Origin of the sequence: Streptomyces sp. NPDC051907, from assembly GCF_040681075.1 — a bacterium.
In the GTDB taxonomy this organism is placed as follows: Bacteria; Actinomycetota; Actinomycetes; order Streptomycetales; family Streptomycetaceae; genus Streptomyces.
In genome coordinates, this window is record NZ_JBFAYB010000020.1 from 1 (window position 1) to 56317 (window position 56317).

The following is a 56317-nucleotide window of genomic DNA, read 5'->3' on the forward strand; positions in this document are numbered from 1 at the left end:
GGGCGCCGGGGTCATCGTCGACCCCTCGCTGCCGTCCCGGCGTCGCAGGGCCGCGACACTGGCGCGATGAAACGACTCCCACCCGACTTCTCCTCGCCGTAGCCCTCGTTGTGACCGTGGGGCTCTCCCCGTCCTGTTAGCCGGGTGCGACTCACCGGAGTCGACCGAGAGTTCGGCGCCATCGCGCCAGACGGCCGCGCCCTGTCATGGCCTACCGGGCGGGCCTCGAGGCGGGCAGGTCCGTGTACGACACGGCGGGCAAGGGTGCGGCGGTTCGCGACGCCACCTGGGGCGGCTGTACCCGACGGCCTCTCGACGCCGACACCCCGGAGTCCGAGGTCGACAGGGGAGCGTGGGTCCAGGGCTGCCTCGACGGCGTCTTCGACAAGCCCGCCGCACCGCCCGCCGCCGCGGTCACCCGCCGCGCGGAGAACTCCGGCCTGCTGCGGAGCTTCCGCGCCTGGGCAGAAGACAACGGAGGTCAGGAATCGGCGCCACACGTCTCGAAGCTCACGACCACGCAACTGACGAAGAATGACGACGACATCGAGCTGACCGCCGTGTGCTGATTCTGGGCCCCGACGGAGTGAGGCTGCTGCGTCAGCGGATCTGAGCACGCTCCCTTCGATGGCAGCCGGCGACCGAGCTAGTGCGGATCAGGACGGCGACGGTTCGACATGGTCTCGGAGCCCTCAGTGCGCCGGCTGACGGTCCCTTCCACGAGGCAGGTGACGGTCAGATTGCGCTGCCGAAGCCAGGGGGCGTCCCAGCTGGTCGGATTCGCAGCGGAGGGCGCGTGCTTGCTGAATCATCAGTCTGAGGCTCGCGATGGATGAAAAGAGGAAGCGTGAAGGTTCTTCTGGGGATTGGCTTCGTTCACGTGAAGTAGCAGCGTTTGATCAGCCGTTTGGGCAGCAGTTGGCGATCTTGAGTACTGCAGACACTCACGAGAAATGACGTCGCCGTGGTGCGGTGCCACCGGAGTGCGGCAGAAGCGGTCCGTCTCTTGATCACCGGTCGTTAGACTCCCGGCGTTCAGGTGCTGTCGATGGACTGGAAGGCCAAGCCATGGACGATGACCGTTGGGCCGACTGGCCGGAACGGTGGGTCGGCACGGACTGCGACGTGCGGGCGGCCATGGGCGCGATCCCGCGGGAGGTCAAGGACGGGTTCAGGTACGACGAGGTCCCCTGGCAGCGGTTCCGGCACTTCTACGGCCCGGGCGAGGAGATCCCCGGCCTGCTCGCCACGCTCGCGTCCGGGGACGCCGAAGCTGGCGACAGGGCCTTGGGGCAGCTCTGGACGAGTCTTCACCACCAGGGCGGCACGATCGCGGTGGGGGCACTGGCGGTGCCGTTCCTGCTCCGGATCGCGGCGACCGCGCGCCCCGAACTCCGCGCCCGAACCCTTCGCCTGGTCGCCGAGATCGGCCGGTGTCAGCACATGGGGGACGGATCGCGGGAAGGCCTGCTCCAAGTCGCCGAGGAGCCGTTGATGATCGAGGGCAGCACGATGTGTCCGGTGGACTGGACGATCCAGGCCGCCCGTCAGGCCGTCACGGACGACCTTCACCTTCTGCTCCCGCTTCTCTCCGACCCCGACCCCGAGGTCCGCTCCGTGACCGCCTACGTCCTGGCGGCGGCGACCGGCGAGCTTTCACATGTCTCCTCTGCTCTGCAGTCCAGGCTGGCGAAGGAAGACGATGCGGTAGTCCGGGTGAGCCTGATCCTGGCGATCGCCCAACTCGCCCGCGAACAACAGGATGAACACGCTCCCAGGTGGGCCCGGGGCCTGTGGTCGGATCCCGGACGACCGCCCGAGGTCCGCATCGGCGCCGGCCTGGCCTGGCTGTGCCTGGTCCCCGACCCTGCCCCCGATGAGCTCCGCGCCCTCCTCACCGACCCCGGCACCCGTCAATACGACGGCCTGCTCCAGCCGGTGCCATGGCTCACCTGGATCGACCCCACCGGCGTCGGGCTGCGAAGTTGCATCGACGAAATGCTCACGGCGAACATCCCCGAAACAGTGCTTGACGATCCTTGGGGTGGAGGACCATCAAGCTGAACCATGCAGCGGTCAGCCGGCTTTGGCGGGCGCTTCGGTGCGCGGCCGGGTCGAGGTGAGGCGGTAGGAGTCGGTGCCGGTCTCGATGATGGTGCCGTTGAAGGTCAGGCGGTCGACGATGGCCGGGCAGAGGCGGGGGTCGGTGAAGGTCTTGGTCCAGCCGCCGAAGGACTCGTTGAAGGCGATCGCGACGCTGTTCTTCTCCTCGCCTTCGGTCAGCACCTGAAAGAGGAGCTCGGCGCCGTGACGGTCGAGTTCCATGTGTTGGGTCGGGGACGAGACGCCGTGCACTGTTTCAAGTACCGGTTTTCCCGTCGCCGCCCGCCGAACCGGACGTGCCCGTTGGCCGAGCATCCGGCTCTCCACGTGATCCGCTGGATCAGGCGAGGTATTCGCTGACCTGGCCGACGAATGCCACATCATCATGGCTGGTCCGACGAAAGCGTGCTTTCTCCGGATCGACCTCATCGATGTTGTATGGCGTGCTGATCTGCGCTCCACGGAATCGGTAACGCTCTGCTATGGCGCTCTCCAGCACTGCAAAGCAGCCCATCCACCAGATTCGGCAGGCTGCTGACGACTCACGGGACGTCAACCACTGGTAGCCGTAGTACTCAGAGGCCGGGAAAGCCGGTCAGTTCCTTGCCCATCGGTACAGCTTGATCTGATGACTGCAAGGCGTTCTTCCACGTAGTAGCGGGTCACTGCATCCACGCCTGCTGTCCTGGCACCCCGATTGCCAGACACCCGCTCCCAAGCCACCATGGTGGTCAGAGCAGCGTTGCGGCAGGCGAGTGGCTGGCAGCCACCCAGATCTGGAAGTTCTTCGGCTCGTCCTCGGCGGGCGCGTTTCGCAGAGGGCTTTGGTGTGGTCGTGGACGCAGGTGACGTAGGTGCCGGGATATGGCGACGGTCGACCTGACAAGCCGCAGACTCACCCGCGAATCCACCCTGGCGCGACGCCTGAGCGCATGGCAACGCAGCACTATGAGCTCGCCGACGAGCACACTCTTTCAGGTGGCCGGGTTCTGGGCAGGGCACCCGTAGTCGTACGCGTAGATCGCGTTGCCCTCCCTGTCGCTGAGGTGGAAGCAGTGGCCGTAGGCCCACACCGTGACCGAGTCGGGCCGATGCTGGACCTCGAACGGCTCGTCGCCATACGACGTCCCGGGCCCGGTGCCGTCTCCCGCGGGCGAGTGGGTGGCAACGACGCAGGTCTCTTTCGGCAGGATCTGGTGGATGTCCGCCCAGGGCTCCACCGTCAGCTCCAGCGGCTCCTCGCCGTCGTTGCTGACCGCCAGTCGCGCCGTTCTCCCTGCGAACATATCCAGCACCCCCTGCTTGACCCTGCGCCGTCACGCGGGCAACTGCACTCCGTGCGGGCGCACACAGCACGATCCTCACATGCGTGATCACCCGATCCAACGCCACGCCCGAGTTACCGAACAACCTGCCGGGGCAAAACGCTCTTCTACTGTAGACGTCGTTTCGTTTGGCGCTGGTCGGCTGTCAACGTCGCCTTGTCATGACGGTGTGAGAGCCTCCGGGTATGAGCTACGACTTGGCCGTGTGGGAAGGAGAGCCGCTGCCGGACGACAGGGCGGCCAGCCGAGCCTTCGCCGACCTCTACGACTGTTACCTGGACGCAGCGGCGGGCCATCCTCCGACCGAGCGCATCGCGGACTACATCGCTGCGCTTGTAGAGCGGTGGGGTGATGCGTCCGTGGACGAGGACGCCTCGCCCTGGGCGGCATGGCCGTTGCTTGCAGGAGCCGGCGGCCCGCTCGTCTATATTCCGCTGGGCTGGAGCGCAGCCGAAGAGGTCTCCGCCCATGCCGCGGCCCTCGCGGACTCGATGGGGCTGGTCTGTTTCGATCCTCAACAGAATCGGCTCAGGCCCTGACGGTCTTGGTCAGACGCCGGTATCCGATCAGAAGCGCTGCCAGGCCGACGAAGGCGAGAACGTGTTCCGGTTTCCGCTCATAGCGGCGGTGCAGACATCGGCAGCCGGCCAGCCACGACACGGTTCTCGTGTGCGGCGGCGAGGTCTTCACGCACCTGGGGGGTGGCCCGCCCCGGGGAGCTTGGAGCGCCATTCGAGCTCGCAGACCTTGTCGCTCGCCGCGCGCAGGCGCTCGTCGGCCTTCGCGACCTGGGTCGGGATGTCCACGGGCAGGCCGGCCTCGACAGTGTGAAGACTGGCCTTCAACTTCTTCACGTCCTTGGTGTCCTGCGTCCGAAGTTCGATGACTATATGTAGCCTTGCATGCATTGCGCGTAGGGGGCGGCCGGTGGCCGAGGTGAAGTTGACTGAGGACGAGCGCGAGACGCTGGTGCGCCGGTCCCGGCGGGCGACCTCGGCACAGGCCACGACCTCTCCGCGGGGACGCAAGGTGCGGCATGCAGCCCTGACCTGCCACCTATGAGCCACCGCATCCTTGGGCTCGCCAGCGCGTCAATTCCGACCACGGATGGCACGCACCAGGGCAGCTGCGGCGTGCAACGTCCTGACGCGGTCCCGCCCCGAAGTGCCCTTGACAGCAATGCCCGCAATCAGCACGGCTGCCGCCGAGATGATCGCCACCAAAGCCACCGCCACGATCGCCCATGTGTCCGTGATCACCGAAGAAACTCCTTGCCGTCCGGCCGCCCTGTCCGGCGGCGCTCGGTGAGGACGATCGCGTACAGCGCCCCGGTCGTCAGCACGTGCCGGACCTGCCGGATCCGGTCAGTAGGGTGCCAGGTCATGGCAGTCAGAGCCGAACCGTCGGCCGGATCGGCTGGACCGCTCTCAGGACGAGGAGCAAGCATGCATCGGGATGAGGGCCTGAGCGCAGGACGCCAGGCACTTCGAGATGCGCTGCAGGATCTGCAGGCGCGAGCACTCAAGGGCGGTCGTACCCGTAAGTCAGCTATTGAGCTGGCCGACGCAGCACTCAAGGAGCGTGGATGGAAGCCGCTTCGGTCGGCCGCATCGGCCCAACCAGAGGTAGGCACACGGGAGAATGAAGCGCGGAAGGTGGTCCTGTCCACTCAGGCGGTCAGTGACTGGTTCGTACGCGGCACCCCAGCCGCGGACTTCGAATTGTTTGTGGGCCGTGGTTCGTGTGCTTTTGGAGTGGTCCGGAGATGGTCCCCGCCTGGAGCCGAGACTGACGGTGCGGCAGATCGCAGAGAGCTGGCAGCCTCTGCGCCAGGTGTGGAGGACCCGCTGGCAGGAGGCTCGCAAGGCGTCTCCCGTGACTCACAACTCTCAGAACCACAGCGTCCGCCGGAAGAAGGCCCGGGCATACCTCCAAGGAATCGGCAGAGATCACCGGAGCAAGGGGGAGCTGGCGCCGGAACCGGCTGCCCGGGAAGCTGTTGCCAAGGCACGGGCTCGCCTCGTACGCGAGCACGAGGAGGCCCGGGCACGAACCCCTGGCGAAGCCCTCGACCGTCTTGACCAGTATGAGTACGAGCGGCTGATGGACGCGCTCGAACTGGTGGAGGTCGACTGGGCGGCTGGGACTCGACTTCTGGCCCGTTTTGTCGATGACGACGGTGGCGTGGTCAGGCACCGGGTGCAGGCGGCCCGGGCGCTGGCGGACATCCGGGTCCTCGCGAGTATGCAACCGCGCGTCGGGAAGTCCCCCAACGATGGGGACGACCGGAGCAAGGGGGATCAGGTACCGAGTGGGTCTGCCCGGGAAGCCGTTGCCAAGGCCCGAGCCCGTCTCGTACGCGAGCACGAGGAGACCCGGGCACGAACCCCTGGCGAAGCCCTCGACCGCCTGGAGGACTACAGACACGAGGAGTTGATGGACGCCCTCGAACTGGTGGAGGTCGACTGGACAGCGGGGACTCGACTCCTGGCCCGCTTCGTCGATGACGACGGGCGTTTGATCAAGTTCCGAGCGAAGGCGGCCCGGGCGCTGGCAGAGCTAACTGCTGAGCACCCTTTGTGATCAACCCCCGAGGTATCACTCAACAAAGCACTACTGGTGTCCTGCGCGCGCCGTGAAGCGCAAGCTCAAGATGCTGCAGTACCTACCGGAGGTCATCGACGGCTTCCTCGCCGGCACCGACCTGGCCCTGGACGTGTGAACAGGGGGGTCGGCCGAACGGCGATAGGTCTGGCACGGTCGGAGCCGAAAGTCCCTGGTCAGATACGGTGACGGGATGACCGAGAGCCTGCCTGACGACGTAGCCGACGTGCTTGCGGCAGTCCTGAACACGGACAATCCGGTTCATGCCGCACTCCGAAGGCAGGTTCCACACCTCAGCGTCCGAGCTCGCTGCACATGCGGGTGTGGCACCGCCTACTTCGAACTCGACACCAGCGAGGTCGAGGCCGCGTCCACCGGCCCCGGCACTGTCGTGGCGGCCGAAGCGCAGCTCGTCACCGAGGCCGGCGAGTGCCCCGGCGAGGTCCTGGTCTTCACGCAGGGCGGCTACCTGTCGTGGCTGGAAGTCTGTTCATGGAGCGACGACATCGAGGTGACGCTGGCCGCCGCACGTCCCTGGCTGCAGCCACGATCTTGATCCCCAGCGTCCAGCGGTCTCCGATCTGCACGACACCACGATCCAAACCGACATCACGAGTTGGAGTTCAGTAGCTTCCGCCTACTTGCAATCCGAACCGGATTTGATCAGGCGCTGGTTCGCGCCGCGACTGACCGGGCCATGAGCTCGCGGGGGAATCCGGTCATAGCTGCGGGGACCCTGCAGGTAGATCACGGAGCTGGCCGGCCCGAACAGAACCGGGCCGCACGAGTACAGCAAGCCCGAGCACGAAGGCGTCTTCGAGATACCGGCTGAACGCCTCCCCCCGGCGCTCCGGCGGACCCGGGCCGACTGGGAGGCCCCGTGCCGGCACTGGAACCGGGGGAACCCGGACTTCGCGGCAGGCCGCCGGGCAGGCCCGCCGCTGACGTGCCGTACGTGCCTGACGAACCCCGGACTGCGTCCGCCAGGACGTCTTCGTGCCGCCTACAGCCAGGTGACGTCGTCGCCGTCGACGATCAGGTTGTCCCAGGAGGGGATGCGGTAGAACTTCTTGCTCTCGCCGCCGCCGAGGACGGCCTTGCGCCAGACGCCGACGCCGTCGGTGAGCGTGTAGGAGCCCTCGTAGACCTTGTCGTACGCGGGCACGAAGGCGCCCTGCTCGCAGGTGACGTCGGTGGACCACATGCCGTGTCCGTCGGAGTTCCCGTTGTACCGGCGCGGCATGGCGTCGCGCCGGTACCGGCCGACGTACTCGGGCTGGGGTTGGGGGTCGGCTTCGCTGGCCGCGGCGGTCACCACGGCTAGCGGTGCGCCGGCCAGGCGGGCGGGAGCGGATGCCTCTGCGGCGTCGGGGGCGATCACGGTGCAGGTGTGGTCGGAGTAGGCCACGCACACGGTGCCGTCGGGGGCGACGGCGATGGCCGGGGCCTTGTCCGGGGTGCTGGGGAAGGGGCCGGTCTCGGTGAGGTCGGCGGCGTTGAGGATGCTGCCTGCGCGGTCGGCGTGGACGGCGTAGAGGAGGGTGCCGTCCGGGGACGCCGCGAGGGCGGTCGGGGCGGGGCCCTGGGCGCGGGCGGTGACGGTCATGGTGGCGGTGTCGATGGCGACCAGCGGGTCGGCCTGATGGGGCACGAACGCGTACAGGGTGGCGCCGTCGGCGCTGAGGAGCACCCGGACGCCGTGGTACTTCTCGGCGGGGGCGGCGATGTCGACCGCCTGCCCCGGACCCGGATCGGTCTCCTCCGCGTTGTCGTCCTGCGCGTTGGTCCCGTCCTGGGCCCGCTCGGGGACGTCCATGGCCAGCACGCAGGGCGTCTGCTTCCGGTTCGAGTTCTGACCGTGCCTGCCCAGGTAGAGGCGTCTGCCGTCCGGGGACAGTGCGATGGTCTCCCATGAGCTGAAGACGGGCTCCTGGGGGACGGCGTGGTCTCCCGTCTCCTTCCCCGAGGCCGTGTCCACCTCGAGCACGGCCAAGCCCTGGGCCAGTAGCACACGGCTGCCGTCGGCGTTCACCGCTACGTCTGTTACCCGGGCCTCTTGGTCGGAGTAGAGGGTGTCCGTCTCCAGGGTCCGGGTGTCGACCGTGCTGACGTTGCAGCCTCCCTCGGACAGGGCGTACAGCTTCGTGGCGGCGCCGCCGGACCGGGCGGCCAGGGCGCGGTTGCCCATCAGGGCCTGGGTTGTCCTGATCCGGCCGGTGGCCGCATCCAGCACCGCAATGCCGCCCGGCTCCGGCCCCGTCTGCCGGTAGGCGATGTAGAAGTGAGACACACTCGACTGCGTCACGCGGCGTTCCTCCCGAACGGCGAGCGGCCCCGGCCGCCCCATGCGCCCGTGCCCTGCCACCCGCTGCCACGCAGCGTAGCCACCCCGCCACCTGCCCGGTAAAAGATCACCAACCCACTCATAACCGGCACCCGGCCTCATCCGACCGGAAACCGGCTCCCCACCACACCAGTCATGTCCCGAAGGCCATCGGCCGCGAGGAAGCAGCCCGCCTGCGCGAGCAGATCGCCCAGCTCAGCAGGCAACTCGCCGCCGTGGAGCATCGGCTGGAGCGGCTGGAACTCACCTGGGAGACCGTGCTCGAGCTCGCCACCCCCGGCTCTCATGTACGCACGTCGAAGCGGCCGTGACAGGTGCAGTGAGAAGCGGGCCGGCGAAGCGAGATTCCCCCGAACGGGGCAGGATCCGTCGTTCAGCGCGCGGTGCAGTGAGAATCCGACAGCACGGATGAGACCGAGCGAGAATTCGCCAGTTGCACTGCGACAGGACATCAACAGATCAACGGTCACGCGGCTGCCTTGCCGCGAAGTGACAAGTAGCAGCGGGTGATGAGCTGGGTTCAGCTTCCTTGGGTGAGGCTGAACCCGATAGCTTGCCGACGCAGAAGAGCTGGCAGGAGGGGCGGAGCTGGTGGCGAAGCTGAACGAAGGCCACCGGCCGGGCGGCCGCGCCCCCGCGTACAACGACTGTGGTCTGGGGTGGACACGGGCCGCGCGTCGTCCGCGCTCATCGACGACGCAGCCTGACGCTAGGGTGGTGACCATGGCTTTGGATCAAGACGGCGTGATGCTGCCACGGCTGCGGCCGGCGCACGTTGCACGGCGTGGCGTGGCCTTCGGCCTGCTGGGCGTGGTGCCACTCGTGGCGGCGGCTTTGAGAATCACGGACCACAGCGACCGACGAGAGTTCCTGGCCGTCGTCAGCGGTCTTGTCGGCCTCTTCGGCGCGATCCTGCTTGTGATCGGTGCAGGCTTTTGGTGGGCCAGTGCGCGGGACGTCCGCCGCTTGCGGGACTGGCACACCCTCACGACACAGGCCGCCTCAGTGACCATCGTGGGTCCGCTGTTCCTGCGCTCCGGGCTGTTTCTGCTTGTCCTCGGAGCTGCCGCTTTCGGGCTGTACCAACTGGTGGCCGATTCACCGTACGGCAGCTGGCTGCACGGCCAGCACTAAGAGGAGCTAGCAGAAAGCGTGCGTGGGCCCATGTCTGGTTCTGCGGTGTCTCGTTGGGCAGGGCAGGGGGAAGGGAAAGGGTCCGCCGTGGCTGGTGACGGACGATTTGTGGGTGCGGATCGAGCCGCTGCTTCCGGTTCGGTCCCGGCGGGTACGAAATCCGGGCCGGCTGCCACTGGATGACCGCCGGTGCCTGCAAGGGATCCTGTTCGTGCTGCACACCGGCATCCAGTGGGAGTGGCTGCCGCAGGAGCTCGGCTTCGGTTCCGGGATGACCTGCTGGCGCCGGCTCCACGACTCCTTGACCCCGTGTCCGCTCGTCGATACCCCCGAGATCGCCGCCAACCCGGTCCTCGAGGACGCGACCGGGCATCGCGAACTGCTGACGGGCGGCACGCTGCTCCACTGCGACCTGCGCGCGGACAACCTCCTGATCGCCGAGGACGAACAGATCCGGGTCGTCGACTGGGCCTGGCCCCACCGTGGTCCGGCCTGGATCGACACCGCCTTCCTCGTGCCACAGCTCATCATCGCCGGACACACTGCTCCTGACGCGGAGAAGTGGGCCGGGCAGGTCCCTGCCTACCGGCAGGCCGACGACACCGCGATCAACGTCTTCGCGTCCGCGCTGACCGGCTACTGGGCCAGCCGCGCGGCACAGGGGTCCCCTGAGCTGCGGGCGTACCGGGCCCGGGTCGTCGACGCCGGGCGCGCCTGGGTCGGCCACCGATCGCCAACGTGACAGGCGGTGCGTGTCGGCCCCTGTCCAGCACGCTGGACAGGGGCCGCTCACCGCGGCGGGCTGAGAACTGGCACCGGATGGTGGACCCGCCAGGCCTCACGGTAGCGAAGTACCGAACGAGACGGCTCACCCTGGCGGCCGCACCGGTCAGCGTTCTGAGGCGGCCGCGACTCAGCCAGCGTGGCCCCCCGGGGACTGCTGGCCGGCAGCCGCACCGGCCAGCTGGAAGGTCTCCCCGATCATGTCAGCGCAGGCCGTCCATTCCTCGTCACCCTTGAAGGGGACAGGTGCTGCCTCGGACTGAGTTTGAGCAGCAGCGCGGGCCGCGGCCGCCGTCGGCGTGTCCGGGCCCGCAACGGGGCGGATTGTCGAAGCCGGCTGCGGGCGAAGGCTTCGGATGGTGGTGTCGACTGAACCGGTTGACGGATATCCGCAGGTCAGATGGCATTTCTGCTAGCTTCCGCTCATGCTTGAGACGGGTGATCCCTCTCGGGATCTGATCAACTTCGTGCTGCCACAGACCGGTGCCCTGGTCGAGGTGGCCGACCCAGCCCAGCCGTACGTTCTGCTCGACGCTGCCGGGCAGGTGGTGGAGCCGGTGTCCGCGTAGGGCTGAAACGGCGAGGCCTGGAAGGTGGACGGGGCACTCGGATCGGTTGCTCGGGTTCCCCCGCTGACGCGGGGGTGTTCCGGCTGTTGTCGCCGACCGAGACGCAGCGTACCGGCGATCTTCTGGGGCGCCGAGGGCACCCCGGTCTCGGACCGGGGTGCCCTCGGCGTTCGAAGCGGCTGCCTCAACCGCAGTTCCTGGTGTGCTTGTTGGGTGCGGCAGCAGGTTGCTCCTGCTGGCCGGGTACGGTGCTGTTGAGCCGCTTGGTCAGCTCCTCGGCGGTGCGGCCGGTGAACTCGTCTCGCAGGCTGTAGTTCGGGTCCTCGGGGCCGACAGCGGCCGCCCGCGCTGTACGGCTCGCCTGGATCTGTCCCTGGAACTCGCCCTGCCCGAGGACGCTGTTGTCGTAGGGGATGTTGGACTCGGAGCCGAGCCCGCGCCACTGGCCGGGGATTTCCCCGTCGCCGGGATCGCACTTCGGTTCCTGCCACTCGATGGCCATGACGTAACGGTGGCCGGTCTCGATGCGGGGCTCGTCCTCCCCGGCCATCTCCGTGCGGTTGGCCGTGCTGCCGTCGGTGAACTGCCAGCCGTGCGCTGTCCACTCGAACGATGAGGGGGCAGTCTTGGCGGAGGTGTCGCTGGACCAGAGGACCTTGTCGACGCGCAGGGTGACGTTGCGGAGGATGAGGCCTTCGCCGCGGTCGATCTCGTCCTGGCCCGGGGGGATATCCCTATCGGCGACCGGGGTGACCTCGACGACGTGGTCGGCGTACGTGACCCAGTCGGTCGCGGTCTGGGCTGGGTGGCGGTCGGCGCCGTGAGCGAGGATGATGCCCGGCTTCCGGGGCTGGTTCTGGCTGGCCTGGTCGCTGACGGTGAGTGCGGTGGCGGTGAGGATGGCGACGGCGGCGGTGCCGGCGGCTATGGCGGTGGCGCGTGTGGATCGTCTCAAATCTGTTCCCCCCGGTCCTAGTAGACGATGTTGATGTTGCTCTTCTGGTTCGAGCCGAGCGGCTGGTCGTAGCCGACGGACTTCTTCATGCAGCCCAGCCTCGCGTCCTGCATGCCCACCGCCGGGTAGGCCCTGTTTCCGTGGAGCAGGCCGACGGCATGGCCGGTCTCGTGGCAGCTCAGTCCGGGGGTGTAGGAGCCGCCGCCTTGGATGCGGACGTACTGCTGGTCGCACTTGTAGTTGCCGGGGGAGGCGTCGTTGCAGAAGGCGATGCCGTCGGCGCTTCCAGGGACGTTGCCTTCGCTGTAGTAGATGTCCGTCTCGGACGAGCCGGACCAGGTGGGCGTCGAGTCGTAGGTGATCGACAGGTCGGTGGGGGCGTACTCGCTGGCGAGCAGGCTGCGAACGATCCGCTTGTCGTCGTTCTCCAGTTTGTTGTCGCCACCGGAATCCATGTAATAGGAGACGTCCGCATTGTCGGTCCGGCAGACAGTTCCGTTGGCTTCGCCGCCGAGGCAGCCGACGTAGTAGTTGGAGGTGGGAACGATGTTGTCGATCGACGCGGCAGCGGGTTCGATGTCCACGGCCGGGCTGGACGGTGCTGTGGCGAACAGGCAGACGACGGCCAGCGCGACGATTCCTGCTGCTCTTCGTGCACCCTGCATCGGAAGCAAAAGGATCCTTCCCCTTGTTACGTGGCAGTTCGGGCAGGAGACAGCCCGTGAGGCCAATCACGCCCCACGGGCCAATTAGCGCACGCCTGTTCGAACACACACAAGGATCAGGCCGAGCGGAATCAGACATTCCATGCTCTATTGGCTGGTTTGCGTCCCCGGGGAGCGGCATGCGGTCTGTTCGGCCTCGTCGAGTGCCTTGGTGATCGTTGACCGGTACTGGGTCAGCTTGGCGCCTTCGAACGTGGACGCCTCCTGGTCGGAACGCTCCGGCACCACCATCAGCAGACGCTGCCCCTTCTCGATCGGCGGGCGAGCTTCGGCCGCTCTCGGATCGACCAGGTCGAGGGTGATCCGGTTGTCACCGTGGGAGGGCTTGATCCAGTCGTCGACGTCGAGGCTCACGGTGATGCGGCCCTTGCTGGACGGGCGCACCTCGGTGACGTCACCGACGGCGATGGTGCGGGCGCAGGCGATCCACTCGGTGAGGGTCTGCCCGTGTCCGTTCTGCTCCTCACGGGATGCGGGCCCCGAAGATCCGCTCATCACGGACACGGTCACGGCGATGCACGCCGCAGCTGCGGCCGCCGCGAGCGACACGGCGACAACGCGGCGTCGACGACGGGGCTTTGCGAGAGAGAGCGGTTCCTGCGCGGGAGCGGAGTCGGCCATGCCGGCCTCCCCGCCGATCATCCGTAGGGCGCGGCGTACCGCATCCTCGTCCGTTTCGTTCTGGCTGGCCACAGTCAGATCACCTCCATGTCCCGCAGCCGGCGGCCAAGCGCGGCCACGGCGGTGTGCAGTCGGCTCTTCACCGTTCCCTCGGGGACGCTGAGACGGTGCGCGATGTCCCGCACGGTCAGGTCCGCGTAGTAGCGCAGGGCGAGGACCTGCCGCTGCGCCACCGGAAGGCCTTCGAGCTCTTCAGCCACGGTGAGAGCGAGCAGCCGCGAGTCCTCGGACTGACCGGTGGGCGGATGGTCCTGCCAGCGGGCCGCGAGCCTCTCCCGCAGTGACGCGTCCCTTGACCGGTTCCGATGCCAGTCGACGGCGACCCGTGAGGACACGACCGACAGCCACGCCCGCAGGTTCCGTATCCGGCCTTCCGTCTCCAGCAGCTTGACCCGGACCTGCTGGACACCGTCGTCGAGCTCGGCCCACGGGACCCCTCCGAGAGCCAGCATGGCGCGCACCAGCTCGACATCCGACGGCTCCAGCAGTGGCCCGCCGGTCGTGGATCTGTGCGTCTTGCCCATCAGCCGATCGCCCTCCCCTCCTGTCCCTCATACGACGGAGAACGCGTGCAGAACGTTCGCAAAGTGAGCGGCCTCTTAGGTCCCTTCGCATCCGGCTTCCCCAAGCCGGGCGCCAAACCTCCACAAACAGGCATCAAGCGGCGTCCGGACCTACCGCGTCCTCGGCTGGCTTTCAGGCGCAGACCTCCAGCCAGATCCAGTACGCCCGTTTCCTGCTCTCCAAGCCCGAGGCCGTCAGGAGCGTTCGTCCTACGCTATGTGAGGGCACCGACAGGCGAGGGAGCCCCACTGCCCATCCCGGGTCATCGCCCCCACGCCCTTCGCCTTACCACTGTCCTCGCCCACACCCACCAGCAACTCGCCGCGGGCAACCCGGCCGCCTACGAACCCGGCCTCGCCACCTCACTCGCTGTCTTCGCGATGCTTCTGGCAGCGGAGGGCGACCTTTCCGTGGCGCTACGCGAAACGGAGGAGGCTGTGGAGCTCTACCGCAGCCACCTTGGCACGATGCCCTCCGTGTTTTCGCATCTTCACACCGTACTGGCCCTGCAGGCGGATCTCCTTGAGAGACTTGGGCGTGAGGAGGAGGCGGAGCAAGTACGCCGTTGGCTCAGGGAGAATCCACTCCCGCTGGATTCTCATAATTGACCATCTGTGAGAGTTCTGCGAGAGCCCCGGAACGCGCACCGTTTCCGCAGGTCGCCGTTCGCAAAAGCCCTCTCGAAACCCGCACGTTGTGCGAGGTACTTCTGAGAGGCTGCCGCCACGGATCTCACGCCCGATCGGGCTGCATTGGCGGTAGAACGTCACGACTGCCCGAACTGCGACGCGCCCCGTCGGCTCCGCCTGCCGCACCCGCAGCGGGAAGACCGCCGCGAAGTACCACACCCCCCGCTTCGTCCTCGTCCCCGCGCTCCGCGAGGAACTCGAAGTCCTCGTCCCCGCCGACCGCCACCCCGGCCGCGCGTGGAAGCAGGGCCCGGCGCTCGCCGTCGTTCCCGCGCCCCGCACCGAGCGCCCGGTCCGCGGTGACTGAGCGTTTCACTTGGCGAGTGAGCCGTCGATGCGGCGGGGCTGTGCGCGTGAGTTGGTGGGCAGGGTAGCGGGCTGGCTTCTCACGTGAAGGTCACGTGCATCCCGCCCTCGGTCAGGACTTCGAGCACCAGGGCGACCAAGTCATACTGCTCGCCCTCCGGCGCCAGGACGCGGGACAGGTGCTCGCGCGCCGTCGCAGCGTCCCGCCAGAGCAAGGTTGCGGGGGCGGTGTAGCCGAAGTTGCCGCGCAGACAGTCCACGAGGGCGTCCAGGCAGCCGCCGAAGTAGCCGCCCGGCCCGTTGACGGCCTCGCCGAGTGCCAGGTAGAGGCCCGGTTCGTCGGTGATGTGCCGGCCGTCCAGCTCGTACGCGTGTCCGGCCTGCCGGTCCTGGTGCTTGAGCCGACAGCCCCGCTCCCGGACGAGATCGAGCCAGGCCCCACGCTGACGGGTCTCGAGCGCAGCCCAGGCGCCAGGGGCGTCCGGCGGGCCGGCGAGCCAGGGCTCCCAGACGGGCCGGGCGTATCCCGGTACGGGTGCGACGTATCCGTCGAGTTCCAGATCAATCAGGTCCGTCCCGCGGGAGGACGGCTGCCACGTGCGGACTTTGGGCCGCAGCAGCCGGTCGGTGAGCGGCTCGCCCCGGTCGTCCCGTATCTCCAGGCAGGCCTCCTCCAGGTCCAAGGTGCGTCGGGTGCTCGTCGCCAGTGCCCGCCGTAGCCGATCACCCGGTGCGAGCCCCCGCAGGACCAACGGGTGCTCTGCCTCCTCGGGCGGCAGGACGCGGGCGAACTCCCGGCAGGAGCCCAGCCACCGGTACCCGTCGTGCAGCCGGACAGGCCCCCTGTGCCCCTCGGGCGGGCCCTCGTAGTCGTCCAGACCGGTGAGCACGAGACCGTCCGTTCCCGGGTACTGTCCGAGGCTTTCCGCGTCCTCCAGCAGCCAGGCATCGAGCGTCTTGTCCTCCGGCACCAGCCACACCCGGCTGCCGACCCAGGCGCGTACTTCGGCTCCGTCCGGAACCCAGCCGAACAGTTCGTACGTCCCTCGCAGGGGTTCCCGGAACAACCCCTCCACCTCTGCGCAGACACCCCAGACCTGGCCATTTCCTGTGTCCGTCAGCGTGTACCGTCCCTGGCCGCGATGGCCCCTGTCCATATGCACGGTGGGAATCATGCCCAGACCAGGTGTAGTCCGCGAAGCTCTTTTCTCGGTCGCTCCACGATGTCCGGGTCGCCCAGCTCGATCGCGCGAAGCAGAGGGGTGCGTCCGTCGGTGCCTGCACGGTCCAACCTGGTGGACGCCATCAGGCCGCCTCGACTCTGCGCGCTTCAGTTGGCGTCACTCGCCAACTGAAGCGCTCCTTACCTTGTTGGCGGGTTGATTCCGGTCCTTCGTACGATCGGGAGACCCGGGGGCCTGGGTGTGGCCTTAGAGCGCTCATGCCGTGGTTGTGGCTTTGACTGATTGGCCGCCCAGTGCCCCGCGACGACACGGCCACTCATTGGGATGAGCGAACAGAGATCGCTTCGTAAGGACACGTCGGCGTGGTCGTCTGCAGGGACCAGTCAACCGATCGACGAGGGAGGCTCGGGTGCCCGAGCTCTGGGCGGGGACGGATGCCGGCAAGGCCGCGCATCACTGCACGGTGATTGACACTGACGGGACGAAGGTGCTCTCGCGCCGAGTACCAAACAACGAGGCTGAACTGCTGGAGCTGATCGGCGACGTCCTCGCACTGGCTGAGGACAGCCCGGTGACCTGGGCAGTCGACCTGAACGCCGGCGGGGGCGCTCTATTGATCGCCCTCCTGACCGGCCATGGTCAGTGGCTGCTCTACATTCCTGGCCGGACCGTCCACCATGCCTCCCGCGGCTACCGAGGTGATGGCAAGACCGACGCGAAGGACGCCTACGTCATCGCCGATCAGGCACGGATGCGTCGGGACTTGCAGCCTCTGCAGGACTGGGACGAGATCGCAGTGGACTTGAAGATCCTCACCGCCCGCCGTTACGACCTCGCCGCCGACCGCATCCGCGCCATCACCGGATGCGGGCCCAGTTGCTGGAGTACTTCCCGGCCCTGGAACGGGCCTTCGACTACGCCGCATCCCAAGCCGCACTCATCCTGCTGACCGGTTATCAAACGCCAGCTGGCCTCCGCCGGGTAGGCCCGAGCCGGCTTGCGACCTGGCTGAAGAACCGCAAAGTCCGTGGCGCCCAGGCCGTGGCCGATGCTGCCGTCGCTGCGGCGCAGGCTCAGCACACTGCCGTGGCAGGGGAGAGCACAGCCGCCGCCGTGGTGAATGCCCTGGCGCGGACGGTCCTGGCAGTGGACGAAGAGATCGCCGGCATCGATCTGAAGATCGCGGCCCGCTTCCGTGAGCATCGCGACGCGGAAGTGATCGTCAGCATGCCCGGCATGGGTCCGTTGCTGGGGGCGGAGTTCATCGTCTGCACCGGCGGGGACATGGATGCCTTCGGCAGCACAGGACGGCTTGCCGGAGTCGCTGGTCTCGCGCCGGTTCCTCGGGACTCAGGGCGGATCAGCGGCAACATGCGCAGGCCACATCGCTACCACCGCCGACTCCTGCGCGTCTTCTACGTCTCAGCCCAGATCGCCGCCCGCTTCTGCCCCACGTCCAAGTCCTTCTACGACCGAAAACGAGCTGAAGGTAAGAGCCACAGGCAGGCGATCCCTGCTCTTGCCCGTCGCCGCCTCGACGTTCTGTGGGCCCTCATCCGCGACCAATGCCACTACACAGTCCAACCACCCCAACCAGAACCAGCGGCCGCATGAACATCGCTGTTCGGTGCCGACCTTCCGGGCGGTTCAGACGATGGCCGATTCGCTGACCCTGGGGCCGGTCTGGCGACTAGCCTGAGCCGAGGCTCTCATCGCGCCGTGAGAGACCGTCTGAACCAAGAAGGGCTACGGAATGTCGCTGGAGATGCTTCCCGACCGAGCCGGCCGGTTAGGCGCCTTTGAACCGATGCTGGATGAGCTCCTTGCGACCTTCTGCCCTGGCTGGGAGTTGCCTCCGGTCATGGAAGGCGAGCATCAGCGCCATCGCAACGAGGTGAAGCGTTTCCAGATCGGCGAGGCCGCAGCCCAAGACCCCGCGGCAACACGGCAGCACGCCGACCTCCTCACCCATGCCGCTATGCACGATCAGTGCCGAAGTGGCATACGGCAACTCATCCGGCCCCTGGTGATAGCTTGCGGCTACCGCCACGTCCAGGCAGCGATCATCGACTACATGCGGACCGGGTCGGCCGCCGAGAAAGTCGGCGCCAGCATGGCCTGGTACTTCGCCCACCCAGGACTCCAGTACGCCTCCATCGAGGATCTCCGGCGCGGAGTGCCCACAGAGGAGAGCAAAGCGGAGCTGGAGGCGCTGGCCGACCTCCGCGACGACTATCGATCGGCCTGCCTCTCCGCCTTTCTGACCTGCGAGGACCCGGAGACACGCCAGGATCTCTCCCTCGACCTCAGCCTCGACCCGACGATTTACCCCGCAGCTCTCCAGGACAGCCACGAGAAGGCCAGGCGCATCATCCTGGCGGACCCCGAACGGTATCGCTGGCTCCTGAAACGCTGCACGCACGTCTAGCCGCCCATGGAGAACCGACAAGATCGACCGACTGCTCAGCACGCCCGGGTGGGCATCCGGGCCTGGTAGGGGCCTGGGCGGCGTTCTCGTCCGCTGCGGAGCCGGTTGCCGCATGGAGCGCGTACACGGAGCCGTCGAAGCCGAAGTAGACCAGTCCGTCCGCGGCCACGGGTTGGGTGGAGATGCTGTCAGGCAGGCAGTGGGTCCAAAGATGGTTGCCGTTCGTCGCGTTGAGCGCCTGTAGCAGTCGACCCGAACGGAAGTAGAGTCTTTCGTCTGCCACCACGGGCCGCCCGTTGAGATGGTTGGTGGGGTGGGTCCAGCGCGGGGTGCCGGTCCATGCGTCCAGGGCGTATATGAGCCCAGCCGAGCTGGCGTAGAGCGTTCCGTCTACCGCAGTGGGGAGCCCGTCGAGGTGGCCGTCGATTGATCACGGTGCCCCGGGCCTGGCTGCGTACGGTCGCCACGCGGACCTATCCGCGCCAGACCGGGCTCCGCAACCAGCTAACCGACACCGTCCCGGACCAACCCGGTGGGGAATGTCCTCTAACGGCCGTGGTCCTGAAGGATGAGGAACAGCACGTGTACGCAGCGTTGGGCATGCTGCCTCCGCGCCAGCGGCAGGTGATGGCGTGGCACCTGGATGGCTTCTCCCACTCCGAAATCAGCGACGAGCTAGGGACCACGGTCGAGGCAGTTCGTCAAAACTACGCTCGTGCCCGAGCGTCTTTGAAACGCTCGCTGGGCTTGACGGCGGGAGACCAGCCATGACCGACGACCGCAGCACCGAATTCAGTTACGTCGACGAGGACGTCTTGCTCGACCAGCTCCTGGCACGCACAGACGACTCCGTACTCGTGTCTCTGGAGACGGCACTGGAGCATGAAGCCGGACTGGCCCACATCTTCCATCTGTACCCTTCGCGCGTCAGGCGCCGACACAGTGGTGCACGGCCGCGCGTCACTCGGGATCGCCCGCCCCAGGACGCCATCGCCGACCAACAGCATGGATCCCAACGCCCTTGATCATGCGCGGCGAAACCCGCCGAAGCCTGACCCGTCGGGTGAGGCACTCTCAGGTGGTCACGGCTCGCGATCAAGGCACCCGGCACTGTTCCGAAATTCGGGCATGCCAAGGTGTACGGCGGTATGGCGGGCGGAGACATCGCGCATCGCGGCTAGCTTCTGCTCGGCGGCGGCGAGGCTTGCCTCGATCGCCGCGGCCCCTCCGAGCCAGCCCTGTTCCTTGGCCTCCTCGAGGCGGTCGACCAGGTTGGCGCGGATCTCCTCCAACCGGCGCATCTGCCGGTGGGCCGGGGGCCAGTTCCCGTCTGCTGCGGGTGGCCGCGGCGCTGGAGAGGGAGACAGGCTGGCATTCCGCGGTCCGTTTCTGGGTGGCGGCCAACATCGCCCGACTGCTCCTGACCGGCCCCGAGACGGACGCAGCGGAGCGGATGCTCTTCGAGCAGGGGGAACAGTGGCGGGAACTGCGCCTGGACTACCGGTATGTCGACGCGGACACCCGCGAGGATCTGCGCAGGCATGCAAACGGCTGATGGCAAGGTTGGCTTCAGGATCGAGTTCGATCAGCGAAGTGGTGCTCAACATCAATGTGTGGGCCGGCAAGGAGAAAGGTCCCCATTTCGAGTTCGATGCCTCCGAGGCGACAGTAACGAAACTTCAGGCCCTGCACGGATGTTATTGATGGAGAATTGCTATGGCAGGTAATTACTGGGAGGAGGCGGTATACTCCGTGCCGCCGCTAAGTGCCCTAGAGCAAACGGACATGTCGGCCGTCTTCGATTGGCTTGACCTCCATTTCTCGTTCGACGGGGGGAAGATTGACTGGATCCGAGTGGTGAGGGGCCACAGTAACTGGCAGATCGATGATGAGCATTTGCTGGCGGCGAGGGTGTCCAGGGAGATTTGCGAGCGAATTCGGCCCGGCTCTCTAGTCGAGCATGTTGGAGACGGTCTCTCGCCCTACGGTGTGCGCTTTACCGGTAATGATGCAGCGCCGGTAACGGCCGCACTCCTTGAGATACCGGAGCATCACTACTTCCTGGCAGAGGATCGAGCGTGGATCGTGGTGGTCACCACCGAGGGGGACTTGGATATCGTAGACCGACTCAATTATTAGAGGCATCCGCAACTCGATGACTGCGTTCAAGGGGTCTGCCGAGGAATCAAGCGCAAGGCCAAGAACTAGGTGATGTCTTCAGATGCGCGCAGCTGAACGCGACAACCAGATCGTGCTTTCACTCCCTCCCGCGGAACTGCTACGGATCTCAGCAGTCTTGACCGAGTCCCTTGCTTTGTCACGTACGGAATTCTTCATCCGAACCGGCTGCTCCAAGCCGAACGTGGAGGAACTTGTCCGGCTGCTTGAGGATGTCGCCGAGGGCAAGGCCCAGGAATTCGAACTCGATGTTCCTGCTGGCGTGGAAGCGGACGAGAATACGCGACGACCGAGGCGATGAGCCCAGAGTCGGGCAGTCTATTGTCACGGCATCACAATGAACTGGGGCGGGGCACTCGTGGGAGTGCCCCGCCCCAGCGATGCGCCGCTGCAACTCGTCCGGCGCTCCGGGCTAATTCGGAAGCTGAAACGTATGCGCGGTGTCGTCGAGGCGTTCGGCGCCGAGTCGAGGGCGTGTATCGCTCGGTGTGCCCAGGTGTCGGCGTGAACGTGCTCAACCCCGTACAGGTGAACGTGCTCAGTTGATGATGCGCTGACCACGGGTTCTCGCCAGTCCGCAATGGACGGTCGACGGCGTTAGGCGGCCGGGCACTTCTCATGCCACCTTGATGACGACCTTGCCCGAGGCGTGACCGTTCTCGACGGCGGCGAGGGCGGCCGGGGCTTCGGAGAGCGGATGGACCGCGGTGATCACGGGTGCGAGGACTCCGTCGAGGGCCAGCCGGGCCGACCGCTCCAGGTTCTCGCGGTCGACGCGACGCTCGACGAAACGCCCACCGAGATCGGGCACAGACGTATCACCCACAGCAATGACGTTGCGGGGATCCCGGGCCAGCGGAGCGACCGTCCGCAGCGAGGCGCCTCCGACCAGGTCGACGATCCCGTCGAAGCCGCCCGGAACCAGCTCGCGTGCCGCGGCGGCGACGTCCTCGGCGGTGTAGTCGATGAACCGCACGCCGATGCCCTCGGCGTGCTCGCGTTTGGCAGTACTCCCGGTGCCGATCACGCGCAGCTCGCGCCCGACGGCCAGCCGGGCGACGGCGAGGCCGACCCCGCCCCCGACCCCGTTGACCAGGACCGTGGCACCGGCCGGGAGTCCGAGCTGGTCGAGCACGTCCACGGCGGTCGTCCCGGCCACTGGCAGCGTTGCCGCCACGGTCGCGGACAGACCCGCCGGGATGCGCGCGGTGCTCGGCGCGGACAGCACCGTCGTCTCGGCGTAGGTGCCGCCACCGGTCAGTGCGAAGCCGAAGACCGCGTCGCCCACCTCGAGCCCGTTGACGTCCTCGCCCCGGGCGAGAACGGTTCCGGCTGCCTCCATGCCGAGCACGCGGGGAAACGGACGCCCGCCGTCGAGCCCGTCGACCAGACCTGAGCGCAGAAGGTGGTCGAGGGGATTCACGCCGACGACGTCGACCCGGATCAGCACCTCACCGCGACCGGGCACGGGATCGGGACGATCGAAGAACTCCTGCACCTCGGGCCCGCCATACCTGTCGAAACCCCATGCCTGCCCCATCTTCCGCCGCCTCTCGTACGACCGACCCGGTGAATCCGGGCGCTGTCGCCATCCTCACCTCTGCCATTGATGTCAGGGGCAACCGGCTGAGATGCAGATCACAGCATCAGGTCGACTGCGCCGCCGGTTCCGGGGCCGTGGACAGCTCCGCCCGGTGCCGGCTGTTGGCCCTGATCAGCGCGTCGAGTGCATCCCGGGTCTCGATCAGGTGCGCGATGTCGGCGTCGATCCGGTCGCGCTCGCGCATCATCGCCGTGAACGTCTCCTCGGCGACGCCCAGGTCACCCGGGACGTCCACACACGGCAGCACAGTCGCGATCACCCGGCTGGACATCCCCGCGTCGAACAGCCGTCGGATGAGCGACACGCGCTGGACCGCAGCATCGGAATAGTGACGCTGCCCCGCGTCGGAGCGCGAGCTGGTCAGCAGTCCCTGGTCTTCGTAGTACCGCAGTGAGCGCGGACTCACGCCCGTGCGCTTGGCCAGCTCGCCTATCCGCATCCTTGAGAGCCTACGCCCGCGGCCTCCAGGTTCAGACCGCCGATGAGTCGTGGACGCTCGCGGACACCCCCACCGCCGCAGGGCTGCCGTCCCGGCCCCACGACGGAGCACGTTCGTCTGCACACGCCTGAGCGCTTTCCTCAGTACGCCGACACCAGGCCTCAAGACAGGCTGCGGTGCTGTGTCGCCGCGCTCCACCACCGTGGCCGCGGGTCGGACTTCGCTGCGAGCTCGACGGGGATCTTGGCGAGCGCCGACCCGATCACCGTAGTCGGCAAGCGTGTTCGGCGACGGGGCGGGGCTGTTCGCCCTCGACGCCGGTCCGGCGCGTCTGGTCCGTTGGCCGCCGGTCACTGCGTGCCGCGTAACCGACGTCGGCCAGGCGGCGTTGAGCAGGGCCCCTGCGAAGAGGGCGGGTGCCCCGGACCTGCACAGTCCGGGGCGCTTGTAAGTCTGGTGCCGGTCCACGTTGCGCTTCTCCGGGAAGGCGAAGTCCCGGACAGCTTGTGACGGCCGTCCAGGGCCTAGCCAGCCACTCCAGAGTTGGGAGCGCTTTGGAGTCAGCGCCCCCAGTCTGCGACAGGATCCTTGACCTGCTGGCGTCCGTGGCTTCGTGTCTCGTCTCTCCCTGCTCTTCGGAGAGGTGGCGCAACAGCCCGGAGGCTGACCCGCGAAGACTGACAGCCGCGGCATCGCGGCCAACAGCGCTGGCTGCACTGTGCCGTTTGGCCTCCTCCTCCATGCACGGCCTGGTGCCAGTCGGTGCCAGGCCAGCCACTGCTATCCGTGGTTTCGGCGCGGGGTTCGGTGTTCTGAGCGGTGGGCTGGTCGGACGTGCGAAGCCCCACGGACGGGATGGGTCTCGATCCGGGGATGTTGATGAGGATACGGGTGGTCAGCACGGTCGACGGTGCGGCCGAAGGGCTCATCCATGGGCTGAACCAGTCGGAGGAGTCGTTGTCGGGGCAGGAGGAGGCGGGCAGCGACGGTGGGGGGAACGAGCCCTGGAATTCGTGGGCCGGGAAGGCGGTGGGGTGAGCTGGGCTCCTCGGGTGCGCGGCCGGCGTCTCGTTCAGGGTGGTCAGGGAGTCCGTGTCGAGCGGTGACGCGGGCGAGGGCGGTGCGGGCACAGGCCACGTTCGGGTGGTCCGTTTCGGCAAGGGTGGTCGTTTCGCTGGGGAGGGCCCCCGCAGTTCCAGCGTGTGAGCATCGAGATCGACGACTGCGAGGTGCAGCCTCCTGCGCGCCGTCGAACACGGCCGTCAGACCACAGAAGACGCATCTGTCGCGCACAAGGCGGCCGCAAGCGCCGAGGGCTACGCCAAGGACGCGCGCGCATCCGCGGACGAGGCCGCCCTCGACGCCCAGGCCGCCCGGAACGCCGCAGCCGTGGCGGAGCAGGCCGTCAAGCCGGCCTCCCACCGCTCCTGCCAGGTCTCGCCCGGGAACTGGCTCAGGTGCTGCAGGAGGTCCCGGGCGCCGCGGCTCCGGTTCCATCGGTTGTCGGCCGACTTCGTCGGCCAGGTCGTGCGCACCGCCTGCGCGATCTCCTCGACGGAGGCGCGGGTCAGATCACCTTGGGGACGCGGCGGGACCGCGGGGGCAGGGGCAGGTGCGGCGTTCACGCTGACGAAGCGGCTGACGCCCTTCTTGCTCGTCGGCTGGGTCAAGGCGCCGGGTTCAGCCACCGAACACCGCCTTGATTCCTCCGGGTCGTACCCGGCGGCGAAGGCACGCTGGGGACGGGGCTTGGTGTAGTGCTCCTGGAGCTTGTCGTGCAGGTCCTCCACGTGGGCCGTCAGGTAGCGGCCAGTGGTGTCGAGGTGGGCGTGCCGCAAGATTGTCTGCACCTCGGCGAGGGTGAGCCGCTCGTCTCCCGCCATCCTGACCGCCGCCGTTATGGCGAGCGTCGTGCAAGGTCCAATTCGTGCCGAGCTCGTCGTTGGCCCGCTGGAGAATGCGGCGTGTCGCCCAATACGTCAACGGGCGCGGGATCGACGGGGCAGGACCTAGCGGTTCGGGTAGTAGGCCGGGAAGCACACGGCGCCGTCCGCGCCGCAGATCTCCGTCTTCGGAATCCGGCTCGAGTGCTTCTCGTAGGAGATCAGGCCCAGCTTGCGGCCCGAAGCGAAGGTCACGACGGCGTCGTGGATCGGGCCCGCCGCCTCTGGCGTCGCCCCCTTGTAGTCGTACGGGCCGTGCTCGCCCTCGACGACGGCAAGGAAGACGAACAGGCTGGGCTGCTCGCCGGGCTTTCCCTGGTACGGCTCGCCCGTCGTCACGTTCAGGACGCCCTTGCGCGGCCAGCTCTCCGGCAGGGACCCGCACTCGATCCTGGCCAGCCCCTCGCGAACGATCGCAGAGCAGTACGTACGGTCGTCCTTCATCCACAGGAGCTCACCGGCGTCCGGCGCATCCCTCCGGATCACCGCTACGAAATCGTCGGACGGCATCTCGTGGGACGCCATCGACTTCATGCTCTTGCGGGCCGACGCCAGCATCGGTCCGTCGGCGACCGTGGGCCGCGCCGCCCCAACCGGGACTGCGGGCCCCGACGAGGATGCCGGCTTGGGCGGCGAGGGCGACGCAGTGGGTGAGGCCGGCGCCTGCTGCGACTTCGGCGGCGCGGATCCCGACGGCGGAGCCGCCGTGCACGAAGTCACGGCCAGCAGTGCCAGTCCATACTCCGTTCCGTGCGCGACGAGCCTGCGCCCGTGCCTGTCGAGCCCCATCTGCCCCACCCCCGTGGTCGAACCCCCGCGCCCCTCGAACGGGGCGAACCCGTCGAAGCGTAACGCTGGTAACACACCTGTCATGCGCGGCCCAGGAACAGGTGCTGACGGCCGTCGAAGGTCGCGGGACGGCGCCGGTCGACGGGCGACCGCGTCGCGCCAGACGCCGCGACGGCGGCCGATCCGGTCCCAGGCGCGATGACGCGCACGAGGACGGGGGTGGGCCGGCCCAGGGCGGCGAAGTCCGAGCCGGTCCTGCGCGGAGGTCGCATGGCAGGCACCTCCCGCGGGACGCAGCCAGGCCGTCGATACGAGCCTCATGCGCCGGCTGGCAAGGTGGCGCGGGTTTTCTCAGGACCGACCCCGGGGCGCGCGTCGAGGGTCAGGTGCGGCGTTCCGTCTGCTCGTCGGGGGGCAGCAGGTCTTTGGCTCTGAGTTCCATCAGGATGGGCAGGTAGGTGCGCACACGTGCGTATCTGAGCTCTTCGTAGGCCGTCTGCACCGACTTCTTCACGAGGGCGGTGTCCAGCTGAGGGTGCGCCTTCGTCAGCCGCTCGGCGACCTGGTGGATGGCGAGGGCATCGTCTGACTCCGTCTTCATGCGCCTGAGCCTCCTCGGGGTCGCCTTGCCTCATTCTCGCGGCGCGGCCTTCTGCCGGGAAGTCGATCTTTCGCCGGTCTCAGCAGTAGATCGGCAGTGCCCCACCGGCTGGAACCCGCTGTACCAGTTCGGGCGATCAGCGGTGGCGGAGTACCTTCGGCAGCGGCCGGCTGCACGCCGTCCCCGAGGCAGGCCTCCGGGAGGCGGCCTGCGCCTGCGCCGCGATCGGCGGCTTCCCGCGCGACGATCGCCGACCGGCGGCGCTCGGCCTGCCCGGCAACGTGAACCGAGGCCGGTGACTTCGGAGACAGGGATGGACCGATGGGCGGGTTCACGGCTTTGCTGCTGGGACACGTGACGGCTGCCGGGCCCATCGGTGAGCTCGCCGGGAAGGCCGCCGCCGATCCGGACTGGCCCGAGGGCCCGTACCGGCTGGAGACCTTCACCGATCACCTGGAGGGCGGCGGCGCCACCCAGGCGGGACTGCAGGGCCTCACGGACGCCTGGATCCGCCACGCCTCCCGCTGAGACCGCTTGATTGCCACGACCGTTGTCTAGCGATTCCGGGACCCAGCCCATCTGGCTCGGTTACGGGAGTGGGTCGGGGACTGGGAGGGCGCCGAAAGCCTGGCCCGGCAGGCCGTCGACCACGGCAGGACCGACGCACTGTACGTCCACAGGTCATGGAGGGCGGCCCTGGAAAGGCTGTGGCCGTACGGCCTGGACCCGGACGGTACGCCGACGCCCCGATGGCGCTCTGCTTCTTCTCGGCGGACTGCTCTTCGCTGGTATCGAAGGTGAGAGCAGCGGGTCCGTCAGCGGTGCCATGCACGTCGACGCATCGGTTGGCTCAACCCGGTGACCTAGGGCCTGTCTCTTTGACCGGTGATTCTCGTGCTGGGGCTGGTTAGTCTGCTGTGATGACGGACAGCGCACTGATCGTTGACCTGCGGGGTCGGCGGATCGAGACACTCAACGAGTTCTGGGACGCGGTGAGCGAGCCGTGCGGGCTGCCAGAGTGGTTCGGCCGGAACCTGGACGCGTGGTCGGACACGATCGAGACCCGGGGCATCTCCGAGGTGATCGACAGCCACGACGTCCTGATCGTGCACGTCGACCAGCGGGGCCTCTTCGACGGGCACCGGCAGGAGGCCGACGTCCTGGCCGGCATCTTTGACGGAGAACAAAACCGGCTCATCGTCCACGGGCCGGCATGACGAGCCCTTCGGACGCCTTGCTCAGAGCCGGGTCCAGATGAGGATGGCAGCCAGGTGGAGCGCGGCCTGGTAAGCGATGGCGAGCTTGTCCGTCCGCATGGCGAGGCCGCGCCACTGCTTGAGTCGGGCGATGCACCGCTCGACGGCATTGCGCTGCTTGTATGCCTCGGCGTCAAAACCGGGCGGGCGGCCTCCGGCGCGGCCTCGCCGCAGTCGGTGGCCGATCTGGTCGGCGGGCTGCGGAATGACCGCGCGGATGCCACGTCGACGGAGGTGCCCACGAATCGCCCGAGAAGAGTAGGCGCGATCCGCAAGGACGACCACAGGGCGGGTTCTTGGCCTGCCGAGTCCGTTCCGCGGGATCCGGATCCCGGCCATGACCGCCTCGAAGGCCGGCGCGCCACCGGCCTGGCCCGCGGTGACGTGGATGGACAGAGGCCGCGCCCGGCTGTCACTGGCCAGATGGACTTTCGTGCTCAAGCCACCGCGGGAGCGTCCGAGCGCATGGTCCTCGGGCTCGGACCGGCCGGGCGCCCCCTTCTCCTGGCTCCGGCCGAATGCTGGTGAGCCCGGCAGACGGTGGAGTCCACCGAGACGGTCCAGCCCACGTCGTCATCGGCGTCCGCCACTGCAAGGACGGCCGCGAGGACCCGTTCCCATGTGCCGTCCATGGCCCACCTGATCAGGCGTTTGTGCGCGGTCTGAAAGGGACCGAGCTCCTCTGGCAGATCGCGCCAGGGTGAGCAGGTGCGGTACTTCCACGCGATGGCTTCCAGAGTCCGGCGGTGATCGGCCCACCGCCGGCCACGGACCGGATCGACCGGCATCAACGGCTCGATCCGGTCCCACATCGCGTCAGTGATCACTAATCGGACAGACACATCCGATCAACTGATCAACCAACCCATCAAAGAGACACGCTCTAGCGTCATGAGTCGGAGGCTCGCGGGCAGTACGCGGCGCCCACTCCGGGCCCCCGACGGTGCGATCATCGCCGCCATCGCCCGCATCGGTGGGCGGGAGCCGGTGCGTGTGCAGGCCTGACCCTCTGCGGACGATTGTGGCCCCTGCCGATCGGCAGGGGCCACAGTGCGTCATCGGGCGGCGCGCAAGAAGTCGCGCCGGGCGGTGACGAGGTCGTGCCACCGTTCCCTGGTGGCCTGTTCGCCGTCCAGCCATTGCGGCGCCGCGTGCCCGGTCGGGAGCGGCAGGCCGTTCATGAAGCAATTCCATCGCCCGCCGCTCCTTGCCCGCACCTCATGCCCGTGCCGCTGCGAGGCCGAGTGCGGACCGCGCGGCGGTGGTACCCCTGGGGGCTGCGGGGCTGAGAGGGAAATGCCGTACGCACGCGCAGGAGCTGATTCATGGTCCTCATGTGACGGCAGATATGCAGATCAAACCCAGAAAATGATCAAAATTGGTTTCTGGCTATGCCGATCCGCACATAGTCAGTCGCCAGGGCGGTCGTATCCGAGCACATATCGTCCCTTGAGGCATGCGAGTCGCTGTGGCCTGCGGGACAGCGGCACCACTGGATGCGAGGCCGCTTGACCGTTCAGTCCGTGGCCGGGGGCGGCGGGGCGAGGGGGAGAGCATCGCCCGGGCGGACGAAGACGACGGTGTGGCGAGCGCGTGTGATCGCAACCCGAAGCAGCCGCCGTACCCCATCCGTGCGTTTCGCATCCCATTTGCGCGTCGAGGAGTTTCGAACCGTAGATGCCCCATCCCGTGTCCAGCCGACGAGGCCGTGATTTTAGTGTCCACGGTCCCACGTGAAGCTCCGGTGCCCCCATCCACCGGTGCGTTGTCGTACCCCTCGTGCAAGATGGAGGACTGCCTCCACACCACGGTGCGGCGGCAGTTGGGGACTGCTGCATTCAAGGGGGAGTTCGTGTTCCAGCGTCATCTTCATCGTCATGACGACGTCGATCTGGTGATGTCCGCGCTGGGGAGTGATCCCCAGCGCCTGCCGATCCTGATCACATGGGGTGCGGCACTGCGGCGGGATGTGGCTTCGGCGCTGCGGGAGGTCATCGCGACCGGAGCGTGGCAGAGCGTTTTCCGTGTCCGCAGCGCCGCAGCCAATTGGAGTGAGGAACCCCGCTTCCAGGTCTTCCTCGACCAGGGGCTCGAAAGGCGCCGTAACCGCGGCCCCAAATATGAGCACTTGGACGCCGCTTTGCTGTCGTTCCCCGAGACCCGTGCCGCTCTCTACCGGGTGAGCGCGGCGCAGTGCCCGCAGCACTGCCGCACGGAGACCGGCACCTTTGCCGAGGACCGTCATGTGGATGACTACCGTGAGGCATTGTTCGGCTGGTACGCCGCCATCCAGCACGCGCACGCCTGCGTCGTGAGGGCGGCACGCTGGTTTACGGACGTCCAACCGTCCGACTCCCGCCGGCCTGAGACCTTCACCGACTGGATGAGCGGAACGCGGCGCCGCCACAGCAGCGGCACTGCGGAGGAGATGGAGCCGGCCGCCCAGCGCGCCTTGCGGGAGATCATCCTGATGATGCACGCCTGGAGCCCGCACACCTTCGAAGCCATCGACGTGGCCTTCCAAAGGGCGGAGGGAGAAGACGCATCCCACGCCTGGGGCGGCAGCTTCGAGCCCGCCGGACGTCCCGAAGCCCAGGCCGCCGCGGAAGCACTCGCGAGCGTCCTGACCTCACGAGAACGCCGGCAGGTCCGGGACGTCATCGACCAGATCGAGGCCGACGACGAGGACCGCGACATGGACCTGGCGAAGGACAGCACACTGGCCTGCACCAGCGACCGCCACCGCACCTACGGCGCCGAATCCGGCGAGCGTGAGGAGTGCGCCACGGCCCGGGCCCGCGTGTACGAGGAGGCCTCCCAGCCCTGGAGCGAGGGCGTCGACCACGCGGCCGACGCCGCCCGCCTCGCGCGGTTCCTGCTCGGACCCCGCAGCGACCGAATCCGCACCGCCCTCGCCGCCGCCCGCGCGGCCGTCGCCCGGGATGCCACCGAGACGACGCCGCAGGTCTGGCACGACAACGCCCAACTCTTGAGGGAAGCCCGTGAAGCCGCGGGACTCGATCTCCAGGACGCAGCCGGCCACCTGTGCATCAAGTCCGCCACGCTCGAGCGCTTCGAACAGGCAGCGGGCAAGCTCCCCGGACGCCCGGTCTCCCTCGGCTACCTCCAACTCCTCACTCTGGCCTGCACCCAGGCAGGCCGCACCGCTCCCGCCTGCATCCCGCAGGCCATCTCCCAGCCGGTGATCTCACTGCCGACCACCCTGTAAGACACCCCCGCACCCACATCCCCGGCCGGGCGCCCCCGCGGCAGACCGGCTGAATCACAGACCCAGGTCCACCGGCACCCGAACCGACCAGCGGAGGCCTTCCGTGAAACGCGAGCGCGCCACCACGCTCCTCAACGACATGCTCGACCGGCTGGAGGAGGGAGGCTGGCCGCTGGACCTCGTCGACGAGATCCTCGTCTTCGGCTCCTACGCACGCGGCGCACTGAGCCCCTCGGACGTCGACATGGTCGTGGAGCACCGCTGTGACGACCGTCTCACCTCCGAGTTCCTTCACTCCCTGTCCTACGGTGGCGACCCCTCCGCCTCGATGAAGCGCGCCCTCAAGGGCAGAAGCCGCGGCCTGCAGATCCACTTCGGTGAACGCAAGAGCCTCGAAGCGGAAGGATTCGAACTGACCTTGCTGTGGACACGGGGCGAACCCGTCGATGCCGCCCGCGCCCGGCTCGCCGCCATCACTCCCGACCCCGAGGCAGGCCGGGCCCCACGCGACCACATGATCGAAGCCTTCGACGGCATCGACCGCTGGGTCCCGCGCCCGGTCCGCATCGATCTCACCGACCTCGTCGACCGCAAGGCCGCCACCATCCGCCAACTCCAGCTCCCCGACGCCGAACCCGCCCATCCCGCAGCCCTCGAAGCTCTCACCCGCTGGAGCGAGACCAGCCCGCTGCGCCGCGCCGCGGCAGCCGTCCTCGCTCACCTCGAAGCCACCTCCCGCCCCCTCGACTCCGTCTACCTGCACGGGGAACCGGTCATCGGCAGCCGCTACAGCGACACCACCTGGCAGACCGGCATCGGATTCGGCTGGAGCCACCACCGCAGCATCGCCCACCACCTGCAGGAGGGCACCGACTGGTTCGAAATCGTCCGCCCCACCCGGACCCAGCCCCTGCACACCCTCCACATCACCGTCCAGGACCGCTCCGCCCTCCCCGGCCGGTGACGGACCGCCCATGCCCCGGGTGAGTCCCCGTCGGCGAACGCCTCACCATCGGATGCCCACCACGCTCCCGGTGCACGCGGTGACGGCTCTCTTCAGGCAGGGCCGGTGTAGGCGGCCAGCCGTTGCTGCCAGATCGCGTCCCCTTCAGGCAGGGCAGCGCGGCAGATCTGCTGGAGGGTGCCGTCGTCGCGCCAGAGAAGGAAGCGGCGCCGGCAGGCCTGAAAGGAGCCGAGGGCCGAGGGAAGCCGTGTCCACGCCTGTCTGGTGCAGGCGATGTGGACGATGGCTTCCAGGATCTGCTGTTCGCTGCGGGGACGGCCCCCGGTATGCGATCGCGCAGGCAGCAGCCCGGACAGCGTCTGCCAGGCGACTTCGCTGATCTGCGGCCGCCACACCGGCATCCCACCGGTCAGTGACAGCAGTTCATCGACCCGACGCCGCTGCTCTGGCAACAACAGTGTCCGTCGCGCACTCTGCTCCCGCAGCCAGGCAGTGATGTGCTCGTCGTCCGGGGCGTCGGGCCACCACTTCACACCGTCCGGGAGCCCGGTCAGGTGGTAGCGGGAGGCCCACCACATGCGTTGCCAGGCCACCGGCCAGGGCGGGTTCTGACGCTCGGAGGGGGGCTTGTTGGTGTGTTGGGTGCTGGCTGGCCTGGGGTGTTGTTGGTTCACTGCGAGGTCGAATTGACGGCTCGGGCAGGTGGGTTGGTGTGTGTGAGCCCTGTGCGGGGGCGGTCGCCTGCAGGAATGGGGCAGAGGTCTGCACTGACAGGGCAGGTGTCTGCACCGTCGGATGGTGGGGTGACGATCTTCCCGCCCGACCCCGAACCTCACCGCCCTGCGTCTGGAGCTGGGCCGGCTGCGGGGCGAGCGCGGCTGGAGCTACGACGAACTGGCCCGCCGCAGCGGCCTGGCCAGGCGGACGGTCATCGAGATCGAGCAGGGCCGCACGATCGGTTCCCTCAAGACCTGGCACGCCCTCGCCCACGCACTGGACGTGCCCGTCGACCATCTCTTCGCCACCCTCTGCGAGGGGCACGCGCCTCCCGCGGAGGCCGCCGACTAGCCCCGCTGCATCGCTGTCGACGGATCACCCGATCCGGTCACCGGCCTCGCGCCGACGTACGACGACCGTGCGCCTGTTCCCGTCGACTGGGCTGTTCGCGCGACGTCGGCGGCACGGTACCCGTGTCGGCGGCGCGTCGCCTGCCACTTTCGCGGCCATGTGCTCTCTCACCTCCGCCTCCGGCCGCCGCTGGGACGGCAGCCGCGTCGCCGCCCGCCGCCTGCGCGCCCTCCGGGTCGCCGCGGACAGCCCCACCCGACTCCTGCGCACCGCCCGGCCCGGCTCCTGCCGTGACTGCGGCAACCGCATCGACTGGTACGCCCGCGCCCATGGGCGACCCGTCGCACTGCGCCCGCAGGAACTGCCCACAGCTGTCGTTCCGGCCTCCTGCCGCTGGCACGTCCATTCCGGCGTCGCCCACCCCGCAGGCGACGGCACGGCCTGGTGCCGCATCGCGCACCCCGCCCTGTGCCCCGCACGCGAGAACGCGGCGCCGTTGACGCCCCAGCTGACGGGGCTGCGCCGCCGCCTGGCCGTGCGCACCCGCCGCCTGGTCGACACCGGCGCCTTCCTCCCGCCTCCAGCCTGCCCACCGCCGCCGGTTGAGGCCGCGGTCTGTCGGCCGGCCCGGCCCGTCGTGCGGATCCTGTACGGCCGCTACCTCGCCGCCCGACCCGTCGACGGCATCCAGTGCGTGGCCCAGACCCGCCGACGCCACCGCTGCCCAAGCCGCGTCCTCGCCCCGAACGCCCCGGCGGGAGCCTGGACGCTCATGTCCGCGACCGCCGGCCGCGGGCGACTGGCCCTGCCCGCCGCCGACATGGCCGTGTACGACCTCGCCAGCCTTCCCTGCGCGGAGCAGCTGCGCTGGCGCGCCCAACGCTGCCCCGCGCACGCCGCCGCCTCCGCAGCCGTCGACCTCGCGCCGCCGGACTGGGAGGTGTTCGACCTGCTGCTCCACCACCGACTTGTCCACGACCGCCTCCCCGCCCCCGCCCCTGCTCCGGGCCGCTACCGCGAGCGGCCGTGAGCGCAGCCCCCGGCCAGGGAACCCGCCCGGGCGAGGCAACCGCCTCCAGCGAGCGGACAGGCCTGAACGGCATCGCCCTCGCCCTGCGACCGGCAGCCAGAGCGCCGCCCCCCCCCGTACCGCCACTGACGGACGTGACCATGTCGCACCACGCACTCGAGATCGCCCTGGCCAGGCCCGCCACCCGGGCCGAACTCGTCCGCGCCGCCCGCGTCATGCCGATCGCGGCCAACCGCGACGCCACCCGCCTGATGACCCTGGCGAAAGCGAAGGACTCCGACCGGGCGCCGAGCCGTGCCCACCGCCGTCTCAAGGCGCTGCTGCCTCTCGACGCCCTCGCCACCCACTACCCGGACATCGGCGGCCACATCCTCCTCGCCGTCGACTTCAGCCCCGCCGCCGACGCCTTCATCCGCCGCGCCGCCGAACAGACGGGCCAAAGCCCCCGCGTCTTCCTCCAGCAGACCATCCGCCGCGCCCTGGCAGGCCACGCCCGCCAGGAAGCCGCGCGTCTCGATCACGCCCTGCAGACCCTGCTGGCCCACGCCACCCCCGGCCAGCTCCTGGCGGCCGTCGGCCGCACCCTCACCCCTCTGGAACGCGACAGTGCCCAATCCGACCGATGAACAGCACGCGGCCGCCGACGCCTTCCGCTCCGGCCACCACCTGGCCCTCCAGGCAGGCGCGGGCACCGGCAAGACCAGCACCCTGATCCTGCTCGCCTCAGGCACCAGACGCCGCGGCCGCTACATCGCCTTCGACAAGGCCATCGCCCAAGAAGCCGCCGGACGCTTCCCGCCCACCGTCACGTGCAAGACCGCCCTCGCCCTCGCCTTCGCCGCCGTCGGCCACCGCTACGCCCGCCGCCTGAACGGACTCCGCCAGGCCGGCTGGAAGACCGGCATGGCCCTCGGCATCAAAGCCCTCTCCCACGCCGTGCTGCGCACGGTGACCCGCTACTGCCACTCCGCCGACCGCACCCTCGCACGCCATCACGTCCCGCGCCTGCGCGGTCTCGAGGACGAAGGCCTGCACGCCCAACTCGCCCAGGCCGTCCTGCCGTTCGCCCGCAAAGCATGGGCCGACCTCCAGCATCCCGAGGAGGGCGTGGTCCGCTTCGACCACGACCACTACCTCAAGATCTGGGCCCTGTCCGACCCGAAGATCGACGCCGACTTCCTCCTCCTGGACGAGGCCCAGGACACCAACCCCGTCCTCGAACACGTCTTCACCGCCCAACGCGCCCACGCCCAGCTCGTGATGGTCGGCGACTCCGCCCAGGCCATCTACGGCTGGCGCGGCGCCCGCGACGTGATGACCGGCTTCGACGGCACAGCCCTGTCCCTGTCGCAGTCCTTCCGCTTCGGCCCCCTCCTCGCCGCCGAGGCCAACCGCTGGCTGACGATCGCCGACGCCCCGATCCGCCTGACCGGCACCCATGCCGTCCCCACCGTCCTCGCCCCGGTCGACGACCCGGACGCGGTGCTGTGCCGCACCAACGTCGGAGCCATGAACCAGGTCATGGAACACCTCGCATCCGGCCGACGCGTCGCACTCGCCGGGGGAGGGGACGGCCTGCGCGCCCTCGCCGCCGCCCGCGACCTCAAGGAGGGACGCCGGACCTCGCATCCAGAGCTGCTCCTGTTCTCCTCATGGGGCGAGCTGCAGGACTACGCCGAGCACGACCCCGCCGGCGGCGACCTGCGGCCGTTCGTCGACCTCATCGACAAGCACGGAGCCGAGGCCGTCCTCGCCGCGGTCGACCGGCTCACCCCCGAACCGCACGCAGACGCCACCGTCTCCACCGCCCACCGGGCCAAAGGACGGGAATGGGCCCGCGTGAGGATCGCCGGCGACTTCTCCCCGCCCAAGGACACCGACCAGCACGACGCGAACGGCCGCCCTGTACCCGGCCCCGTCGACGACGCCGAGGCACGCCTCGCCTACGTCGCCGTCACCCGCACCCGGGAGCGCCTCGACCTCGGCGGGCTGTCCTGGATCCACGACCACCCCGACGGAAGACGCCCGCCCGCTCCGAACCCCGCCTCCCCTCTGCAGTGACCGCCCAGCAAGCGGGCCCGGCGCAGGGGCAGACGGGCTCGCTCGTACCGCAGGCATGGGGAGCCCGGCACGCCGCTGTCAGGGGGCGTGATCGTCTGCGCGTCGCAGAGCTTTCCGTTCAGCGAGCTGTGCTGATCAGGGCCACGCCTCGCGAGGCCGATCGTTGCGATGCAGCGCTCTTCAGGGTGGCTGGCGGCTGGTGGGCGCGGGGCGAGGGGTAAGGGAAGAGGGCTTGGGCCGGTGCGCTCGTGAGCGCCGGCATGGCGCATCGGCGGGCAGGAGGCGCGGTGCCTGTCCCCGGCGGCTGTCGGGGCTTGCCGGGGACGGGCACTGCGTTGGTGTGGTTGTGGGTCAGCTGATGGCTTGGAAGGCGTTCCAGCCGCCGGCGCCGATCTGGGTGCCGGCTCCTCCTTCGAGGTCGTGGTGGATGTACAGGTTGGCGTCGGAGCCGGTGGCCCAGAGGTCGGGTCTGCCGTCGCCGTTGGCGTCGGGGGCTGCGGTGATCAGAGGCCGGCGCCCGGCGGTCCAGCCGGTTCCGATGACGGTGTGGCCGCTGCCGAGTCCTTCGCCGGCGGGGCCGGTGCCCGTGTAGATGCGGAGTTCGCCTTCGATCTTGCGGCGGGCGACGAGGTCGACGTGGTTGTCGGCGTTGCGGTCGCCGGGTGCGGCGAGGTCGAACTCGGACCATCCGCCGTTGCCGACCAGGACCGGGGGGCTGGTCCCGTCGAGGTAGAAGCTGTCGGACCCGTAGTAGAGCCAGAGCAGGTCGCCTTCTTTGACGAGGAGGTCGGGGTGGCCCTCGACGTCCACGGCGCCGTCGCCGTCTGTGTCGAGGGGGCCGTCGACGTCGCCGATGGCGAGGATCTGGTCGGCGTTGGCCCAGTGGTTGTTGGCGGGGTCGTAGACGTCGAGTTCCTGCTGCTCGTACAGGCAGGACCGGGAGTGCCCGTCGGCCTGTTCGTCGCGTGCGCTGCATGCGTAGCCGACGCCGTTGTTGGGGAAGATCTGGAGGGTCTTGCCGCCGCTGCCGGGGACGGCGGCGACGAGGTCTTCGAAGCCGTCGTCGGTCCAGTCGCCGCGGTGGGTGATGGAGGCGCCGTTGAGGTCGGTGTTGCCGGCCGCGGTGGCCGTGCCGACGTAGCCGTTGCCCTGGCCGGGGTAGAGCCTCAGGCTCCCGTCGGTTCGCAGGCCGTAGAAGTCGGCGTAGCCGTCGCCGTTGAGGTCGCCGGGCTTGTCGGGGGTGGCGGGACTGTCGGCGTAGAAGAGGTGCAGGGCTTGGTCGGAGAGGTTGCCTGCGCCGTCCCTGCTGCGCACGTACAGGCCGTGGGAGCCGGCGGCGGGCGGGGTGAGCGGGATCTCGGCTCTGTCCGCGGGATCGCTGGGGTTCTGGGGCGTGGCGGTGCGGACGGTGGGGTCCCAGTCGGTCCAGTACTCGTACTTGGTCACGTCGCCGACGCCGCCGTTGGTGAGGGCGAAGAGGCCCTGGGTGCGGGCTCGTCCGGTGGTCTGCGGCCATCCGTCGGAGCCGTCGGGGTAGTCGGTGGAGGCGATGCCGGGCGGCGTGCTGGGGCGGGTGGGGTCGAAGACGAACTGGCAGCCCGGCTTGCCCGAGGCGGGGGTCCAGTCGGAGCTGGTCCTGCCGTCTTCGGCCTGCACTTTCCAGGAGAAGTGGCCGCCTGCGGCGGGGATGTGCTTCGCGAGGGTGGCCTTGGGGATCTTGAGTCTGGCGACCGTGCCGGAGGTGGCGGACACGGTCTGGTTCACGATCATGACGGCCTTGGGGTCGTCGTTGGGGTGGTGCCCGGTCGCCCAGAGGTTGAACTGTGCCTTGACTGTGCCGCCGTCGGGGTCGCCGACCCTGGCGGTCAGGTGGACGTCGGTGTTGCCGACGGAGACGTAGGGGCCGCTCGTCTTGCATCCTCCGGAGCTGGGGGCGGTGTCGAGGCTGGTCGGCGCGTTGGGCAGCGTGTTGTACTCCGTGGAGAGCGCCGCGGTCTTGGCGTCGAACTTCTTCCACGCGTACTCGTCGCGGCTGTCTTCCAGCGACTGGGGGACGCGCATGCCGAGGGTGATGTTGGGCCACTTCCTGGCTGCGGCGTCCTTGGCGGCCGAGGTGACGTCGAAGGCGAGGTTTCCTGCGGGGCATCCCGAGCCCCAGCCCTTCGAGTCGTTGACCGAGTCCAGCCTGCGCTCCCAGGTCGGCTGGTTCTTCCACGAGGTCGTGGGGTAGACGGGATCGGTCAGCCACGTCTCGACTGTGCGCGGGGTACAGGACCAGGACCAGGTGTTCTTGATCCGGAAGGTGGACTTGATGACCTGCTTCCTGGTGTTCCACAGGTTGTTGGAGTCCATGCGGAAGAAGGAGCGGCCCAGTCCGTTGTCCTGGTTCTCGTACCCGACCCGGGCGAGCGAGGTGCCGGTCGAGCCGTCGGCGTTGCGCCAGCCGGCGCCGTTGAAGTAGTGGGCGTCGGGGTATTTCTTGTAGGCGATGGCCCAGGCTTCCCTGCCGCCGCTGACGGCCGGGTCGAGGTACACCGGGTACGTCGTCTTCTCGCCCCTGAGCAGGGCCTGGTCGGGGGTGAGCGTGACTTTGCCGCCGGCGACGGCGAGGGGCATGGCGGCCTCCTGCGCGCCGTGCCGCGGTTCGAACTCGTCGTTGGGGGGCGGCGCGTCGGCCGAGCCGGCAGCGGCTGCGAGGCGGGCAGACGATCGGTGGGCCGGCTTCTCCTTCTTGGCGGAGCTGTCCCACATGAGCGGGGTCGGCGCGGTGAAGACCTCCTGGCCTGCGGGGTTGACTGCGGTCAGGTTGCCGTGCCCGTCCGCGGAGACGGCCACGCCGTCGCTGGCGAGCTTGAGGCTGACGGCCTTGAGAGCTGGATTGGCCGCTGCTTCGGCTGATTTGACCACCAGCAGCTGGCCGAAGCCGGAGTTGCCGGCTCGCAGCTTCAGGTCCACTCCGGGCAGTACCTCGGGGTAGGTGGCGGTGTCCCCGGCGACGTGGGGCTTCGGCAGCGCGGTGGGCCACGACAGGGACATGCTGCGGCCGTCGCGGGTGATGGTGGCCAGCGGGCCGGCGCCGCCGCCGGAGAACTCCAGTCCGATGGTCGTGGCCTTCGGGCTGATGCGGCCGTCCGCTCCGGGCTTGAGGGTGGTGTCGATCTCGACGAGCCTGCCGTCCTGCCGCGTCCACTGGGCCAGGGCGTACCGGTCCTCGGTGAAGGTCCCCGACGGGTTCGCGAACACCTGGGACGTCTCGGTGCGGCGTGACACCACCTCGACCGGTTCACCTGAGGCTGCCGCCCTCGACAGCGCCGTCGCCTCGTCTGTCGTGCGCGGGCTCGTCGCAGCAGCGACTCGGGGCGCGGCCGTCGAGGGCGTCGGCATGGGCAGTGCGGCAGCCGATGACGCCGGGAGGGCCAGGACTGTTATCGCGGCCAACGCCATCCGATGCGGCGATGGGCGTCTCGCACTGGACCGGGCTCTTTTCATGATGCTCCCTTTTCAGATTCTGCATACTTTCTACCGCAAGAAGACGGGATCTCCAGCGACGGCTAGAGGTTGAGTTCAAGAGGCGCGGAACGAGAGCCGACGTCGCGAATGGAGGACGTGCTCCTCACGCGGCGACCGGCCGTGCCGGCCGGTTAGCCCGGAACCCTCGATTCCTCATCTCTGCATGTCACAGCCCCAGATACTGATTTCGGCCGAAAACGAGACTGCGGAGAACAGGCTGTTCCTTCATCGGCTGCGGGTGGTACGGGAAGCGCTATTCAACGGAACGAATCGGGCAGAGACTCCGGAGCGCTTTGCTTGTCGGGTCGAGGTGGATAAGGTCAGCAAGATCTTCATGTTGTGAATATCCCGTGGGGGGATTCGTGTTGGGTTTACGGTCAGTGGCGCCTCGATCCGAGCGCCGTGCTCATAGCCAATCTCGAGGGGGGCGGACCGTCGCCCTGTCGCTCGCCGTCTACCTGCTGGCCGGCCTCCTCGGCGGTCCGGTCGCGACTGCGGCCGAGCTGAGCCTGCCGGACATCGGAACACCCGAACCGGTGCCCACGGCCCCGGCGAAGCTCCACACGATCTCCCGGCCCGACCACGCCGCCGAGCACGCCTGGAAGACCCCTCCGAAGGTGACCTGGCCGTCGCCGGGCACGGCCGCAGCGAAGCTCCCCGAGACCGGTTCGGTGCGAGCCGGCGCGCTGCCCGTCGAACTGCAGCGAACCGGAACGAGCAACAAGGCGGGCGGCCCCGACCAGGCCCAGGTGCAGGTACTGGACCGCAAGACCGCCGACGCGCTGGGAGTCGACGGCCTCCTCCTCGCCGTCCGGCCCGTCGAGGGCGCCAAGGGACCAGTCGCGGTCGACGTCGACTACTCCAGCTTCCGCCACGCCTACGGCGGCGACTGGGCATCGCGTCTGACGCTGCGGCAGCTGCCGTCCTGCGCGTTGACCACCCCCACGGCGAAGGGCTGCTCCGAAGGCACGGAGCTGAAGACCGAGAACGACACCAAGGCCGGCACTCTGTCGGCTGCGGTGAGCCTCTCCGCAGGCTCCGCGGCCCTGGATTCGAAGGAGCCGGTTGCCAAGGCTCCGGTGGCCAAGGCGCCTGCATCCGGCCGTTCGGCCACCGGACTGGCCGCGACGTCCGGCACGGTGCTGCTGGCCGCGACCGCGGCAGCGTCCGGTTCCTCGGGCGACTTCGGCGCGAGCTCCCTGGCGCCTTCCGCCTCCTGGTCGGCCGGCGGCTCCAACGGCGGATTCTCCTGGAAGTACGACGTCCCCGTCCCCGACGTCCCCGGTGCCGTGGCGCCCAAGCTCAACCTGTCCTACGCCTCGCAGTCGGTCGACGGCCGGACCGCGGCCACCAACAACCAGGCCAACTGGATCGGCGACGGCTGGTCGATGGAGCCGGGCTATATCGAGCGCCGCTACATCTCCTGCACCGACGACGCCAAGAACAGCAACACCACCGCCAAGGTCGGCGACGTGTGCTGGAAGAAGGACAACGCAGTCCTCAACCTCGGCGGCCAGTCCAACCTCCTGGTCAAGGACACCGCCAGCGGCGAGTGGCGCCTGGAGAGCGACGACGGCACGAGAGTCGAGAAGATCACCGGCGGCGCGAGCCGCGGCAACGGCGACGACGACGGCGAGTACTGGAAGGTGACCACCCCCGACGGCACCCAGTACCACTTCGGCTACAACCGCCTGCCCGGCTGGACAGACGGCAAGGACGAGACCGCCTCCACCTGGACGACGCCGGTGTTCGGCAACCAGCCCGGCGAGCCCTGCCACGCGAAGGCGTTCAAGGAATCCTGGTGCCAGCAGGCATGGCGATGGAACCTCGACTACGTCGTCGACCCGCACGACGACGCCATGGCCTACTTTTGGGCCAAGGAGAAGAACGCCTACGGCCGCAACGTCGACTCCTCGACCGGCGCCTCCACCCCGACCGAATACGACCGCGGCGGCTACCTCAAGCGCATCGAGTACGGCCTGCGAGCCAACGCCGTTCACAGCCAGAAGGCCGCGGCCAAGGTCGACTTCACCGCCGACGAACGCTGCCTGGCCGACTGCGGCGCCTTCGACAAGGTCCACGCCAAGAACTGGCCGGACGTCCCCTTCGACCAGCACTGCGCCTCGGGCGCTCAGTGCAAGGACCGCTACTCGCCCTCGTTCTGGACCCGCAAGCGCCTCACCAAGATATCCACGTCCGTCCTCACCGGCGGCGCATACAAGCCCGTCGACTCCATCGCGCTCACCCACGAGTTCCCCAGCCCCGGCGACGGCACAGCCCCCGCGCTGTGGCTGGCCTCCATCACCCGCACCGGCCACACCGGCTCAGGCGACGTCTCCCTGCCCGCGGTCACCTTCAAGGGCAAGGCCTACCCCAACCGGGTCGAGGGAGCCACGACCGGCGGCAACGCCGACCCCGTACCTCCGATGTGGCGCTACCGCGTGTACGGGATCGACACCGAGACCGGCGGCACCATCGGCGTCACCTACTCCGACCAGGACTGCAAGGCCGCAGACGTCCCCAGACCGTCCGCCAACACCCGCCGCTGCTACCCGGTGATCTGGTCCCCGCCGGACGCCCCCGCCGAGGACTACGAGCCCTATCTGGACTGGTTCCACGCCTACGTCGTCACCCAGGTCCTGGAGTCCGACAACACCGGCGGCGCGCTGACCAAGCAGACCGACTACGCCTACGACGACAAAGCCGGCATGGCCTGGGCCAAGGCCCAGGACGACGAGTTCGCCAACGCCAAGCACCTCACCTACAGCGACCGCAAGGGCTACAGCCGCGTCCAGGTCCGCACCGGCGCCGGCACGGACAAGCGGACCTTGAAGGAGTACCGCTACTTCCGCGGCGTCGACGGCGCCGAAGTCGAGGACCACGAAGGCATCAAAGCAGTCGACCGCGAGGCATTCGCCGGCATGACCCGCGAAGAAGCCGTCTTCGACGGCGACGGAGGCAAGCTCCAGACCACCACCAGCTACCAGCCCTGGCGCTCCGCCCCCACCGCCACCGAGACCAGAGGCGAAGGCCTCCCGCCGGTCAAGGCGTACGCCACGGGCAGCGAGACGGACAAGACCCGTACCGCCGTCGGATCCGGCTGGAGGACGACGAAGACAGAGCGCACCTTCAGCCCCTACGGGCAGGTCCTGACCGAGTCGAGCCTCGGCGACACCGCCGAGACCGGCGACGAGGAGTGCACCACCACCGCCTACGCCCCCAACGCCAAGGCGAACATCCTCACCCTGGTCCGCGAGGTCAAGTCGGTCGCCAAGCCGTGCGGCACCGCACCCTCGCTGCCGGCCGACCTGATCTCGACCGCCCGGTACTACTACGACGGCGCCACCAGCCTCACCGCCGCGCCGACCAAGGGCGACGTCACCCGGCTCGAAGAACAGGACGCCGCCGGGACCGGCTATCTGACCACCGCCCGGCACACCTACGACCCGCACGGCCGCCCGCTGACCGACACGGACGCGCTGGGAACCACCACGACCACCGCGTACTCACCCCTCGCGGTCGAGGCTCCCACGTCCACGACTGTCACCAACGCGCTCGGCCACACCACCACCACGAGCTACGAGCCGGCCCGCGGAGTCGTCACCGGAACGGTGGACGCCAACGGCAAGCGCACCGACGCCGTCCACGACGGCCTCGGCCGCCTGCTGAAGGTGTGGGGGCCGGGCTGGCCCAAGGCAGACCACGCGGCCCAGCCGTCGACGGAGTTCAGCTACAAGGTCTCCAGGACCGAGGCGAACGCCGTCACCACCAAGACCCTGAAGCGGAACGGCGACTACCGCACCACTCACGTCCTGTACGACGGGCTGCTGCGCGAACGGCAGACCCAGGCTCCGGCCACCGGCACCCAGCACAGCATCCTGACCGAGACCCACTACGACACCCGAGGCTGGAGCACCAAGAGCTACTCCGCCTACTACGCCGACGTCGCGCCCTCGGCGACACTGCACACGGCGACGGCCCTCAACAAGGTCCCGGCCGCCACCGAGAACCTCTACGACGGCATGGGCCGCGTCACCGACACACGGTCCTTGAAGTTCGGCGACGAGCAGTGGCGCACCAGCATGCTCTACGGCGGCGACCGCACCACGGTGATCCCGCCGAAGGGCGGCACCGCCTCCACCACCGTCACCGACGCCCGCGGCCGCACCACCGAACTCCTCCAGTACACCGACGCGGACCGCAGGACATCACAGAAGACCAAGTACGGCTTCAGCAAGTACGACGAGCCCACCACCGTCACCGACCCGGCCGGCAACACCTGGACCTACGCCTTCGACAACCGCGGCCAGCTGACCGCCGTGGACGACCCGGACAAGGGCGTGACCACAACGGCATACGACGAACTCGGCCGCGCCGTCTCCGTGACCGACGCCGGACGCAAGATCACCCTCACCACGAGCTACGACAAGCTCGGCCGCAAGACCGCCACGAAGCACGGCGACACCCCGCTGGCCAAGTGGACCTACGACACCCTCGCCAAGGGCCTGCTGACCAGCAGCACCCGCTACGACGGCACAGACGAGTACACCACCGCCGCAGGCGGATTCAACGACCGATACCAGCCCACCTCCACCAAGTTCACCGCCCCTCCCAAGGCCGGCGGCCTGGCCGGCGCATACTCCTGGACCTACGGCTACAACGCCGAGACCGGCGCACTGGACTGGACGCTCAACCCGGCCGTCGGGGACGTCCCAGCGGAGCGGGTGACGACCAACTACAACAGCGACGACCTGCCCTTCCGCACCAGCCGCGCCGAGGTCGCCCTGGTCTCCAACACCCTCTACGACGTGCTCTCCCGCCCCGCACGCACGGAGTTCGGCTCCAGCACGGGCAAGAGGGTCTACAAGAGCAAGGTCTACGACGAGCACACCGGCCGGGTCACCCGGCAGATCACCGACCGCGACCTCGTCCCGCAACGGATCGACGACGTCGCCTACGCCTACGACCCGGCCGGCAACGTCACAGGCGTCACCACGGCCAGCGGCCAGGACGCCGCCAAGTCCGTCGACGCCCAGTGCTTCACCACCGACCCGCTGGGCCGACTCACCCAAGCCTGGACCGCCAAGACCGACTGCACCGCCGGTCCCTCGGCCACGACCGTCGGCGGCCCGGACGCCTACTGGCACGAATACGGCTACGACGCCATCGGCAACCGCACCGAGCAGACCGAGCACGGCACCGGCGCGACCGCGGGATCCGACGCCACCACGACGTACACCCACCCCAAGCCCGGAGCAGACCTGCCCCACGGCGTGCAGCAGGCCAGCGTCAAGGGCGGCGCGAACGACGGCCAGACCAGCACATTCGCATACGACGAGGCCGGCAACACCACCAAGCGCACCATCGGAGCCAAGACCCAGGACCTGACCTGGGACCCCGAAGGCCACCTCGCCACCCTCACCGAAGAGGGCAAGACCACCCGCTACCTCTACGACGCCGACGGCAACCGCATCCTCGCCAACAACGCCGACGGCAGCAGCACCCTCACACTGCCCAACGGCGACGAGCTCAAGCTCAACGCCAACGGCGCCAAGACCGGCACCCGCTACTACACCCACAACGGCGAAACCGTCGCCGTACGCACCGGCGCGAACATCTCCTACCTGATGTCCGACCACCAGGGCACCGCAACGACCGCCATCGCTGCAGGCACCCTCGCCACCACCCGCCGCAAGCAGCTCCCCTTCGGCAAGCTCCGCACCGAGCAGTCCGGAGCCTTCGGCAACCGAGGCTTCGTCGGCGGCGCCAACGACCCCACCGGACTCACGCACCTCGGCGCCCGCGAATACGACCCCACCACCGGACGCTTCCTCTCCGTCGACCCCATCATCGACCACGGCGATCCGGCGCAGATGAACGCCTACAGCTACGCCCACAACAACCCCCTCACCAAATCCGACCCCGACGGCCTCCGCCCCGACGGCCCCGCAGGCGGCGCCTCGTACAACGACGACGCCTACGCCCGCGACCGCGGCATGGACGCCGGCTACACCTACAAGAGCGGCAAATGGGTCTGGCGCCAGACACCGAAGAAGGACCCCGAGTCCCAATTCCTCTACGCCGCCTACCGCCAGAACACCACCGGCTACCTCAACAACGACTACTACGCCGGGCAGCGGGCACAGAAGGCAGCCCAACTCCGAGCCCAAGCCAAGAAGAAGGCGGATCAGGCTCGTGCAGAGGCTCAGCGGAAAAGGGACGGTATCCTCGGCAGTATTAAAAAGGGCAACTGGGGTGCCGCTTGGAGCAACACCGTGGACGATGTGTGGGAGGAGCGCATCGGAAACTCTTCTTGGTGGAAACATAAGGGTGTTGATTTTGGAGTAACTATGGGCGTTGCCGCGCTCGTAGGCGTTTGCCTCGTGAGTGCATGCCTTGGGCTTGCAGTAGTAGGTGTAGGCGCAGCGGTTGTTGCTGGAGCAGGGGCACATATGGCCCTTGCCACCCCGGAAGAACGGGCTGGGGGGTACGGGCAATACTTCAAGCGATCAGGTAAAGCTGCCGCTTACGGTGTTGTGAGCGGCGCGCTATGCGGAAAGGGGCCTGCGGGATGCTTTATATTTGGCCCGAAGGCCACGTCGCCTCTGGCTGGCGTTGCAAGGGGTAAACTTACGGGCGAAGCGTTGAGAATCACCGGTCGCAAGATCAGAGAGTACATGTTCTAGCTGTCGCCTTCAATTCACTCGATGCTCCGATGTTTAACGTCGGAGCATCGAGGTGATTTAGGTGAAGGTGGCATGTTGTAAGTTTGCGAATGACTTTAGGAGTGACCGATGGAAGAGTGGCCCGAAGGGGATTCTGCGAATCCGGAGCTCGCGAGGGCTAGGTATCGGAGAGATATTAGAGGAATTCGAGAAGGATTCCGTGCCACCCCTAGGGCGGCAACGTTTGGTGCGCTAGTGGTTGTCGTTGGTAGCGCGATTCTCGCATTGCTCGGAGATCGGCTCTTCGCTGCAGCCTTCTTCGGGTTCTTCTGTTCGGTTCTTCTGGTGGCCTTCCTCTTCTTTATGTTTCGTGGTCGAGGGTGGAAGGGCTCTGCAATTCGGGCCTTCCTGTTTACGTTCGGGTGGGCAAGTTTCATGTAAAGCTCGAAGTGAGGGGTGCCGCGTGCGGGCTGGCCGGAGGTGGTGGTGACGAAGACCGCTTGACGGTGCGTCTGCTGCCTCCGGGCGTCAAGGATCGGCGGACCCACTACCTGGGACAGATCCCGGAGGCACCGGCCGGGTGCCCGGCGAGAAGCCGCCGTATGGCGTAGCTGATGGTGTGCTTATTGATCTTGGTTGTGACCTGGTATTGCTCGGTTCTACTAAGCGGTAGTTCGTTGTGGCGGGGCAGGGTTACTTGGTGCCGGAGTGTGGGCGGCCGGTGGGATCTGGGTTGAGCTGGGTGTTTGGGGTTGCGCAGTGCGCTGAGCCACCGCGCAGGTCGAGGTGTTCCAGCGGCTGGTCGGCGTCCGCGTCCAGCAGCCACCGCCCGTGCCGGACACACACCCGCTGCCAGCGCGGCAGATACCGCACCGCCCGCACCGTCTGCCCGGTCCGCCGCGCGGTGCAGAGCCGGCAGGCGAACGCCGCCTCTCCCGCCACAGCGCCCGCCGCCCGCCACCGAGCCTGTGGCAGGGCGGCCTCCCGGCCGGTGCCGATCTTGGGATCATCCACGGTGAACGCGGGCAGCGCGTGCGCCAGCACCGCCGGTCCGACCCCGCACAGTTCGGCGAGCACAGCCCGCCCGGCTTCGTTGAGCACGATCTCCGCATCGGCCCGCACACCGCCGCCGTCGTTGCGGGCGGGGGAGTTGCGGCACGTCCACAGCCGCAGCACACCGGCAGCCGGCAGGCCGTAGCGGTCTGCGGCCCGGCTGATCAGCGACGAGGTCAGCTCCCCGGCCAGCGGCACGGTCCGTAACGCTCCTGCTCTCACAGCTCTCCCCCTGACGCCCTGTCCTGCTTCCTGCCCCGGCGCACTGACCGCCTACAGCTCGAACTGCAGGTCGACGATGTCCTTGAGTTCCACTTCGAGGCCGTGGGCACGCCGTCCGCCGTCGCGGAAGTACACCTCACCCAACGCCTCGGCCGCGAGTTCGCGGAGGGCGTCCTCGTCGACGCCTGCTTCCTGGGCTTGAAGGAGGCGGGCGGCGTGGTGGGGCGGCAGGGACAGGGTGAGGTGACGCACGCGGGCCTGGTCGGTGCTGCCGACGGCGGCGGTGTAGCCGAACCTCGCCTGCACATCGATCATGATGCCGCTCGTGGTGGCCGCTGCCTGTTTCGCCTTCGCCCTGATCTGCGGCTGCCAGCGTGACCGGACCTCACGCTCGAGGCGGTCGGCGAGTTCCGGCCGGGGCCTTTTGATCTGGTTCTTCACATACCGCTCCACCGTGCGCTGGCTGATGCCGAGCAGCTCGGCCACCGGCATCGTCCGGCCGCCGTGCTTCTTGAGGAGGTAACGCATCTGCGCTCCGGCGGACTTGGGGATGGGCCGCGTGAACGCGCCCTGCACCGCCCTGTCGAGTTCTTCCCCGACCGTGACCATCGGCGTAACTCTCCTACTTTCCAGTGTCCTTGGCGGTGACCTCGCCGGTCTTGATGTAGCGGGCGAGGTTGGCGACATGGCCGTCGGCGCCGAGCTGCTCGAGCACGTCAGCCCCCCACACCACGCTCTGGGTGCCCTCGTGCTTGACCATGCCCGGCGACACGCCCAGCCGGAAACTGCCCGGCACGGCCTTGCCGTCGGCGCCGTACGGCAGCACGTCCAGGGGGCTGGGCCCGTCGGCCGCGTACACGGCGCAGTCGGACAGGACCGCGACCGGGTAACGGCCGGTGGCCGCCGCCAGGGCGAGCATCTTGCGGTGCATGTTGACCCGGGCCCGGGAGATGACGGTCGCGCGGATGTCCGGCCGCCAGGTCGGGCGGGCCAGGGCGGGCCAGGCCTGCCCCGGCTTCCAGCCGCCCCCGCGTGCCTTCTCCTGCAGCTTGCCGATGCCGCCCTTGACGGTCATCTTGACCGCGTCCACCACGATCCCCAGCTCCGGATCACGGCTCTTGTAGCCGTCCATCGCCTGAAGGAACTGGTGCGGGGACAGCTTCTCCGCGACACCGAGGTCCGCCATGGTGGCGACGTAGGCATCGCGCAGCCGCTTGTACCAGCCGTCCAGGAACCGGCCGCTCTCCCGGCGCAGCCGGGCCTCGACGGGGGTGACGTCGTAGCCGAGCTCGACGGCGTAGGCCACGGTGGGCGTGGCATACCAGGCCGGACCGGTCGGGCGCTGGCCGCTCGGCGTGAACGGGCTGGGCAGCAGGCCACCGTCGAGGTCGCGCCACTGCTTGCCGACCTTCACCCGGGACAGGTCGACGTGGGAGAGGTCGACCAGCCAGGAACCGGGCACCGCTGGGTCGAAGACCGGATCGGTGACGTGCTCGGGCGGCGATGACAGCCCGACGACCGCACCGTTGGCGGCTGCACCGAAGGCCAGGTTCACATCCAGGCCGACCAGGTGCCCCTGCATGCACTCGGCGTCGGTGAGGTCCCGCGCCCAGTCGTAGGCCTCCTCGAACAGCCGCTCGCTGGGGCCGCGCACGTGGAAGCGGGGCAGATGGGCCAGGACGGGGTGTCCGTCGATCGCCTCGCACGGCGCCGGGTCTACCGCCTCTGTGCCCAGTGACCCGGGCCGGTGCTCGCGGTGCCGCCGGCCGGAGGCGTCCGGCTCGCTCGCGCGGGTCGGCGGGTTGAGCGCGGTCATCAGCTGCAGCCCCGTCACGGCCGTTGAGCCGACCGGCGTCATCACCCGGGCCGCATACACGCCCAGCACCCGGGCGAGCTCAGGCGGCGGCAACTGGGCGGCGTGGCCCCAGGAGCGGTCGTCCAGGGCACGCCAGGAGGGGATGCACAGCTGCACGCACTGGCGGCGGCTGCCGTGGGCGGGACGGTAGATCCGCGCCCACGGCCCCAGCCCGCGCTTGGTGAGCTGCCAGTCGGCGCGCTCAAGCTGCTTGATGACCTTGTGTCCTTCCGGCAGCCGCCCGGCAAGCCGCTCGGCCTCGGACAAGGCGGCGGGCAGGCCGTAGCGCTCGCATGCCGCCTCGGCGAGCACCAGCAGCGGGTCGCCGTCCTTTCCCGAGCCGTGCAGCTTCTCCGACCCCAGCCGTGCCTCGGTGAGCGTCCACTCCACCAGCGCAGGCAGCGACTTGGCGGGCACGTCCAGGATCAGACCGCCGACGCCGTAGCCGGTCACCTGCCGCTCGGTGTCGGCGTCGAGGACGAGCAGCGGACCGTGCGCGTAGGCACCGCCGGGCGCGGGGGTGTTCGCCGAGGCGGCCTTCCTTGCAGTGGGGCGCCGCGAGCTCTGCGGCGCCCGTTCGGCACGCGGCACCGGCCGCTGTGTCGCTGCCGCGTGCCGATCGGGCGCTGGGGGAGCGGCCGGGGGCTCCTCGGCCTCCGCCGTGGCAGTAGCTTCCGCTCTCCCGGCCATGGGCCGAGCCTGCGCTGCGGTGGTGGTTGTCTGCGGTGCCTCGGTGTCCCCGTCCTCCTGTGGCGCGCCGGTGCTCTCGGGGGCGGGGTAGAGCTTGGCGAGCTGCTTCAGCAGGCGCGCGTACGCCTCCCGCTCCGGCGGCCGGGGCTCTGTCCGGCCCGACTCCCAGGCGCCGACGGTCGCCCGCCGCACATCCAGGGCAGCGGCCACCTCGTCCAGGGTGAGCGCATGCGCCTGGCGCAGCCGCCTGCGCTCAGCCGGCGGCGGCAGCGGGGAGCGGGACGCGACCAGCGCGTCGACCGCGTCGAACAACTCGGACATGGGACACCTCCGTCCCTGACCCTACCCCTGAAACGCACCTATCACGTACTAGTAGCGCATGGATCGCGTACATGGAGCGTACGGACGGTGTTCGGGGTGATAATGTCCGGTCAACGGACCTGGGCGGAGCCAGCGGCCCATAGCGCACGTGTGCTCGGGGGCGGGTCGAAGTGGCGCGAGCGCATGCGACGTGTTCGAGGGGGAGCAGTGGAGGCAACGAGTGACGGCTGGGCGGGCATGGGCTGGGACTGGACGGATGCCGACGACATCCGCCGGCGCCTGGACCAAGGAGCCGATCCGGAGAGCTGGAACGGGAGCAGGCCCCTACATCGGGCAGCGGTGTTCGGCTCCCCGGAGGCTGTTACGGAACTTGCCCGCCGGGTTGCGGACGTGGACGCGCTGGAGAACGGGGTGACGGCACTGTGGGAAGCCGTCCTGTCCAGGAAGCCGGCCAACGCACGGGCGCTCGCCGCCGCCGGGGCCGATCCCTGGCGGCCGTCGCTCGGCGGCTGGTCGCCGGGGCGGCTGAGCCTGGCCGGACCGACGCCCGAGCTGTTCCCGGTACCGGAAGGGGTGTCCCTGAGCGACGCCGAGCGGGCGGCAGCGCAGGAGGCTCATCGCCTCACCACGGCATTGGGCGAGTTCTACGACGACGGCATGGGCTTGGCCTGTGTGGCGGGCATCGACGCGGCCGAGGCGGTGCGCCGTCTCCAGGCGACGCCGGTGGTGGACGGCGAACTCCTTGACGTGCTGAATGAGCTGCTGGAGGAGCCCTACGCGTACGACATGGACGAGAGCCTGTACATCGTCGGTGTGACGTCCGTGCCGGGCGGCTGTGTGGTCACTCAGCCCTGGGGATACGCGCCGCAGATGCCGGGCGTGCTGGCCCGGCTGTCCGCCGGCACCCTCTGCTACGGCCTCTACGCCAATCCCAAGAGCGGCAACCAGGGCAGCATCACCCGCGATGGAATCATCGAGGGCTCAGACCTGCACCCCGGCGGAGGACCGGACGAGAACGACACTGCCGAGCAGGTGCTGGCCTCCTACCTCTACCAGCACCACGCCGTCGCCTACGCCTTGGCTTACGCAGGCCTGCGCCCGACCGACAGACGCGCCGTTACCGGACCGCCCGATGTGTGGGCCGAACTGCCCCGCCGCGACTACTGGAGCCACTGACTCGAAAGAAGAGCTGTCATGACTGTGGTGGAACTGCCGCGCCCCGGCCGCCCTAAGCCCGCGCGGCTCTTTCCCGACCAGGCCGAGGCCGTCACACGGCTGGCACGGCACCTGCGGCGCGCGGGGACGCGCGCTCTGTTCGTGTCGGCGACGGGCACCGGCAAGACCCTGGTGTCGATCCGCACGGCGGACGAACTCGGCGCGCGGCTGGTGCTGTTCGTGGTCCCCACCCTGGACCTGGCGGCCCAGACCGCGCTGGCCTGGCGCCGGGACGGCCACGGCGAGCACATGGTGATCGTCTCCTCCCTGGACACCAGCGGCCGCGACGACCTGGTCGCCGCTCGCGTCATGTCGACCACGAACCCGCACGCGCTGGGCGGGCTGATGTCGGTGGTGGGGGAGGGGGAGGACCAGATCCGTGCGTTGACGGTGATCTGCACCTACGACTCCCTGGACAAGATCGAGCAGACCCAGCGCACGGGGCACACGGTGCCGCCGTTCGACCTCGCGGTCATGGACGAAGCCCACCGGATCGCCGGCCGCGCCGACAAGAAGTGGGCGATCGTCAACGAAGCCCAGCGGATCCGCGTGGACCGCCGCCTCTACATGACCGCCACCCCCCGCATCTTCGCCGCGCCGGAGCTGGCGGAGTCCGCCGACACCACCCGCCCACGCCGCCGTGCCACCGGGCCGAACCGGAACACGGACGTGGACGCGTTCGCCAACTCCATGGACAACGAGGCCGTCTACGGCAAGAAGGTCTTCGAGTACCCCCTCGCGCAGGCAGTGGCCGACGGCCGCGCCGCGGACTACCGCATCGTGGTGCCCACCCTCACCGACGCCGACCTGCGCCGCCGCCTCAACCTGCCCTCCCCGAGCAGCGCCCCCGCCGCCTTCCGGCCCGGCGACAGCACCGGTGACCAGGAGCAGGACAGCGCGCTGCGCACCACCGCCCTGCACCTGTCCGTCCTGCGCGCCATGACCGAACACCGTCTGAGTAAGGTCCTGGTCTACTTCAACCTCGTCTCCGACGCCCGACGCTTCGCCCGCGAACTCCCCCACACGCTGCGCCTGCTGGCCCGCACGGACCCCGACCTCGTCCCGGACATCACCCCGCAGCTGTTCTTCGCACACGGCGAGCACACCCCCGCCCAGCGCGCCGATACCTTCACCGCGTTCGCCGCCGCCGACTGCGCGATCCTCGCCAACTCCCGCCTGATCGCTGAAGGCGTCGACATCCCCAGCGTCGACGCCATCGTCTTCGCCGACCCCACCCGCAGCGTCATCCGCTGCGTCCAAGCCCTCGGCCGCGCCCTGCGCCTCGACGTGAGCGGCAAGACCGCCTCACTGATCGTCCCCGTCTACGTCCCGCCCGGCGCCGACGGCGAGAACATCCTCGGCACCGCCTACGAACCGGTGTGGGCGATCGCCTGCGCACTGGCCAGCCACGACCACCGCATCCTCGAGCGCCTCCCGGACAAGGCCAACCGCCTGCCGAAGGAGACCAGCGACGTCATCCAGCGCCGCTGGCACTTCGACTTCACCGTCCACCCCGAACGCATCGCCCAAGCGATGGACCTGGCCTCCTTCGACCCCCGCGACCCGGCCGTCTCCCGCTCCCGCCGCCTGGGGCTCGCCGCCGCCCAGTCTTACCGCGACCAGTACGGCCACCTCGACGTCCCCGCCGACTACCCCGACCCCACCGGCTACCGGCTCGGCACCTTCATCACCACCATGCGCGACGCCCGGACCGCCGGCCGCCTCGAAGCCGACTGGACCGCCGAACTCGACGCTCTCGGCATGATCTGGGACAAGCACGACGCCGCCTGGCGCGCCCGCCTCGCCGCCTCCGCCGACTACCTGCGCACCCACGGCCACCTCGCCGCCCCCGCCACCACCCCCGTCGGCTCCTGGCTCGCCGAACAACGCCACCTCGCCACCAAGAACACCCTCGATGCCGCCCGTGCCGACGCCCTCACCGCTCTTGCCCCCGACTGGCGCCTTCCCCACGGCGCGGACTGGCACCGCAAATACCACCTGCTGCGCGCCCACCTCGCCTCCGGTGCCGACCCGGCCGCCCTCACCCGCGAGACCCTCCTGGCAGGGGTGAAGATCGGCTCCTGGCTCCACCGCCAACTGACCACCTGGCCCTCCCTCCACCCCGGCCAGCAGCACCTGATGACCGCTCTCGGCCTCACCCCCGACACCAACCCACTCGCCCCGGCCCGCCGCGCCCGCCGCACCTTCGAACAGACCGTCCAGCTCCTGGAACTCTTCCTCCACCGCGAAGGCCGCGCCCCCACAGCCCGCGAGACCATCCGCGTCGACGGCGACACCGTCAACCTCGGCGCCTGGCTCGCCAAAGCCCGCACCAAGCACCGCACCGGCCAGCTCCCCGAAGCTCACGCACACCTGATCGCCACACTCTTCGACGGCGACTGGACCACCGAAGCCGCCCTCCCCGCCGTCCTGACCTGACCACCGCCTCCCACGCGCCGTGACCCGGGCCCGTAAGCTGCGCCGGTCCGGCGTACCGCCCGCTGAAGGGAAACCGCCCCACCGTGTTCCAGCAGACCCCCGTCTATGACCGCCTCGTCGCCGAACGCGGCGACATCCCCGTCCAGGTCCGCGGGGAAGCCGACCGGATCCACCGCGACCTGGCCCAGGTCCTGCGCCAGACGTCCACTCCCCGGTCGAGCACCCCGCCAAGCGTCTTCGAACCGAAGCAGCCTCCCCGCCCTCTGTAGGCACGCAGCCATTGCCGCTGTCCGGAGCTGTGCGGCCAAACAGCAGGTCCAGGTGGTCACCCAGCCCGCCCCTCCTCGTTGAAGAAGGGGACAGCAAGGGCCGAAGACAGAAGGGCGGGTGGCGACGTGACACAGCCGGCACCGCACCGGCAACCGTTGTGGCGGCGCTACCAGGAGCCGGACGACCGGGGCTTGATCGACGACGTGTGCGACGGACTACGCCTGATCACCGAGCCCGGGCCCGATGATCCGGGGCAGACCATCGCTCTGGCGATCGTGGGAGCCGAAGCGGCCGAAGAACTTGCTGCCACCCTGGACGACGAATGGGCCCTGTACACGCCGCAGCAGGCCGCCGTGACGGCCTCCGCTCTCTTCGCCCAGATCGGCTGCGGCGGGCGCGGCGCTGGAGAAGCTGAGCGACCACCTGGACGCCATGGCCGAGCGCGGGGAGATCACCGTCCCCGACTACGACGGGGCAGGGGAAGCCGAGCGCCTGTGCACCGCCCAGAGCGTCCTCGGCGCGGCAGGGCAGGAAGCCTTCGGCGCCATCGACGCGCGCGACTGCGACGAGGCCGTGGACATCCTGGCCACGACTTCCTACACCGGACCGTTGCCCGGCAGCACGCACGAGACGTACATCCAGCTGGCAGCCCTGCTGGACGACGCCAAACTCATCCCCGCATGTCGACCGCCCGCCGAAGAGGTCTGTGCAGCCCAGGACTACGAAGACGGCTGCGGCTGCCACATCGAACTGACCGACCACGACGGCATCGTGTGGGACTTCCACCGCTCGGACGGCACCTGGTACGTCATGCCCCTGGCCGACGCCACACCCAGCGGCCACCCTCTCACCGGAAGGGAACTGTCCATGACACAGACGTGCCCTCATCCCCAGCATCTTGCGCTACTGGTCCAGCAGACCCTGTCCGGCACTGTCTGACAACGCACCCCCTACCGCGTTGTCCCACCGCCTCTGCGCCCGGACCGTCCAGCTCGGCCGGTGCCTGTGAGGAAGTGCGGGTCGGGACGCTGCCGGGGAATGCCTGGGCGGGTCCGTTCCCGACACGGCCGACGGCCGGCTGTGTACCCATGCTCCGGTCGGGGGCACGCGGTGCATACGTCGGCTCGGCGGCACGGCCCGGGACCGGCGCCGGACGTCCCGGCCAGGGAGGAGGGGGGCGACGACCTCGCGGAAGTCGAGCCGCGCATCGCATGTGGGCCTCCCTGCAGGGCGTGCCCGAGGAGCTGGTGCCCGCCGGGTGAGGTTGGCGGAACTCCTGTGCGGACGGGCCGCGGTTGGAAGACTCTTGGTTATGAGCAACACGACTACTGCGGGCGTGCAGCCGTACCCTCCAGGCACGCGGTGGATCTTCCGATCCAAGAACGGGTACGTCCACACCGAGGAGCTGGCGCTGTCCTGGCTCGTCGGGGGCGCCGAGCCGATCTGTGAGGACCCCTCTGCGGAAGGGCAGCCGGCGGACGTCCTGTGGCGCTACTGGGCAAAGGACGCCAACCACTATCACGAGCGGTGGCCGGAGGCGTTCCGGCCGGGCGAGGTGCACATCTCCTGGCGGGTGGTCTCGCCGACGCCCGACAGCGGGGTGTTCGAGGGGGCGCCCTACACCCGCGACCCGCGTCATCTGCCGCGCCAGTCCCAGGTGGACGAGGAGCAGGACGACTTCCTGGCCCACTACTCGTTCCCGACGCACGCCGTTTCCGGGGAGCACCTGAACTGGCTGCGGCTGCCCGTGCTGGACCGGGCGTGGCGCGAGGACCGGGAGGACGTCGGCGGCTTCGTCCAGGAGGCGTCCGGGTGGAAGCCGTCGCCGCTCCAGCTGGCCATGGACGTCGTACAGGTGGCGCGGTGCTCGGGGCTGTGGACTCCAGAGCTGGCGCTGATGAGCGGGGACCTGGACGACGGTGAGCAGTACGTGCTGGGCAACTGGCTGGCCGAGCACCAGGAAGGCATGGACAGCGACGTGTTCGACGCGCTGTACGCGAAGCTCGGCAAGCACCACCAGCGCGACTTGGACGAGTCCATCTCGGAGTGGGCCGACCGCGCGGTGGGCGATGCGAGTTGGAGGAGCTGACCTGCCCGAAGACAGTTCGTCTTCGCCACGGGTCAGCCGACGGTGAGCTCGGGGCGCTGTACCGGGTGAGCTCGGCCAGCTCAGGTTCTCGCAGCCGGCTTCGGGCCTCACAGCTGTGATCCGAACTCCTGGCGGACATCGAGGTAGCAGCGCAGCCGTACACCCGGCTCGCCCGGCACTCGAATCGCGCGGTCCGCCGACGCGGTCGGCCAGCGCCCGGCAAGCAGCGCCTGAACGGCGAACGCGGTCTGGTCGTCACACGCTGCGACGTCGACGACGGCCAGGCCCGGCTGCGCCACGTGCGCTTCGCTGGTCGGCTTCAGGCCCGGCATGACGCGGCCGTGCGCCTGCAAGTTCCCGCGCCATGGCACGTTCACTCGACCGAGTAGCGCCATCACCCGCACCGGGCCCCGCCCCCCGGCACCCCTCACTG

General features: G+C 68.9%; 54 protein-coding genes and 4 pseudogenes. 29 read left to right on the forward strand and 29 right to left on the reverse strand.

Going from position 1 to position 56317, the window contains the following annotated elements:
• The first annotated feature begins 206 nt into the window (after nt 1–206).
• Complete coding sequence (locus tag AB0M39_RS13960; RefSeq protein ID WP_365363716.1) at nt 207–569, forward strand: hypothetical protein; 363 nt, start codon at nt 207–209, stop codon at nt 567–569.
• Nucleotides 570–1068: 499 nt separating this feature from the next.
• The gene (locus tag AB0M39_RS13965; protein ID WP_365363718.1) at nt 1069–2064 is read left to right on the forward strand and encodes a hypothetical protein; all 996 of its coding nucleotides are present in this window, start codon (nt 1069–1071) and stop codon (nt 2062–2064) included.
• A 12-nt stretch (nt 2065–2076) separates the two neighbouring features.
• Here AB0M39_RS13965 and AB0M39_RS13970 read toward each other — a convergent pair.
• The 3 genes and pseudogenes from AB0M39_RS13970 to AB0M39_RS13980 form a co-directional block, all read right to left on the reverse strand.
• Nucleotides 2077–2385, reverse strand: a pseudogene (locus AB0M39_RS13970) (ATP-binding protein); the annotation flags it as partial.
• 58 nt (nt 2386–2443) lie between these two features.
• Nucleotides 2444–2617 carry a hypothetical protein gene (locus AB0M39_RS13975; protein ID WP_365363720.1) on the reverse strand — a complete coding sequence of 58 codons (174 nt, stop codon included), beginning with the start codon at nt 2615–2617 and terminating at the stop codon, nt 2444–2446.
• Nucleotides 2618–3077: 460 nt separating this feature from the next.
• Nucleotides 3078–3389: a hypothetical protein gene (locus AB0M39_RS13980; protein ID WP_365363722.1), complete on the reverse strand. Its 312-nt coding sequence runs from the start codon at nt 3387–3389 to the stop codon at nt 3078–3080.
• Between the two features lie 224 nt (nt 3390–3613).
• Here AB0M39_RS13980 and AB0M39_RS13985 point away from each other — a divergent pair, with 224 nt between their 5' ends.
• Nucleotides 3614–3967, forward strand: a complete 354-nt coding sequence (locus AB0M39_RS13985; protein ID WP_365363724.1) for a hypothetical protein — start codon at nt 3614–3616, stop codon at nt 3965–3967.
• Between the two features lie 147 nt (nt 3968–4114).
• Here AB0M39_RS13985 and AB0M39_RS13990 read toward each other — a convergent pair whose 3' ends face one another.
• The 3 genes from AB0M39_RS13990 to AB0M39_RS14000 all read right to left on the reverse strand — a co-directional run bounded on the left by AB0M39_RS13990 (nt 4115) and on the right by AB0M39_RS14000 (nt 4812).
• Entirely contained in the window at nt 4115–4282 is a 168-nt protein-coding gene (locus AB0M39_RS13990) for a hypothetical protein (protein WP_365363726.1), read from the reverse strand.
• 237 nt (nt 4283–4519) lie between these two features.
• Complete coding sequence (locus AB0M39_RS13995) at nt 4520–4687, reverse strand: hypothetical protein (RefSeq protein WP_365363728.1); 168 nt, start codon at nt 4685–4687, stop codon at nt 4520–4522.
• Complete coding sequence (locus AB0M39_RS14000; RefSeq protein ID WP_365363730.1) at nt 4684–4812, reverse strand: hypothetical protein; 129 nt, start codon at nt 4810–4812, stop codon at nt 4684–4686. The genes AB0M39_RS13995 and AB0M39_RS14000 overlap by 4 nt, the downstream gene beginning before the upstream one ends.
• Before the next feature lie 491 nt (nt 4813–5303).
• On the opposite strand from AB0M39_RS14000, the gene AB0M39_RS14005 reads away from it, so the two are divergent.
• On the forward strand, nt 5304–6011 hold the full coding sequence (locus tag AB0M39_RS14005) for a hypothetical protein (protein WP_365363732.1): 708 nt from the start codon (nt 5304–5306) through the stop codon (nt 6009–6011).
• A gap of 214 nt (nt 6012–6225) precedes the next feature.
• The gene (locus AB0M39_RS14010) at nt 6226–6588 is read left to right on the forward strand and encodes a hypothetical protein (protein WP_365363734.1); all 363 of its coding nucleotides are present in this window, start codon (nt 6226–6228) and stop codon (nt 6586–6588) included.
• 447 nt (nt 6589–7035) lie between these two features.
• Here AB0M39_RS14010 and AB0M39_RS14015 read toward each other — a convergent pair whose 3' ends face one another.
• Both AB0M39_RS14015 and AB0M39_RS14020 read right to left on the reverse strand, forming a co-directional pair.
• Nucleotides 7036–8337, reverse strand: coding sequence for a YncE family protein (locus AB0M39_RS14015; RefSeq protein ID WP_365363736.1), 1302 nt, complete (start codon nt 8335–8337; stop codon nt 7036–7038).
• Between the two features lie 137 nt (nt 8338–8474).
• Nucleotides 8475–8846, reverse strand: a complete 372-nt coding sequence (locus AB0M39_RS14020; protein WP_365363739.1) for a hypothetical protein — start codon at nt 8844–8846, stop codon at nt 8475–8477.
• A 253-nt stretch (nt 8847–9099) separates the two neighbouring features.
• Between AB0M39_RS14020 and AB0M39_RS14025 the strand changes: the two genes are divergently transcribed.
• The 3 genes and pseudogenes from AB0M39_RS14025 to AB0M39_RS14035 all read left to right on the forward strand — a co-directional run bounded on the left by AB0M39_RS14025 (nt 9100) and on the right by AB0M39_RS14035 (nt 10862).
• Nucleotides 9100–9510, forward strand: coding sequence for a DUF6336 family protein (locus AB0M39_RS14025; RefSeq protein WP_365363741.1), 411 nt, complete (start codon nt 9100–9102; stop codon nt 9508–9510).
• 40 nt (nt 9511–9550) lie between these two features.
• Nucleotides 9551–9808: pseudogene (locus AB0M39_RS14030) on the forward strand (transposase); the annotation flags it as partial.
• Between the two features lie 910 nt (nt 9809–10718).
• A complete protein-coding gene (locus tag AB0M39_RS14035; RefSeq protein ID WP_365363743.1) occupies nt 10719–10862 on the forward strand; it encodes a hypothetical protein in 144 nt (47 codons plus the stop codon).
• Nucleotides 10863–11046: 184 nt separating this feature from the next.
• On the opposite strand, the gene AB0M39_RS14040 is transcribed toward AB0M39_RS14035, so the two are convergent.
• The 5 genes from AB0M39_RS14040 to AB0M39_RS14060 form a co-directional block, all read right to left on the reverse strand.
• Nucleotides 11047–11817: a hypothetical protein gene (locus AB0M39_RS14040; protein WP_365363745.1), complete on the reverse strand. Its 771-nt coding sequence runs from the start codon at nt 11815–11817 to the stop codon at nt 11047–11049.
• A 17-nt stretch (nt 11818–11834) separates the two neighbouring features.
• On the reverse strand, nt 11835–12482 hold the full coding sequence (locus AB0M39_RS14045; protein ID WP_365363747.1) for a hypothetical protein: 648 nt from the start codon (nt 12480–12482) through the stop codon (nt 11835–11837).
• A gap of 147 nt (nt 12483–12629) precedes the next feature.
• The gene (locus AB0M39_RS14050; RefSeq protein ID WP_365363749.1) at nt 12630–13235 is read right to left on the reverse strand and encodes a hypothetical protein; all 606 of its coding nucleotides are present in this window, start codon (nt 13233–13235) and stop codon (nt 12630–12632) included.
• 2 nt (nt 13236–13237) lie between these two features.
• A complete protein-coding gene (locus tag AB0M39_RS14055; RefSeq protein ID WP_365363752.1) occupies nt 13238–13747 on the reverse strand; it encodes a sigma-70 family RNA polymerase sigma factor in 510 nt (169 codons plus the stop codon).
• Nucleotides 13748–14862: 1115 nt separating this feature from the next.
• Complete coding sequence (locus tag AB0M39_RS14060; protein ID WP_365363755.1) at nt 14863–15957, reverse strand: barstar family protein; 1095 nt, start codon at nt 15955–15957, stop codon at nt 14863–14865.
• Nucleotides 15958–16375: 418 nt separating this feature from the next.
• Between AB0M39_RS14060 and AB0M39_RS14065 the strand changes: the two are divergent.
• Together AB0M39_RS14065 and AB0M39_RS14070 are read left to right on the forward strand one after the other, a co-directional pair.
• A pseudogene (locus tag AB0M39_RS14065) lies at nt 16376–17580 on the forward strand (IS110 family transposase).
• Nucleotides 17581–17719: 139 nt separating this feature from the next.
• Nucleotides 17720–18394: a hypothetical protein gene (locus AB0M39_RS14070; RefSeq protein WP_365363757.1), complete on the forward strand. Its 675-nt coding sequence runs from the start codon at nt 17720–17722 to the stop codon at nt 18392–18394.
• Here AB0M39_RS14070 and AB0M39_RS14075 read toward each other — a convergent pair.
• Complete coding sequence (locus tag AB0M39_RS14075; protein WP_365363894.1) at nt 18336–18821, reverse strand: PQQ-binding-like beta-propeller repeat protein; 486 nt, start codon at nt 18819–18821, stop codon at nt 18336–18338. The genes AB0M39_RS14070 and AB0M39_RS14075 overlap by 59 nt on opposite strands.
• 155 nt (nt 18822–18976) lie before the next feature.
• Between AB0M39_RS14075 and AB0M39_RS14080 the strand changes: the two genes are divergently transcribed.
• Complete coding sequence (locus AB0M39_RS14080; RefSeq protein ID WP_365363896.1) at nt 18977–19165, forward strand: sigma-70 family RNA polymerase sigma factor; 189 nt, start codon at nt 18977–18979, stop codon at nt 19163–19165.
• Entirely contained in the window at nt 19162–19419 is a 258-nt protein-coding gene (locus AB0M39_RS14085; protein WP_365363759.1) for a hypothetical protein, read from the forward strand. Before AB0M39_RS14080 ends, AB0M39_RS14085 begins: the two co-directional genes overlap by 4 nt.
• Before the next feature lie 57 nt (nt 19420–19476).
• Here the strand turns inward: AB0M39_RS14085 and AB0M39_RS14090 are convergent, their stop codons facing one another.
• Nucleotides 19477–19695: a hypothetical protein gene (locus AB0M39_RS14090; protein WP_365363761.1), complete on the reverse strand. Its 219-nt coding sequence runs from the start codon at nt 19693–19695 to the stop codon at nt 19477–19479.
• Nucleotides 19696–19787: 92 nt separating this feature from the next.
• Between AB0M39_RS14090 and AB0M39_RS14095 the strand changes: the two genes are divergently transcribed.
• From AB0M39_RS14095 to AB0M39_RS14105, 3 genes are all read left to right on the forward strand, one after another.
• Nucleotides 19788–19949: a hypothetical protein gene (locus AB0M39_RS14095; protein WP_365363763.1), complete on the forward strand. Its 162-nt coding sequence runs from the start codon at nt 19788–19790 to the stop codon at nt 19947–19949.
• A 161-nt stretch (nt 19950–20110) separates the two neighbouring features.
• The gene (locus AB0M39_RS14100) at nt 20111–20533 is read left to right on the forward strand and encodes a hypothetical protein (RefSeq protein WP_365363765.1); all 423 of its coding nucleotides are present in this window, start codon (nt 20111–20113) and stop codon (nt 20531–20533) included.
• Between the two features lie 82 nt (nt 20534–20615).
• Complete coding sequence (locus tag AB0M39_RS14105) at nt 20616–20873, forward strand: hypothetical protein (RefSeq protein ID WP_365363767.1); 258 nt, start codon at nt 20616–20618, stop codon at nt 20871–20873.
• A gap of 315 nt (nt 20874–21188) precedes the next feature.
• Here AB0M39_RS14105 and AB0M39_RS14110 read toward each other — a convergent pair whose 3' ends face one another.
• The 6 genes from AB0M39_RS14110 to AB0M39_RS14135 all read right to left on the reverse strand — a co-directional run bounded on the left by AB0M39_RS14110 (nt 21189) and on the right by AB0M39_RS14135 (nt 25947).
• Entirely contained in the window at nt 21189–22112 is a 924-nt protein-coding gene (locus tag AB0M39_RS14110) for an NADP-dependent oxidoreductase (RefSeq protein ID WP_365363769.1), read from the reverse strand.
• A gap of 106 nt (nt 22113–22218) precedes the next feature.
• On the reverse strand, nt 22219–22614 hold the full coding sequence (locus tag AB0M39_RS14115) for a MerR family transcriptional regulator (protein ID WP_365363771.1): 396 nt from the start codon (nt 22612–22614) through the stop codon (nt 22219–22221).
• A gap of 1316 nt (nt 22615–23930) precedes the next feature.
• Nucleotides 23931–24464, reverse strand: coding sequence for a hypothetical protein (locus tag AB0M39_RS14120; protein WP_365363774.1), 534 nt, complete (start codon nt 24462–24464; stop codon nt 23931–23933).
• Between the two features lie 159 nt (nt 24465–24623).
• Nucleotides 24624–25082, reverse strand: a complete 459-nt coding sequence (locus AB0M39_RS14125) for a hypothetical protein (protein WP_365363777.1) — start codon at nt 25080–25082, stop codon at nt 24624–24626.
• A 344-nt stretch (nt 25083–25426) separates the two neighbouring features.
• Nucleotides 25427–25618, reverse strand: a complete 192-nt coding sequence (locus AB0M39_RS14130) for a hypothetical protein (RefSeq protein WP_365363781.1) — start codon at nt 25616–25618, stop codon at nt 25427–25429.
• Between the two features lie 110 nt (nt 25619–25728).
• The gene (locus tag AB0M39_RS14135) at nt 25729–25947 is read right to left on the reverse strand and encodes a three-helix bundle dimerization domain-containing protein (protein WP_365363783.1); all 219 of its coding nucleotides are present in this window, start codon (nt 25945–25947) and stop codon (nt 25729–25731) included.
• A 321-nt stretch (nt 25948–26268) separates the two neighbouring features.
• On the opposite strand from AB0M39_RS14135, the gene AB0M39_RS14140 reads away from it, so the two are divergent.
• Both AB0M39_RS14140 and AB0M39_RS14145 read left to right on the forward strand, forming a co-directional pair.
• Entirely contained in the window at nt 26269–26475 is a 207-nt protein-coding gene (locus tag AB0M39_RS14140) for a hypothetical protein (protein WP_365363786.1), read from the forward strand.
• A gap of 392 nt (nt 26476–26867) precedes the next feature.
• Nucleotides 26868–27164, forward strand: a complete 297-nt coding sequence (locus AB0M39_RS14145) for a barstar family protein (RefSeq protein WP_365363788.1) — start codon at nt 26868–26870, stop codon at nt 27162–27164.
• 21 nt (nt 27165–27185) lie between these two features.
• On the opposite strand, the gene AB0M39_RS14150 is transcribed toward AB0M39_RS14145, so the two are convergent.
• Nucleotides 27186–28045 (reverse strand): IS5 family transposase gene (locus AB0M39_RS14150; protein ID WP_365363790.1). Its coding sequence is split into 2 segments (ribosomal slippage): nt 27186–27694 and nt 27694–28045, totalling 861 coding nucleotides; the frame shifts between segments, so codons are not numbered across the junction.
• 213 nt (nt 28046–28258) lie between these two features.
• Complete coding sequence (locus tag AB0M39_RS14155; protein ID WP_365363792.1) at nt 28259–28384, reverse strand: hypothetical protein; 126 nt, start codon at nt 28382–28384, stop codon at nt 28259–28261.
• A 671-nt stretch (nt 28385–29055) separates the two neighbouring features.
• Here AB0M39_RS14155 and AB0M39_RS14160 point away from each other — a divergent pair.
• On the forward strand, nt 29056–30432 hold the full coding sequence (locus AB0M39_RS14160; RefSeq protein ID WP_365363794.1) for a helix-turn-helix domain-containing protein: 1377 nt from the start codon (nt 29056–29058) through the stop codon (nt 30430–30432).
• Nucleotides 30433–30535: 103 nt separating this feature from the next.
• Complete coding sequence (locus AB0M39_RS14165; RefSeq protein ID WP_365363796.1) at nt 30536–31396, forward strand: nucleotidyltransferase domain-containing protein; 861 nt, start codon at nt 30536–30538, stop codon at nt 31394–31396.
• A 92-nt stretch (nt 31397–31488) separates the two neighbouring features.
• Here AB0M39_RS14165 and AB0M39_RS14170 read toward each other — a convergent pair whose 3' ends face one another.
• The gene (locus tag AB0M39_RS14170) at nt 31489–32070 is read right to left on the reverse strand and encodes a transposase (protein ID WP_365363798.1); all 582 of its coding nucleotides are present in this window, start codon (nt 32068–32070) and stop codon (nt 31489–31491) included.
• 129 nt (nt 32071–32199) lie between these two features.
• Between AB0M39_RS14170 and AB0M39_RS14175 the strand changes: the two are divergent.
• The 4 genes and pseudogenes from AB0M39_RS14175 (at nt 32200) to AB0M39_RS14190 (ending at nt 35555) form a co-directional block, all read left to right on the forward strand.
• Nucleotides 32200–32464 (forward strand): annotated as a pseudogene (locus AB0M39_RS14175) (helix-turn-helix transcriptional regulator).
• Nucleotides 32465–32621: 157 nt separating this feature from the next.
• Nucleotides 32622–33494, forward strand: a complete 873-nt coding sequence (locus tag AB0M39_RS14180) for a DUF6083 domain-containing protein (protein ID WP_365363800.1) — start codon at nt 32622–32624, stop codon at nt 33492–33494.
• Between the two features lie 140 nt (nt 33495–33634).
• Nucleotides 33635–34120: a hypothetical protein gene (locus tag AB0M39_RS14185; RefSeq protein ID WP_365363802.1), complete on the forward strand. Its 486-nt coding sequence runs from the start codon at nt 33635–33637 to the stop codon at nt 34118–34120.
• Nucleotides 34101–35555 carry a UvrD-helicase domain-containing protein gene (locus tag AB0M39_RS14190; RefSeq protein ID WP_365363804.1) on the forward strand — a complete coding sequence of 485 codons (1455 nt, stop codon included), beginning with the start codon at nt 34101–34103 and terminating at the stop codon, nt 35553–35555. The genes AB0M39_RS14185 and AB0M39_RS14190 overlap by 20 nt, the downstream gene beginning before the upstream one ends.
• A 351-nt stretch (nt 35556–35906) precedes the next feature.
• Here the strand turns inward: AB0M39_RS14190 and AB0M39_RS14195 are convergent, their stop codons facing one another.
• Nucleotides 35907–38825 (reverse strand): VCBS repeat-containing protein, encoded by a 2919-nt coding sequence (locus AB0M39_RS14195; RefSeq protein ID WP_365363807.1) that lies wholly within the window; start codon nt 38823–38825, stop codon nt 35907–35909.
• A gap of 620 nt (nt 38826–39445) precedes the next feature.
• Between AB0M39_RS14195 and AB0M39_RS14200 the strand changes: the two genes are divergently transcribed.
• Complete coding sequence (locus tag AB0M39_RS14200; RefSeq protein WP_365363809.1) at nt 39446–45751, forward strand: RHS repeat-associated core domain-containing protein; 6306 nt, start codon at nt 39446–39448, stop codon at nt 45749–45751.
• Between the two features lie 672 nt (nt 45752–46423).
• Here the strand turns inward: AB0M39_RS14200 and AB0M39_RS14205 are convergent.
• The 3 genes from AB0M39_RS14205 to AB0M39_RS14215 form a co-directional block, all read right to left on the reverse strand.
• On the reverse strand, nt 46424–46981 hold the full coding sequence (locus tag AB0M39_RS14205; protein WP_365363811.1) for a TniQ family protein: 558 nt from the start codon (nt 46979–46981) through the stop codon (nt 46424–46426).
• A 75-nt stretch (nt 46982–47056) separates the two neighbouring features.
• Nucleotides 47057–47614 (reverse strand): XRE family transcriptional regulator, encoded by a 558-nt coding sequence (locus tag AB0M39_RS14210; protein ID WP_365363813.1) that lies wholly within the window; start codon nt 47612–47614, stop codon nt 47057–47059.
• A gap of 13 nt (nt 47615–47627) precedes the next feature.
• Nucleotides 47628–49871 (reverse strand): helix-turn-helix transcriptional regulator, encoded by a 2244-nt coding sequence (locus AB0M39_RS14215; protein WP_365363815.1) that lies wholly within the window; start codon nt 49869–49871, stop codon nt 47628–47630.
• Between the two features lie 207 nt (nt 49872–50078).
• Here AB0M39_RS14215 and AB0M39_RS14220 point away from each other — a divergent pair, with 207 nt between their 5' ends.
• From AB0M39_RS14220 to AB0M39_RS14240, 5 genes are all read left to right on the forward strand, one after another.
• The gene (locus AB0M39_RS14220) at nt 50079–51047 is read left to right on the forward strand and encodes an ankyrin repeat domain-containing protein (protein WP_365363818.1); all 969 of its coding nucleotides are present in this window, start codon (nt 50079–50081) and stop codon (nt 51045–51047) included.
• Between the two features lie 18 nt (nt 51048–51065).
• Nucleotides 51066–53525, forward strand: a complete 2460-nt coding sequence (locus AB0M39_RS14225) for a Helicase associated domain protein (RefSeq protein WP_365363820.1) — start codon at nt 51066–51068, stop codon at nt 53523–53525.
• Nucleotides 53526–53608: 83 nt separating this feature from the next.
• Nucleotides 53609–53794 carry a hypothetical protein gene (locus tag AB0M39_RS14230; RefSeq protein ID WP_365363822.1) on the forward strand — a complete coding sequence of 62 codons (186 nt, stop codon included), beginning with the start codon at nt 53609–53611 and terminating at the stop codon, nt 53792–53794.
• Nucleotides 53795–54227: 433 nt separating this feature from the next.
• Complete coding sequence (locus AB0M39_RS14235) at nt 54228–54734, forward strand: hypothetical protein (RefSeq protein ID WP_365363824.1); 507 nt, start codon at nt 54228–54230, stop codon at nt 54732–54734.
• 373 nt (nt 54735–55107) lie between these two features.
• On the forward strand, nt 55108–55884 hold the full coding sequence (locus AB0M39_RS14240) for a hypothetical protein (protein ID WP_365363827.1): 777 nt from the start codon (nt 55108–55110) through the stop codon (nt 55882–55884).
• Nucleotides 55885–55991: 107 nt separating this feature from the next.
• On the opposite strand, the gene AB0M39_RS14245 is transcribed toward AB0M39_RS14240, so the two are convergent.
• Nucleotides 55992–56216: a DUF6207 family protein gene (locus AB0M39_RS14245; RefSeq protein ID WP_365363831.1), complete on the reverse strand. Its 225-nt coding sequence runs from the start codon at nt 56214–56216 to the stop codon at nt 55992–55994.
• Nucleotides 56217–56317 lie beyond the last annotated feature (101 nt).

Coding starts and splice junctions, on each gene's coding strand:
- AB0M39_RS13960 (WP_365363716.1), top strand. CDS start 207: ATGGCCTACCGGGCGGGCCTCGAGGCGGGCAGGTCCGTGTACGACACG.
- AB0M39_RS13965 (WP_365363718.1), top strand. CDS start 1,069: ATGGACGATGACCGTTGGGCCGACTGGCCGGAACGGTGGGTCGGCACG.
- AB0M39_RS13975 (WP_365363720.1), bottom strand. CDS start 2,617: ATGGGCTGCTTTGCAGTGCTGGAGAGCGCCATAGCAGAGCGTTACCGA.
- AB0M39_RS13980 (WP_365363722.1), bottom strand. CDS start 3,389: ATGTTCGCAGGGAGAACGGCGCGACTGGCGGTCAGCAACGACGGCGAG.
- AB0M39_RS13985 (WP_365363724.1), top strand. CDS start 3,614: ATGAGCTACGACTTGGCCGTGTGGGAAGGAGAGCCGCTGCCGGACGAC.
- AB0M39_RS14000 (WP_365363730.1), bottom strand. CDS start 4,812: ATGACCTGGCACCCTACTGACCGGATCCGGCAGGTCCGGCACGTGCTG.
- AB0M39_RS14010 (WP_365363734.1), top strand. CDS start 6,226: ATGACCGAGAGCCTGCCTGACGACGTAGCCGACGTGCTTGCGGCAGTC.
- AB0M39_RS14025 (WP_365363741.1), top strand. CDS start 9,100: ATGGCTTTGGATCAAGACGGCGTGATGCTGCCACGGCTGCGGCCGGCG.
- AB0M39_RS14035 (WP_365363743.1), top strand. CDS start 10,719: ATGCTTGAGACGGGTGATCCCTCTCGGGATCTGATCAACTTCGTGCTG.
- AB0M39_RS14045 (WP_365363747.1), bottom strand. CDS start 12,482: ATGCAGGGTGCACGAAGAGCAGCAGGAATCGTCGCGCTGGCCGTCGTC.
- AB0M39_RS14055 (WP_365363752.1), bottom strand. CDS start 13,747: ATGGGCAAGACGCACAGATCCACGACCGGCGGGCCACTGCTGGAGCCG.
- AB0M39_RS14060 (WP_365363755.1), bottom strand. CDS start 15,957: ATGATTCCCACCGTGCATATGGACAGGGGCCATCGCGGCCAGGGACGG.
- AB0M39_RS14070 (WP_365363757.1), top strand. CDS start 17,720: ATGTCGCTGGAGATGCTTCCCGACCGAGCCGGCCGGTTAGGCGCCTTT.
- AB0M39_RS14085 (WP_365363759.1), top strand. CDS start 19,162: ATGACCGACGACCGCAGCACCGAATTCAGTTACGTCGACGAGGACGTC.
- AB0M39_RS14090 (WP_365363761.1), bottom strand. CDS start 19,695: ATGCGCCGGTTGGAGGAGATCCGCGCCAACCTGGTCGACCGCCTCGAG.
- AB0M39_RS14100 (WP_365363765.1), top strand. CDS start 20,111: ATGGCAGGTAATTACTGGGAGGAGGCGGTATACTCCGTGCCGCCGCTA.
- AB0M39_RS14105 (WP_365363767.1), top strand. CDS start 20,616: ATGCGCGCAGCTGAACGCGACAACCAGATCGTGCTTTCACTCCCTCCC.
- AB0M39_RS14110 (WP_365363769.1), bottom strand. CDS start 22,112: ATGGGGCAGGCATGGGGTTTCGACAGGTATGGCGGGCCCGAGGTGCAG.
- AB0M39_RS14115 (WP_365363771.1), bottom strand. CDS start 22,614: ATGCGGATAGGCGAGCTGGCCAAGCGCACGGGCGTGAGTCCGCGCTCA.
- AB0M39_RS14125 (WP_365363777.1), bottom strand. CDS start 25,082: ATGGCGTCCCACGAGATGCCGTCCGACGATTTCGTAGCGGTGATCCGG.
- AB0M39_RS14130 (WP_365363781.1), bottom strand. CDS start 25,618: ATGCGACCTCCGCGCAGGACCGGCTCGGACTTCGCCGCCCTGGGCCGG.
- AB0M39_RS14135 (WP_365363783.1), bottom strand. CDS start 25,947: ATGAAGACGGAGTCAGACGATGCCCTCGCCATCCACCAGGTCGCCGAG.
- AB0M39_RS14140 (WP_365363786.1), top strand. CDS start 26,269: ATGGGCGGGTTCACGGCTTTGCTGCTGGGACACGTGACGGCTGCCGGG.
- AB0M39_RS14145 (WP_365363788.1), top strand. CDS start 26,868: ATGACGGACAGCGCACTGATCGTTGACCTGCGGGGTCGGCGGATCGAG.
- AB0M39_RS14155 (WP_365363792.1), bottom strand. CDS start 28,384: ATGAACGGCCTGCCGCTCCCGACCGGGCACGCGGCGCCGCAATGGCTG.
- AB0M39_RS14180 (WP_365363800.1), top strand. CDS start 32,622: ATGTGCTCTCTCACCTCCGCCTCCGGCCGCCGCTGGGACGGCAGCCGC.
- AB0M39_RS14185 (WP_365363802.1), top strand. CDS start 33,635: ATGTCGCACCACGCACTCGAGATCGCCCTGGCCAGGCCCGCCACCCGG.
- AB0M39_RS14210 (WP_365363813.1), bottom strand. CDS start 47,614: ATGGTCACGGTCGGGGAAGAACTCGACAGGGCGGTGCAGGGCGCGTTC.
- AB0M39_RS14215 (WP_365363815.1), bottom strand. CDS start 49,871: ATGTCCGAGTTGTTCGACGCGGTCGACGCGCTGGTCGCGTCCCGCTCC.
- AB0M39_RS14225 (WP_365363820.1), top strand. CDS start 51,066: ATGACTGTGGTGGAACTGCCGCGCCCCGGCCGCCCTAAGCCCGCGCGG.
- AB0M39_RS14235 (WP_365363824.1), top strand. CDS start 54,228: ATGGCCGAGCGCGGGGAGATCACCGTCCCCGACTACGACGGGGCAGGG.
- AB0M39_RS14240 (WP_365363827.1), top strand. CDS start 55,108: ATGAGCAACACGACTACTGCGGGCGTGCAGCCGTACCCTCCAGGCACG.
- AB0M39_RS14245 (WP_365363831.1), bottom strand. CDS start 56,216: ATGCCGGGCCTGAAGCCGACCAGCGAAGCGCACGTGGCGCAGCCGGGC.